We start from the raw sequence: 55,793 nt of genomic DNA on the forward strand, positions 1-55,793 counted from the left end.
GCCCCACCGGGAGCTACCCCGAGAGTCCGCGTAGCGGTCGTTGTGGATTCTGAGAGGGGTTTGTGCATGTGGTGGATGTGGACGAGCCGGGGCGGGAGGTGGCCGTTCGGGCGGACGAGCAGGTGGTGATCGCCTCCGTCTTCAAGATCCTGCTGGTGCTGGAGTTCGCCCGGCAGGTCGTCGCCGGGCAGCTCGACCCGACGGAGCGGGTGCTCGTGCGCGCCGCGGACCGGCTCGGAGGCTGGGGCGTCGCCGGCTGTGCCGACGACGTCGAGGTGTCCCTTCGCGACCTCGCCTACTTCGCCATGTCCGTCAGCGACAACACGGCCGCTGACCTGCTGCTGCGCCGGGTCGGGCCGGACGTGCTGCCGATGCTCGCCGCCGAGCTGGAGCTGCCGCGTACCCGGATCGTCGGCGGCCCCCGCCAACTGGTCGAGGTGATGCTCGCGGACGTCGGTGCCCGTAGCGAGGCCGACTTCGCCCGGATCCTCCCGACCCTGAGCGCCGAACAGATCCGGTCGATGCGGGTCTTCGACCCGCGACACACCACCTCGAGCACGGCCCGGGAGATCACCCGGCTGCTCGGCCTGATCTGGCGCGACGAGGCCGGGCCGCCGGCCGCCTGCGCGATGGTCCGCGAGCTGATGAGCCGGCAGCTGTTCTGGACCCGGGTCGCCTCCGGCTTCCCGCCCGGCGTCCGGGTCGCCGGGAAGACCGGCACCCTGCCCGGCCTGCACCTCGAGGCCGGCGTCGCCGAGTACCCCGACGGGCGCCGGTACGCCATCGCGGTCTTCGCCCGCACCGAGCGGCTGAGCACCCGGCGCATCGACGTGGACCTGGCGATGGGCGAGGCGGCCCGGACCGCCGTCGAGGCGCTGCGGGCAACCTGAATCCGGGCGCCCACCCGTCGGCGGCAGCGCCCGTGAGCTGGTCTGATATGCCGTCGCGTATCGACAGTGCGGCTGGTCGATCTTGGACAGGGCGGGCCGGCCGGTGATGGCATGGTCGTACGTTCACCCGACCCCACGGGGAGGAATCACCATGCTCGAACACCGCTCCTACGACCGCCGTCGCCTCCTGCGCGACGCCGCGCTGGGCGCCGCCGCCGTGTCGGCCGGCGGAATCGTCACCGCCACCGCGGCCCACGCCACCCCGGCCCACGCCACTCCGGCCCACGCCACCCCGGCCCACGCCACTCCGGCGGCCACCGCCGCCCGCGGCCGGCGCTCCGCCGCGGTCAGCTTCCGCTGGTGGGGTACGTCCGGCTGGCGCATCGACATCGGCGACCGGACCGTGCTGGTCGACCCGTACCTCAGCCGCTTCGACACCGGGCTGTTCAAGGGTTCCTTCCGGCCGGACACCCCGCTGGAGGTGCGCACCGACGTCATCGACCCGCTCGTCGACCGGGCCGAGAACATCCTGGTCACCCACACCCACTGGGACCACTACAACGACGTGCCGTACATCGCCGCCCGTACCGGCGCCCGCGTCTTCGGCACGCTGACCGCCTACCACCTCGGGCTGGCGTACGGGCTGCCGTCGGGGCGGCTCGCCCCGGTCAAGGGCGGCGAGGTGCTGGACTTCGGCACCTACACGGTCGAGGTGGTCGGCTCCCTGCACAGTCGCAACGCGTCGTGGTCGGTGGCCTTCCCCGGCGTACGGCTCAGCCCGCCGCCGAAGCCGGAGACCGTCGCCGACCTGCCCGAGGGGGACACCCTGGCGTACCAGATCCGGATCGCCGGTGGCCCGGCGGTGTTCTTCATGGGCGCCAGCGACCTCAACGAGCGCAACCTCGCCGGGCTGGCCCCGGACGTGGCGATGGTGGCCTCGGCCGCGACCACCGCGACCGCCGACTACGTGCCCCGGCTGATGGCGGCGCTGGACTACCCGGAGGTCGTGGTGCCGGTGCACTGGGACAACTTCGAGACCCGGCTGACCAATCCGCCGGTGGTCGAGAAGACTGACCGGGAACGCCTGGACGACCTGATCGCCGCCGTGCGCCGGGTGTCGCCGCGCAGCCGGGTGCTGGTGCCCGAGTACCACACCGCCTACCGGTTCTGACCCGGGACGCGGCGAACTGCCCACAGTCGGGGAGGTGGCCCGCGACCGGGTTCGGTCGCGGGCCACGATGACGGCCGCTGAATGTCGTCGTCGCGCAGCGCCCCGGCTGAACGGGCATCCACCGATCGTCGGGTACCCCGGCGGCCCTGGCGCTCCGGTATTTTGAGCCGGAGCGTCCTCCAACCGTCCTCATCGGACCTTTGGCGGTTCTCGATGGCGCGCTGCTCAACCCCTTCAGGAATGGCCCGTGGGCGACCACGAGGACCGGTCAGGGTCGAGGACCCTCGCACGGTCGTCGGGAGGAGGAGACGACTGACGTGCTGCGGCTGGACCAGAAAGCAGCCAGCTCGATCGAGAGTGACAGCGGACCAACCGCAGGGCCGGACACCGCGGCCACGGCGAACCCGACGCAGGCACCCCGTGCCGAGACGCCGGCCGAGTTGGTCAACGCGATGCGCGCGCTCAAGGAGTGGACGGGCCTGACCTACCGGCAGTTGCAGCGCCGGGCAGCCGCTACGGGCGGCGTACTGCCGCACAGCACCATCGCCGCCGTGCTGGCCCGCACCACGCTGCCCCGGGAGGACCTGCTCGCCACGTTCGTCCGGGCGTGCGGCGGCGATGACGGCGCCGTCGAGGCCTGGCTGAACGTGCGTCGCCACCTTGCCGTCGCAGCCACTCAACCCCGGCCGGCCGACACCGGGGCGCCACCCCGACCGGCAGTGCCTGAGCCGGCCCCGCCCGCGACGGCCGAGAGTGCGCAGCCGCCCGATCCGGTCTCGGAGTCGGCCGCCGGTCCGGTGCCTCCGCCGGCTGCCGATCCGGTGCCTCCGCCGGTTGCCGATCCGGACCGGGGGCTGGCTGCCGCTCGGGACCGGGGGTCGGCTGCCGATCCGGACCGAGGGCTGGCTGCCGATCCGGACCGGGGGCTGGCTGCCGATCCGGACCGGGGGCTGGCTGCCGCTCGGGACCGGGGGTCGGCTTCGGGCCCGGGCAATGTGCCGGCCGCCGTAGCCGAGCCTGACGCCGAGCCCAAGGCCGAGCCCAAGGCCGAGCGAGACGACGAGACCAAGGCCGAGCGTGACGACGAGCCCAAGGCCGAGCGTGACGACGAGACCAAGGCCGAGCGTGACGACGAGACCAAGGCCGAGCGAGACGACGAGACCAAGGCCGAGGCCGGCCTCGGGCCAGCCGCCGAGCCCGGCCTGCCCGCCGCCCGTCCCGGGCTGGATGCGGACACCCCGGGACCGGACACCGCGCGGGTCGAGGGGGCGGCCGCGGCGTGTGGCGAGGGGCCGGAAACGGTACGTGCTGAGGGAGCGGACGCGGCGCTTGTCGAGGATGTCCGGGGGCCCGCGCTACGGTCCGCCACCGGCCACGACGCGAGCGCGCTGGCCTCCGCGACCGCCGAGCAGCGGCAGTGGCGGTGGAAGGGGATCCACCGCCACGACCCGGCAGACGAGGTCCCCCGACCCGAGGGGCTGCGGTGGCTGGTACCTCCGATCATGTACCGCACCGGCTGGGCGGCACGTGTCCTGTCGGGCGTGCTGGTGCTACTGATCCTGCTGATCGGCCTGGCGTTCATCGCCCGACTGATCCGTGACCGGGACGAACCAGCCGCTCCCGCCCCCACCCCGACGGGCGCGGTGATCGAAACCGAGGACGCCGACCCGAAGCCGCGGCCGTCGCAGTCGCCGCCCCCCAGCCGGACCAGACCGGCCCCGAGCAAGACTCCGGCGAAGGAACAACCGGCGGCCACCACGGACGCGCCGGCGGCCACCACGGACCCGCCCAGCAGCACAACGCCCAGACGGAGTCGCCACCCTGAGGGGGGCGGGAGCACGACCTACGAATGCGACCCGAACGGCTGTAACCCTTTCACCTGGACACCACCACCGCGGGAACACTCAACGCCCGCACCGACCAACACGAGCAACTGCCAGTACCCGTGCGTGGTGATCACCACCTACGGTCCGTAGTCGAGGCGCCGCGCGGGACCTGACGGCAGGCCGGTCGACCCTCGTCGTCAGCCCGCCGTCAGGTCCCGCAGGGCGCACACCGACTTCCAGTTACGGGTGGTGGCCACCACGCCGAGCTTCTTCTCCAGGTACGCGTTGGTGAACCGCGACCGGCCGTACCCGTCGTCGGGGTAGTGCAGGAAGACCTCCCGACCGGCCACCGCGTACTCCACGTTCTCCCCGCCGGGCACGGTCAGGGCCGCCACCTTCGCCTTGGCCGGCGCGGTGCCCAGGAACGCCACCAGCAGCCGGGTCTGGTCGTCCTGCCGATCGGTGTACGGGTTGCCGTCGGCCACCGCCGCCAGTTCGGCGCTGCTGCGTACCAGCACCGGCACGGTCAGCCCCAGCTCGTGGGCGAGGGCGCGCTCGATGCCCTCGGCGAGCTTCGCGGTGTCGGTCGCCCTGCTGCCGAAGACCACGTTGCCGCTCTGCAGGTAGGTCCGGACCTCCTCGTGACCGAGGTCGGTGACCAGCCGGCGCAGGTCGGCCATCGCGATCCGGACAGCGCCGACGTTGACGCCGCGCAGCAGGGCGGCGTACCGGTGCTCGACCATCTCTCCTCCTCGCCTCGGCGTACCTCACGGCCAGCGTAGGCGGCTGGCCGCCCCAGGGCGTGGGTCGGGCCGCCCCCGGTCGGGTGTCGCGGGAGTCGGGTCGCGGCCGGCGCCGGCCGGCCGCCGGTTCACCGCCGGCGGATGGCGCTGGAGTTCAGGCGGAACCCGATGGTCCGGTCGACGATCCGGTCGATCAGGTCGACCTTCTTCAGACCCGTCACGCCGCGCAGCCCCAGCCGCGCCGCCAACGCCCGGAGATCCCTGACCGCCCACGGGGCCAGGTACGCCGCGCCGTCGTCTCGGCTGGTCATCGCGGTGAGCGCCGTGCTGGCCGCGTCGAGTTCGACGGCGGGCGCGGCCGGGCGCGGTGCGGGTCCGGCGGCCGGCGCCGGCTGGGCCGTGGGCGCCTGAGGGGAGGCCGCGCCGGCCGGGACGACCGCCAGCCGGGCCCGCCCTTCGGCGAGGTCGGCGACGTCGGTCTCGGGCAGCTGCTGGAGGAACTCGGCGACCCGGGCCAGAACGGCGCGGGAGAACTTCGCGTCCGTCACGCCGCCGACCCCTCCGGCTGCAGGTGTGCGAGGAACTCGGTGGTGATCTGCCGCAGCTCGTCGCGTACCGCCGGCGCGGTGACCCGGTCCCGCAGCACCACCGGCACCCCGCGCGGGGTGTTCGCGGCGAACAGGGTCACGTTCTCCCGCAGCGCGGTCGGGAACACCGGCACGCCCAGCGCGCGGACCTGGTCCATGTAACCCTGGTGCGCGGCGATCGGCCGCTGCGCCATCAGGTGGATCATCGTGAACACCACGCCCGCGATGCCCGGGGCCACCTTGTGGTGCCGGCGGATCCTGGCGAACCGGCGGGAGTCCGCGTTGTACCGGTCGACCAGCTCCCGCACGTTGCCGTGCAGGTAGTCGATGCCCAGGGTGGACAGGTAGTCGGCCTTGGCCGGGATGAGCAGGTGGTCGCTGGCGATGATCGCCGACTGGGTGACCACGTTGAAGTTCGGCGGGCAGTCGATGAGCACCAGGTCGTACGGGTCCAGCGCCGCGTCGTGCAGGCCCTCGGCGAGCGAGCCGCGGACCCGGAACAGCTCGGCGTCGTACTCGTCGCCGTCGGCCACCCCGCGCGCCAGGGCCAGGTCGATGTCGACGAGTTGCAGGTGGGAGGCGATCAGGTCGAGCCGCCCCGCGCCCTTCAGGTGGGCGTTCGCCGGGCCCGGGGTGACCACCAGTTCGCCGAGGGGCACCGCCGGGTCGTCCCCGCGCAGACCGTCGTACCAGCGCTTGACGGTGCGCTCGTCACGCAGCCGGTCCCGCCAGTCGTCCGGGTCGTAGAAGCTGAAGGTCAGGCTGGCCTGCGGATCGAGGTCGATCAGCAGCACCTTCATGCCCCGGTTGGCCAGCTCGGCCCCGACGTTGGCGGTCACCGTGGTCTTGCCGACCCCGCCCTTGTAGTTGATCACCGATACGACGTACACCGGCACCTCCCCGACCGGGAACGGTAGCGGTAGCCGGGCCCGGCGGGTGGGCCGGGACCGCCGGCCGGTCAGCCGGGCCGGGGTACGCCGCGTCGCGCGCACAACGCCTGCGCCCCCGTCGGCGACGCCGCGCTTGAGCAGGACGTTCGAGACATGGTTCTGTACGGTCTTGACGCTGATGCCGAGCCGGGCCGCACCGGAACCGCCCATTCGGCCGTTCGGCGCGCAGCGGCACCCAGAAGTGACGCGAATGGCTGCCCGGCGGCACCGAGGGTGATGTTGCCGGGGGACCCCCGACCGGTAACGTCTGCCCGGGGGACCGGCGACGGCCCCCCGGCGAGCTTCGTGCGCGGGGGAGGTGAGCGGTGGCGCGTGGTGGCGTCTTCTGCATCGAGGGGCAGTGGCACCGCGACCTCAACGAGCGGGGCTCCGTCCTACCCACCCTCGAGCTGCTCGAACGGCTGGGCCGGATCCGCTTCATCCACAAGGACGCCGCCACCCGCGACGAGCTCTACTACTTCCTCGACCGCTGGCTGCTCAAGCAGTACGCCGACTACCGGGTTGGCTTCTTCGCCATGCACGGCGAACCCAGCCGGCTCTGCCTCACCGACTGGGACTCGGTGGAGCTGGCAGACGTCGCCGAGCGGATGGCCGGCCGCTGCGAGGGGCGCCGCCTCTACTTCGGCAGCTGCTCGGTGCTGCGGGCCTCCGACGCCGCGTTGCGGGACTTCCTCGACGTGACCGGGGCGGCGCTGGTCTGCGGCTTCACCCGGGACGTCGACTGGGTCGAGTCGGCCGCGTTCGAGACCGTGCTGCTCGACGTGCTGGCCAACGGGCAGCGGCACAACGCCGCCGAGCTGCGGATGGGCTCCGCGCACTGGGCGCCGCTGGCCTCGTATCTCGGTTTCCGGGTGATCTACGCCAACGGCCGCGCGTGGCGGCCCACCGTGCGTCCCCGGGTGCCGGCCCAGGCGTCCCCGCGCCGGGCTGCCGCCCGCCCCCGCTGACGCCCGGCGTCCTCCGCGTGCCAGGTGCGGGACATGGGGCGGCCGGTAGCCCGGGCTGCTGCCTGGCGTCGAGTCGGGGCTGGTAGAACCGACGCATGGCACGCACGATCGCGACCAACACCCGGGCCGACCGGGATGCCCTGCTCGAGTTCCTCCGCCCCCGGCACAGGGTCGTGCTGATGACGACCCGCGCCGACGGCCGGCCGCAGTCCTCCCCGGTCACCGGCGGGGTCGACGCCGAGGGTCGGCTGGTGATCTCCACCTATCCCGAGCGGGCCAAGGTGGCCAACATCCGCCGCGACCCCCGGGTCTCCGCCTGCGTGCTCTCGGACGAGTGGAACGGGCCCTGGGTGCAGGTTGACGGCACCGCCGAGGTGCTCGACCTGCCCGAGGCCCTCGAACCCCTGGTCGAATACTTCCGCGGCATCTCCGGCGAGCACCCGGACTGGGACGAGTACCGCCAGGCCATGGTGAAGCAGGGCAAGTCGCTGATCCGGATCACCATCGACGCCTGGGGGCCGATCGCCACCGGTGGCTTCCCCGCCCGGCTGGCCGACTGACCGACCGGGCCGTGCGGGCCGCTCAGTACGCCGCGGTGAAGCGCGCGTTGGCGAAGCGGGGGTTCTCGATCTCGTCGACGATCGCCACCGCCAGGTCCTCGTAGGTGAGCACCGACCGGCCCTGGTCATCGGCCACCGGGTGGTCGGTGCCGGTGCGGTAGTGGCCGGTCCGCTCGCCCGGGTGGAACTCCAGCGGCGGCGGGGAGACGTACGTCCAGGTCACCCCGTCGGCCGAGGAGCGGTAGACGGCCAGCGCCTCGGCCTGGCCCAACGCCGCGTCCCGGTACTCCTCCGGAAAGTCCGGCTCGTCCAGGTACGGGGTGCCCTTCGGGGTGAGCAGCGTCGCCCCGCCCCCGACGTGGATCACCCGCGGCGGGTCGGGCAGCTCGCACAGCGTGTCCACCAGCGCCCGGGCGGCGTCGCGCCACAGCTCCCGCTCGCCACCGCCGATCGCCACCACGAACACGTCGGCCTCCTCGGCCAACTCGCGTACGCTGCGCGGCGAGGTGGCGTCACCGGTCACCGTACGCACGCCGGGCGCCAGGTAGCTGGTCGCCTCCGGGCGACGTACCGCCGCGGTGACCCGGTGACCCCGCTCGACCGCCTCGGCGGCGATCCGCGAGCCTGCCGTCCCACCCGCACCGAACACGACGATGTTGGCCATGCCCCCAGGCTAGAAAGCGCACCGCCCGGCCGGTGCCGTAAACGGCGATCCGGGCCGGCCGGCAGGGCCGTCGACCGGGCCTTCCACGCCACCGCCGTGGCCGGTCAGTCGATCAACGCGGAGTAGACGAGCTGGCGCAGCTGCGAGCGCAGCGGGTAGGTGCTGGAGGGCATGAGCTGGGTGAACAGCAGCGCGGTGACCTCCTCGACCGGGTCCACCCAGAACGCGGTGCTGGCCAGCCCGCCCCAGTAGTACTCGCCGACGCTGCTCGGCACCCGGGACGGCACCGGGTCCAGGACCACCGCGAAGCCGAGGCCGAAGCCGATGCCGTCGAGCACCGTCTCGGCGAAGCCCTCCGGCTCGAACGAGGCCAGGTCGCTCCCGCCGGGCAGGTGGTTGCGGGTCATGAAGCGCACCGTCCGGGGCCCCAGCAGGCGTACCCCGTCCAGCTCGCCGCCGCGCAGCAGGAACTGGGTGAAGCGGTGGTAGTCGGCGGCCGTCGAGATCAGGCCGCCGCCGCCGGACAGCCAGCTCGGCTCGGTCAGCGCGGCCCGGCCGATGGCGTCGGCGCGGATCGTCTGCCCGGTGGTCGGGTGCGGGGTGTAGAGCGCGGCCAGCCGCTTGGCGTCCGGCTCGTCGACCCACCAGCGGGTGTCGGTCATGCCCAGCGGTCGCAGGATCCGCTCGGTGAAGAACTCGTCCAGTCGCCGCCCGGAGACCACCTCGACCAGCCGGCCCAGCACGTCGGTGGAGACGCCGTAGTTCCAGCTCGTGCCCGGCTGGAAGAGCAGCGGCAGCCGGGCCAGGCCGGCCGAGGCCGCCGCCAGGTCCAGGCCGGGCGGCACGCTCAGGTCGAAGCCCGCCTTCCGGTACAGGCCGTCCACCACCGTGCTCTGCGCGAAGCCGTACGTCAGGCCGGCGGTGTGGGTGAGCAGGTGCCAGACCCGGATCGGCTCGACCGCCGGCACCGTGTACGGCTTGAGCACCGACCCCTTGTCGTAGACCCGCACCTCGGCGAACTCCGGCAGCCAGCGGCTGATCGGGTCGTTCAGCTCGAGCCGCCCCTCCTCCCAGAGCATCATCGCGGCGACCGAGGTGATCGGCTTGGTCATCGAGTAGATGCGCCAGAGGGTGTCCGCCTCGACCGGTGTGCCGGCCTCCCGGTCCCGCAGGCCGTAGGTCGAGGAGTGGGCGATCTCGCCCCGGCGGGTCACCACGATCTGCCAGCCGGCGAGCCGGCCGTCGTCGACGTACCTGCCGAAGTGCTCGTCGATCCGCGCCAGTCGGGCGGGATCGAAGCCGATGCGGACCGGGTCTGTGCTCACTGCGACGCTCACGCCGCCGAACCTACCGGCCGGTACGCCGACCGGAAAGTGTCGGCGGGCTCCACTAATCTGACCCGATGGCGGAGCACACTGAAGACGTCACCTACCGTGACGAGGACTGGTACGCCGAGGAGCTCGGCGACCGGCACTTCGTCCGGTGCTCCTTCTTCCACGTCGACCTCACCGAGGCGGTCAGCCAGGGGGCGGTCTTCACCGAGTGCGTCTTCGGCAACGTCGCCTTCAACGCGTCCCGGCACACCGACTCGGCCTTCACCCGGTGCACCTTCAAGCGGTGCAACTTCTTCGAGGCCGAGTTCACCGGCTGCAAGCTGGTCGGCAGCAGCTTCGAGCAGTGCGACCTGCGCCCGCTGCGGGTCGATGGCGGCGACTGGTCCTTCGTCGCGCTTCCCGGCGCCGACCTGCGCGGCGTGCGCCTCACCGACGTACGCCTGCGCGAGGTCGACCTGAGCGGTGCGGACCTGACCGGCGCCACGGTCACCGGCGTCGACCTCTCCGGTGCCCAGCTGCACGCCGCCAAGCTGATCCGGGCCGATCTGCGCGGCAGCGACCTGACCGCGCTCGACCCGACCGCCGTCGAGCGGGCCGGGGCGGTCGTCGACGCCGAACAGGCGATCGTGCTGGCCCAGGCGCTGGGCTTTGAGATCCGCTGACCCGTCCGGCAAAGGTGCCGCAGGATGTCAGGGTTTTCGGTCAAGCTGGCCCGCATGACATGGTGGTCCGATCTGGTGGCATCCGAGCCCGAGTTCGCGGCGCGGGTACGCGCCCGTTTCACCGTCCGCAAGCACGGCACGATGGCGACCCTGCGGCGGGACGGCTCGCCGCGGATCAGCGGCACCGAGTTCGACTTCTGCGACGACGGCCAGCTCCGGCTGGGCAGCATGCCCGACGCGCTCAAGGCGCTCGACCTGCGGCGCGATCCCCGAGTAGCGCTGCACTGCCCGACCGAGGACACCCCGGAGGGCGATCCGGCGTCGTGGGGCGGCGACGCGAAGATCGCCGGCCGGGCGCACGAGGAACCACCGGGCGAGGACGGCTCGCACCGGTTCCGGATCGAGCTGACCGAGGTGGTGCTCACCCGGGTCGGCGACCCGCCCGACCATCTGCTGATCGAAAGCTGGCACCCGGACCGCGGCCTGCGGCGGCGCGAGCGGCGCTGACCCCGCCCAGAGTGCGCTGCCCGGCGGAGAGCACGACCCGGCCCCGACGGGGGTGGTGGACCTGACCGTGCTCGGCGTCCGGGACGGGATCCACCGGGGCGGCGACGACACCGTCGCCGGCTGAGCCTGGTCCCCTGTACGAGGGAGCCGGTCCACTCCCGATCGGGAGGGACCGTGCACGCCGCGACGGCAGGGTGGACGCATGACGCTCACCGTGCCGCCGCCGACCACCGCCGCCACCCGGCACCGTTCCGCCTGGCTGGCGTACGCCGCCGTGGCCTGGGCGATCGGCTACGGCGCGCTGCGTGCGGCCTGGGCGGTGGTCGGGCCCCCGTCGTTGGGGCCGCTCGGGACCGATCTGGTGGTGGTCACCGGCTGGTGGTCCGTGGCGCTCCAGGCCGCCGCGGCGCTGGCCGGCGTCCGGCTGGCCCGGGCCCACGCCTGGCGGCCGGCGTTGGCCGCGGCGTCCTGGGCGGTCTGCGCCGCCATCCTGCTCTCCTGCGCATTGCTTCTGCTGGACCTGGTCGGTTTCCTCATCCTCGACCTCAGCCCGGCGTTCACCCTGGCCGGGTTCCTCAGCCGCGCCGGTGCGCTCACCGGCGCCCTGCTGCTGCACGCGGCGGCGCTCGCGCACCTGCGCCGATTCCGGGGGACTGCGGCTGGTGCGGCCGGGTCCGCGGGTCCGGTGGGTCCGCGCCGCGCTGGGCCCGGGTGGCGGCGTGGGCGGCGGTCGCCGGTTGCCTGGTGCGGCTCGCCGCCCAGGTGGCGGTGGGTTTCGGGGACCTGCCGCTGGCGCAGGGCGCCTCGGTGGTGGCGTTCGAGGTGGGGTTCCTGCTCGCCGGGGTGCTGCTGCCGCTGGCGCTGGTCTACCGGTGGGGGACGGTGTGGCCGCGGTGGGTGCCGCTGCTCGCCGGCCGTACGGTGCCCCGCCTGCTGCCGCTGGCGCCGGCGGTCGTCTTCGCGGTGGGGCTGGTCGGCTACTTCGGCGTCGGCCTCGCCCAGCTCGCTGTCGAGACCGCGACCGGCGCCGTCGACCTGGGCGACGGCCGCTACCCGCTGGCCTTCTTCTGGTTCGCCGAGTCCGGCTACTGGGTCTGGGGCTGGGGGCTGGCCGTCGCCGCGGTCGGTTACCACCTGCGGACCCGTCGGACGTGCCGGCGTTGCGGTCGGTGACCCCGGGACAGTTTGTCCGTCGGGGGCACTGGGGGCCGTCGTACCTTACCGCTGTCCGATCCGACCATCCTCTGTGGAGGCTTGTCCGATGTGCAGCAGTGCGTCCGTCGTCCGTCCCGTCGCCCCGTCCGGCGCGGGTGACCCGTCCGGCGAGGTGCTGCGGGAGATCCCGCTGCCGCCGGACGTGACCGGCGAGGACGCCCAGTTCGCGGTGCGGGCGGTGGTGGTGCACGCGCCTCGGCGCTGGTCGGGTGGGATGATCTGCCGCAACGACGCGAGCCCGCACCCGTGCCGGCTGCACCGGTGGGGGCGGCGGGTGCTCACGCTGCGCGGGCTGCCGCCCGCCGAGATCGACGCGCTGATCGAGCGCGGCGACCCCACCGCCGACCCGCGCCCGCACCGCCCGGGCGCCTGACGCCCGGACGGTCGCCCGGCCAGGGGTCTACCGGCGATCGGGCATCCGGTGGCCCCTGCCAGCTCCGGCGAGCAGGGGCCACCGGATCAGCACACGGCGGGCTTCACCCAGGAGCACTCCAGCCCTTCCGGCGCCCGCGGCGACTCCGGCGCCGTCGGCACCGCCACCCGCGCCGTGGTCGTCCCCTTCTCGGTGTACGACGCCAGGGCGATGGCGATCTGATCCTCCAGCCCCTTGACCGACGAGGTCAGATAGTTGTTCAGCACGATGGAGAAGGCCAGCAGGTGACCGTCGGCGTCGGTGACGTAGCCGGAGAGGCTGGACGCCCCGGTCAGGCTGCCGGTCTTGGCGTGCACGTTGTTCGCCGCGGGCGTGCCACGCATCCGGCTGCGCAGCGTGCCGCCGACGAAACGCTCGGCGTTGCCGGCCACCGGCAGCGCCGTGAACCAGGTGTCGAACCAGGGCTCTGCGCGGGCCGCCACGAGCAGCGACACGAACTGGGCCGGCGGGACCATGTTGCGCCGGGAGAGGCCGGATCCGTCGCGCTGGCGCAGCGTCCCGGTGTCCACCCCGGAGTCGCCGACGTAGTTGCTGATCGCCGCGAGCCCGGCCGACCAGGTGCCGGAGCCGGACAGGACCCGGCCCAGTTCCTTGGTCAGCACCTCCGCGTGGCCGTTGTTGGAGAGCTTGAGGAACGGCACCATCAACTCGGCCAGCGGCATCGAGTCGTGCCGGGCGACCACCTTCGCGTCGGCCGGGGTGGCCTGGCCGAGCACGGTCCGGCCGAGCACGCGTACGCCGTGCCGCCGCAGCGCCGCCCGGAAGATGTCGGCGGCGTACCCGGTCGGCTCCCAGACCGTCATCCATTCACTGGTCGCGTCCTCGCCGACGGCGATCTGCCCGGTCACCACGATCGTGTTGCTGCCGTGCTCGCGTTCGAAGGAGATCGTGGTCTCACCGCTGGCCACCGTCTCGGCCCGGTTGTCGATGTGCAGCCAGCCGTTGGGCGGGGTCATGGTCACCGCCGGTGCCGCACCCGCCGTGGCGGCCGGGGCGGCGTGCACGATCACCGTGCCGGCGTCGTAGTCGGTGTCCGGGGCGACGGTCAGCGCGGAGACCTGCGCCGCGTAGTAGTAGGACTCGTCGTCCCAGGTCCAGTCCGGTCCCAGCCGGGTCCGGTCGTAGCGCGTGTCGTCGGCGACCAGGTTGCCGGTCACCACCCGTACGCCCTCGGCGGCGACCTGCGCGGCCAGCCGGTCGTAGTCCTCGGCCAGCACCGTCGGGTCGCCACCGCCGCGCAGGTAGAGGTTGCCGGAGAGCAGCCCGCCCCGGCGTACACCGTCACCGGCGACGTCCGTGGTGAAGCGGTGGCCCGGTCCGAGCAGTTCCATCGCCGCGGTCGAGGTGAGCAGTTTGGTGTTGGAGGCGGGGATCAGCCGCCGGTCGCCGTTGCGGTCGTAGCGGGTCTCCCCGGTGGTGGTGTCCACCACGACCACGCCCGCCTGCGCGCCGGCCAGCCGGGAGTCGGCGAGGATCGCGTCAATGGTGGCGTTCAGCCGGATCTGTGCGGGGGTGGGCGACTCGGCGACGGCGGTGGGGGCACCGGCGGTGGCCGCGGCCGCGACCAGGGCCAACACGGCGAGCACCCGCGAAAAGTGACGACGATGCATTCGTCGATGCTCGCATGGCGATTTCTTCCGGTGAAGACTCTCAGGAGAAAGTTATTGCCAGCGCCGGCCGGAACCCGTCTCAATACCCGCGCGACGGTCCGGAAAACACCGCCCAGGCCTCCCCGTCATCCGTTCGTGGCCGGACCCGGCGCCCCCGGTGTCGACTCATCCAGCTCTATTTGACGGATGCCCGTGCAGGGGGCACCGTAGGTCATGAGGGGGCTCGACCTGCCCCGATTTGTGCGGCAAAGACCGATTCATCATCCAGGGTCCGGACCCGGCCGCACGGGCCGCGTCGACCCGTCCGCTATCGGTGAAGCAGCCACGAGGAGTTCCGCGATGCTGACCATGACCGACAACGCCGTCCTGGTGATCCGCGACCTGACCGAGCAGCAGGACGTCGGCGAGGCAGGCGGGCTGCGCATCGCCGCCGACACCTCGGCCGGTTCGCTCTCCATCGAGCTGGTGCCGCAGCCGGTGCAGGGCGACCAGGTGGTCGACAACCAGGGCGCCCGGATCTTCCTCGACGCCGACGCCGCCCAGCTGCTGAACGACACCTCCGTCGACGCGGTCGTCGACGAGGAGGGCATCGTGCAGTTCGGCTTCACCTCGAAGGAGTGACCGCCGGTCCTCAACCCGCCCGCCGGGTCTCCCCGCCGCGCGGCCGGCCGGAGCGGCCCCGCTCCGGCGCGTCCTGACCGGTCCGCCACGGCCCGTGCCCCGGCTCCTCCGCCTCGCTCCGGCGCAGCGCGGCCAGCACGTGCGCCAGGTGGTGCGAGGTGCTCCAGGCGAGCCAGTTGGCCGGCGAGCCGGCACCCGCACCCCGCCGGGCCCGCCGCAGGATCTCGTGGTCGCCCCAGGAGAAGTCGGCCCCGGCGGCCGGCCAGTGCGGGGCCGACACCACGGTGCGGCACAGGTCGGCGAAACGTTCGTCGCCCCGGCCGCCCCGGCGCGACCAGCGGTAGATCCACCACGCGTCGTCCGTGGTGTAGCGCAGGGTCGGCAGCCGTTCGGTCGGCCCGTCCGAGCCCGGCACCGCGCAGTCGACGCCGTAGTCGCCGTATCCGGCGCCGAGGTCGGCCAGCCGCTGCCAGAGCTGCCAGTCGAAGCGGTCGAGGCGTACCGGCTCGTCGCTGGGCAGCCGAGCCAGCGTCGGCGGCAGCCCGCCGGCGGCCACCGTGACCGAACGCCACGCGTGCCGCCGGGCCCAGCCCGCGAGCCGCCGGATCCGGGACTCGGCCAGCCGAACGTCGGCCGGGCAGCACACGTCCCCCGCGTCGATCAGCAGATCGCACTGCTCGGGCACCAGCCGGGCCAGCCGCCAGACGCGCTCCACCGCACTGGTCGTCGCGTCCGGGCCGGCCCGGTCCTGTCCGGTCCGCAGCCGCACCACCGCCCGCCGGGCGTACGCCCGCGCCGCGACGCCGTGCGCGACCAACCGCCGGTTGCTCTCCGCGAGCCCGATCACCGGCACCAGCGGTACGCCCCAACGGGCCAGCTCACCCTCCGAAGTGTCCGGCAGGGCCGAGACGTCGACGGCGGGTACCAGCCCGGCCGGCAGCCGGCGGAGCAGGTCCACGATGTACGGATCGAGCGTCGGGAGGTCGAGGACCGGTGCGAGCAGCGGCGCGGCGTCGTCCTCGAGGTGAGCCAGCGCCTCCAGCTCACCCCGGCGGCCGTTCAGTACAGGGCGGTAGACCGGTTCTGCCGCCCGACCCTCGTGGGCGGGCACCATACTTCAATCTATCGGCTCTTCGCCGCCTTTGGACCTGATGTCGCAAACGACTCGGTGCGGCCCTGGCCCGGAGCGGCCCCGGCCGAGCGGAGCCGCTCCGGGCCGGGCCGGGCGAACGGCGGCGACATCACCGGCGATTCAGCTCCAGAGGCGGCGTTCACCCATCTCGGTGCCAGCGGCATTCGCGCCACCGGCCCCGGTCCTCGGTCGAGAGCTGTCCGGATCGTTCAACCGTCCTACCGGTCATCGCTGCGATGGCGGTCGCCGCCGCGGTCGTCGGCCCGCTCCCGCTCGGTCTCCACCACCGTGCCGTCGCCCCGGTCGACCTTTACCTCGTACCGGGTGGCTCCCTTCACCACCTTGACACTCCACACCGGATGACCGTGCTCCATCTCGGCCTCGATCTCCACGATCCGCCCGCCGCCGGTACCGGCGAGCGCGATCTCGCCGGCCCGCTTCCGGCTCACCGCGCCGTCGGTGGCCCCGGAGGTGGCCCCGGAGGCGGTGCCGCCGGGTGCGGTGCTGGACGCGGTCGCGCTGGATGCGGTCGCGTTGGACGTCGCGTCGTCGTCCGGCTTGGGATTGTCGTCGGTCGTCGGGCCGGTCGTCACGGCGGTGAGCGCGGTGCCGGCGGTCGAGTGGCCGGCCGAGGTGACGCCGAGCGCCACACCGGCCACCGCCAGCACCGCGGCCCCGCCGGCCGCCGCCAGGACCAGGGAAGTCCGTCGCATCATGTCCACCTTTCCTCGGTTGTACGGTCGAGGATCGGTCCGGCGGGGATAGCGCCGCGCTGCCCGGCGGCTAAGCCCGGGTTAAGGCCGCGGCGGCCCGAGCCGGAGCAGGACGACCGCTCCGCCGGCGGGTCCACCGTGCGATTCCAGCCGTCCGCCACTGGCCCGGGCGGCCCGGTCGGCGATGTCCAGGCCAAGGCCGGTCGATCCGGCCCGGCTGGCGCCCCGTTCGACCGCCCCGGCGGGCATACCCGGGCCCGAGTCGGCGACGGTCAGCACCACCTCGCCGGCGTCGGGGGCCAGCCGTACGGTGAACGGCGTCCCGTCGGGGGTGTGCGCGAAGACGTTGCCCAGCAGCGCGTCCACCGCCGCCGCCAGCTCGTCGTCGGTCAGCCCGACGGGCAGCGGGCCGGCCGCCAGGTCGACGGTGACCGTACGGCCGGTGTCCTCGGCGAGCACCGACCAGAACGCCACCCGCTCGGCGACCACCGTTGCCGCGTCGCAGCGGGCCCGGCCGTCCGGTGCCGAGCTGCGCCAGCGGGCCCGTTGGATGACGCCGGTGACCGCCCGTTCCAGGCCGTCCACCGCCGCGGTCAGCCGGCTCGCGTCGTCCGGGTCGCGCAGCGACTCGGCCTCCAACCGCAGCACGGTCAGTGGCGTACGCAGCCGGTGTGACAGGTCGGCCACCTGCTCCCGTTCCTCGCGGAGCAGCACCTGGATCCGCCCGGCCAGATGGTTCAGCGCGCCGGCGACCTCCCGCAGCTCGGGCGGCCCGGCCGGGGTGACCCGGGCGTCGAGCTGGGCGTTGGCGAGCCGGTGGGACACCGCGGAGAGGTCGGTGATCGGCCGGACCAGGGTGCGGGCCAGGCGGTCGGCGACGACCAACCCGACCAGCACCAGCAGCACCCCGAGCAGGGCCAGCACCAGCCAGGCCCGGGTCACCCCGGCGGTCAGCTGCGACCCGGGGACCAGCGTGCGGATCACCGCCGTCCCGTCCGGGCGGCCCTGGACCGCGATGACCACCTCGCGGCCCTCGTCCGACTCGGCGGTCAGGCTCTGCCCCCGCGCGGCGAGCGCCACCGCGGGCGTACGCGGCACCGGCGCGCCGAGCACCGTGCCGTCGGGCAGGAACACACTGACCGGGCGACCTGACTGGGTGGCGAGCTCCTCGACGTTCAGCCGGATGGCGTCCCGGTCGGCCGTGCCGACCACCGGCACCAGGCGCTGAGCGTCGGCGGTGGCCCGCACGGTCGCCCGGTCCGCGGCGACGGTGCGCAGCAGCAGCGCCAGCGGCACCAGGAAGGCGGTCAGGACGAGCACGCTGACGGCGGCGGCGAGCAGCGCCAGCCGGCCCCTCACCGGTCGGCTCCCGGCGCCTCCAGCCGTACCCCGACACCACGGACGGTGTGCAGGTAGCGCGGTTCCTGGGCGCTCTCGCCCAGCTTGCGCCGCAGCCAGGACAGGTGCACGTCGACGGTCTTGTCCGCGCCGCCGTACGGGATCCGCCACACCTCGGTGAGCAGCTCGCGCTTGGTGACCACCTGCCCGGGCCGGCCGGCGAGGTGGTGCAGCAGGTCGAACTCGCGCGGGGTCAGCTCGACTGGCACCCCGTCCAGGCTCACCTGCCGGGACCGCGGGTCGATCCGCAGACCGCCGACCACGAGCGTCGGATCCCCGGCGGTGGCGTCGGCGGCCGACCGGCGCAGCACGGCCCGGACCCGGGCGTCGAGCTGGGCCGCGGTGAACGGCTTGACCAGGTAGTCGTCGGCCCCGGCGTCGAGCATCCGCACGATCTCGGCCTCGTCGTCCCGTGCGGTGGCCACGATGACCGGCACGGAGCTGACCGCGCGCAGCATCCGCAACAGCTCCCGGCCGTCCACGTCGGGCAGACCCAGGTCGAGCACGACGAGGTCAGGCCGGTCGTCGAGCGCATCGCGCAGCCCGGTCATCGCGGTCGAGGCCGCGGCGACCGCGTGGCCGCGCTCCCGCAGGGCCCGGATCAGCGGGGTACGGATCGTCAGGTCGTCCTCGATGAGCAGCAGCCGCGCCACAGGTGGCACGTTAGCCGCCCTGGCCGTCCGGGTCAGTCCTCGTCCGCGGGCCGTGGCGGTCGGGTCTGCGGCGTCCGGGTCCGATCGAGCCCGCGCACATCACGGTTGGGTCAATGGTGCAGTTCGAGCTGGTCGGATCGAGAGCATGGCCGGGGCGGGCAGCCGGGCCGGGATGATCGTGTGGTTCGGCCGGACCAACGTCCCCCCGGCCGGCATCGATCTTGACAGCTGGTGAGAGGGGGATCACACTTCCGCCCAGCTGTGGCTGCCGAGGTCGTGCCGGGACCCCCACCGGGTCGGCCCTCGGGACCTCCCTGCCAGGAAGGACTCTCATGAGGAGTACAGGAAGATCAGGTACGCGTCGCTGGTTGGCGCTGCTCGCGCTGCCGCTGGCGCTCGCCGTCAGTGCACCCGGCTTCGCGAGTTCGATGTCGGACGGCGGGGTGGCCCCCGACAGGTCGTCGAGTGGCGAGCAGAACGGCGTCGGGCTGATGCGCATCGTGGTCGCCGACAAGTCGGGCATCGACCGGCTCAACGAGCTGGGTGTCGACCTCGCCGAGTACGTCAAGCCGGTCGACAACGGCATCGAGGTGCACGCGATCCTCAGCCCGGAGGAGAGCCAGGCGCTGCGGGACATGGGCTTCGACGTGCAGGACGCCATCTCCGACCAGAGCGACTACGCGGAGAACCGGGCTGAGCGGGCCGCCGCGATCCGCGCCGTGCAGTCCCTGGCCGCCAGCACCGACACCCTGAACGTGCTGCGGGCCGAATGGTTCACCAGCCTCGACAACCAGCTCTTCCTCAACATCGAGGTGAAGTCCAGCACCGGCGCCGACGCGACGACGGTGCTGACGGCGAGCTGGGACAGCGGAGCGGGCACCGAGATCGGCTCCGGCGGCACCGCCACCATGTCCCGGTTCACCGACGCCGGCCAGTACATGTACCACCGGTTCAGCAACCCGGTGGCCATCGGAGCCGCCCCGGCCAAGGCCACCATCACCAGCAACAAGGGTGGCTCGGTCACGGTCGACGTGAGCAAGTGGCTGGGCAGCCCGCGCAAGGCCACCGGTGACCACCCGTACGTGTCGGACTTCGTCGACCACTACATGGACCCGACCGAGGTCACCGCGCGGTTCACCTCGCTGGCGGCGGAGTTCCCGAAGCTCACCCAGCTGATCGACCTGCCGTACAAGACGAACGGCTACCGGCGCCAGGCGCAGGCGCAGTTCGGCACCGGCTCGGCGAGCATCGTCTACGTCACCTCGAAGGCGTACGGCTCCGAGGGCGGCAACGACATCACGATGTCGCTGGTCAACCCCGGCTCGGCGAACGCCCCGCTGACGGTCGGCGTGTCCGGCAAGGCGGTCACCGTGAGCCTGGCCACCAACGGCTCCGGCGCGATCACCAGCACCGCGGCGCAGGTCGTCGCCGCGGTCAACGGCAACGCCGACGCCGCCAAGCTGCTCACGGCCAGCACCTACCGGGGCAACGCCGGCTCGGGCGTGGTGGCCGCCGCCGTCACGAAGCTGACCGACAACCTGAAGGCCCCGGCGAGCGTGTCCCGCGACCCGTTCCAGATGAAGGTGCTGCGGATCGGCAAGCACCGGGACGGCTCGAAGGTCGGCGTGTTCCTCTACTGCCAGGAGCACGCCCGGGAGTGGGTGACCCCGCTGGTCTGCGTGGAGTCGGCCGAGCGGCTGCTGCGCAACTACGCGCAGGACCCGAACACCCGCAAGATCGTCGATGACCTGGACATCTTCATCCTGCCGGTGGTCAACCCCGACGGCGCGCACTACAGCATGTACGACTACAACATGCAGCGCCGGAACATGACCAACTACTGCCCGGCGGCGTCGGCGGACCCGGCCAACCGCAACAGCTGGGGTGTGGACATCAACCGCAACTTCTCGGTCGGGTCCGTCTTCGACGGCTACACCGGTGCGTCGGCGACCAGCTGCACCAGCGACACCTTCGCCGGCCCGAGCGAGCTGTCCGAGCCGGAGGCGCGCAACGAGGTCTGGCTGGTCGACAACTTCCCGAACATCAAGCTCTCGATGAACACCCACTCCTACGGCGGCTACTTCATGTGGCCTCCGGGGGCGTACAAGAGCGCCGGGCGTGAGGTGCTCCCGCGCGTGGACCAGGGCACCGAGGCCTACTTCTGGACCGCCTCGGACTACATCCTCTCCCGGGTGCAGGAATACCGGGGCACCGCGATCTGGCCGGGCCGCACCGGACCGGTGACCGACGTGCTGTACTCGGCGGCCGGCAACAGCGCCGACGAGCACTGGTACAACCGGGGCATCATCGGCTGGGACTTCGAGGTCGGCGCGGACGTCTACAACCCGGCGACCAAGCGGTTCACCGCGGTCGGTTTCCAGCCGCCGTTCGCCGAGGGGCACGAGGAGGCGATGGAGTTCGCCAACGGCAACATCGGCATCCTCGAGGTCGCCCGGGCGTACGCGACGGACAAGCTCCAGCCGAAGAGCACGGTGCAGATCGTCAAGCAGGAAGCGGGCTCGACGACCTTCACCTTCAGCACCAGCGAACCGGCGAACGTCTACTACACGCTCGACGGCAGCCGGCCGACGTTCAACTCGCCCAAGCTGGCCCTCGCCGGCATGCGGGAGGGCGTGCAGAACCTCACGGTGAACCGCGGCACCACCGTCAACTGGTTCTCGGTCGACATCGCCGGCAACGTGGAGAGCAACTACAAGCCGGACGGCAACGGCAAGAACTACAACAAGCAGACCGTATCCGTCCAGTAACCGGTCTCGATCGAACAGCGGTGGCCGTCGACCCCGGGTCGGCGGCCACCGGCGTAATCCCAGCGGCTTCGCCTTCTCGCCTGGAGCAACCGATGCACACCCACACCCGGCCCGCACCCACGCTGCCGGTCGACCCGTCACGGGACGCCGCACGCCGGCGCCGGACCCTGCTGCTCCTGACCCTGATCCTGGCGCCGATGGCCGCGGCGACCCTGCTCGGGATGGCGCTGCTCTGGCCGGACGGAGGACCAGCGAACGGCAGCGCCAGCACGAGCGCGCGTAGCCTCAGCCATCCCGAGGCGACGGTGTTGAGCATCTCGACGTACGACTGCCCCGCCGCCAACCAGCGGCCCGGCCCCAACGGCCAGCAGCAGATGGTGACCTGCGCCTCCGTGCAGGCCCGGTTGGAGACCGGGCCGGAGAGCGGCGCCAGCGTAGTCGCCGACGTGCCGGCGGAGGCCTACCGCGCCGGCCTCGAACCCGGTGACCGGATCAAGCTGGTACGCGTCTTCAACCACCAGAGCGGCCCGGCCGTGTACGCCTTCTACGACTACTCCCGGACCCTGCCCATCACGCTGCTCGCGGCGGCCTTCGCCGTGGCCGTCATCGCGGTGGCCCGGATGCGCGGGCTGAAAGCCCTGATCGGGCTCGGCTTCGCCTATCTGGTCCTCGTCAGGTTCATGCTGCCCGCGTTGCTGGCCGGTGAATCCGGCCTACTGGTCGGCGTGGTCGGCTCGGCGGCGATCATGTTCGTCGTCCTCTACCTGGCCCACGGCTTCTCGGCCCGCACCACCACCGCGCTGATCGGTACGCTGTTCGGTCTGCTGGCCACGGCCGGTATCGGTTCCTGGGCCACCACCGCCGCCCACCTGACGGGCCTCGGTGACAACGACAGCAAGGCGCTCGCCCTCTTCGACACCCGGATCAGCCTGCCGGAGATCGTGCTCTGCGGCGTCATCGTGGCCGGACTCGGCGTGCTCAACGACGTCACCATCACCCAGTCCTCGGCCGTGTGGGAGCTGCACGAACTGGGCTCGGACAGCTCCGCCCGCGCACTGTTCGCCAGCGCCATGCGGATCGGCCGCGACCACATCGCCTCGACCGTCTACACCATGGCCTTCGCCTACGCCGGGGCTGCCCTGCCCATCATGTTGTTGATCAACGCCTACGACCGCCCGCTGCTCAACGTGCTCACCACGGCCCAGATCGCCGAGGAGATCGTCCGGACGCTGGTCGCCTCCATCGGTTTGGTACTCGCGATCCCGCTGACCACGGCGGTGGCCGTCGCGGTCGTCAAGGCCGTCGGCGCCGCCGCCCCGTCCAGCCCCGGCCCGATCCCCGGCGAGGCGCCGACCCCCACCGGCGTCGCCGGATGACCCACCCCTGCCGAACGCCCACGCCGTCGTCGAATCCTCGCCGGCTCCTTTAACGTTCCCCGGTGCCGGCCTTAACCCTCCTTCGGGGAGACTCGCTGCATGGGCCGTCGTCCAGTTCTCGCCGCCGTCGGCTGGTTGGCCACCACCGTCGCCGCCACGCTCGTCGGGCTGGGCGCGATCCGGCTGGTCGGGGAGGGCATCACCGGCACCCCGGGGGGCGTACGCGACCAGCGGGACGTCGCCCGCGCGCTCGCCTCACCCGAGCCGACACCCCTCACCTCGACCCCCGGACCGGCCGGAAGCCCGACCCCGCCGGCCACCCCGGCGAACCGCACGCCGAGCGGCAGCCCGGCCGACGCCGCGACCCGGCGAACCTTCGCCACCCCCGGCGGTACCGCCCTGGCGGAATGCGGGCCGGCCGGGGTCCGCCTGGTCCTCTGGACACCGGCCCAGGGCTACCGGATCAAGGACGCCGACCGGGGGCCGGACGACCACGTCGAGGTCCGGTTCGTCGGCCCGAGGGGCGAGTACGAGTTGAAGCTGCGGTGTGCCGGTGGGCGACCGGTGGCGCAGCGCCACGACTGAGTCCACCCGCGACCGGGCCGGTCGGTGGGCCGCACGAGGGGCGGTATGGCCGAATCGGTCGATCCGTGGCAGCATCGCGCGGTGCGCCTCCACCGCCTGTTCGCCGTGGTCACGGCCGGCCTCGCCCTCGCCCATCTGGTCGGGCGGTGGTACACCTCGCCGATTCTGCCGGCCGCGCACGCCCTCGCCTGGTTCGCCGCCGCCGCCCTCGCGCTGGCCCTGCCCGACCTGGCCCCACGCACCCGGTACGGGCTGGCGCTCGCCGGGGTGGCCCTCGGCGCGTTGGTGCTGCCGTCGGCCGGGACCGGGCCGGGCATCCAGTTCCTGTCGCCGGCACCGCCCGATCCCGGGCTCACCGGCGAGCCGCTCCGGCGGTGGCCCCTGCTGGTCGTGGCCGGGGTCGGGCTCGCCCTCGCGGTGTCCGCCCTGCCTCGACGGGCGGCCGACCGGCGGCGCACGGCCGTGGCCGTCGCGCTGGCCCTGGTGGCGGGCGGGCTCGCCCTGGCGTCCGGCCGGGCCGACGTGCTGCCCGCGTACGCGGTGCTGGTCGGCCTGGCCGTGCTGGCCCTGGCCCGGTCCGGCGCGGTGGCGGTGGCTCTCGGCCTGGGCCTGGCGGCGGTGATCCTGCTCGACGGTCCCTGGCCGGGGTGGGTCCACGTGGCGCGCCCACCGTCCGATCAGCCCGGTCTGGAATTCCTGAGCCCGGCGGAGTTCCGGCGGCGGTTCGCGGGGGCGCCGTGGCCGGCCAGTGTGCTGATCGACGCGTTGCGGTTCGTGGCCGGGGCGTTGGTGCTGGCCGGATGCCGGTGGGCGGGGCGGGCGCGGGAACGAGCGCACGGCGCCGTCCGACCGGGGTCGTAACGCCGCCGCGCTCTGGCCGTCTCCCACCACCGCAGCCGTACGGCGGTACGTCAGCGGGGACTTGGCTCGACCGGCCCAGCGTGCACCGGTCCTGGGGCATCTGATCCCCGTCCCGGCGGGATCCAAACCACCGGCAGGTGGCAAATTCCACCATCTGCTCGGTCCGGCGTGACCGGCGCAGCGACCGGGTATGTGCACGCCATGGAGCATTTCACGATCGCGACCGTCGCCGAGAAGAGCCCGGACTTCCGCCGCGTGCTGTGGACCGGTGGGCACACCCAGTTGGTGATCATGACGATCCCGCCGGGCGGGGAGATCGGCGAGGAGGTCCACGAAGGCATCGACCAGATTCTCACCTTCGTCAGCGGCACCGGCGAGGCCCGGGTGGCCGGTGCGAAGAAGGAGGTCGTCGCCGGTGACCTGGTGGTCGTGCCGGCCGGCACGAAGCACAACTTCGTCAACACCGGCCCCAACCCGCTGGTCCTCTACACGGTCTACGGTCCGCCCGACCACGCCGACGGTGCGGTGCACCGGACCAAGGAGGAGGCGGAGGCGGCCGAGGCGGCCGGCCAGGACGAGCCGCCCACCGGCTGACCCCGCACGGCTGAACCGGGCGGTTCCGGGTACCCGGAGCGAATGCACCAGCCGGGAATCTCCGACTACGGATTTCTCTCCGACTGCCGCTCCGGTGCCCTGATCGGCCGGGACGGGTCGATCGACTGGTGGTGCCCGCACCGGTTCGACGCCCCGTCGGTCTTCGGCCGGCTGCTCGACCCGGCCGGTGGGCACTGGCGCATCGCCCCGCTGGCCGCCAGCCGGGTGGAGCGGGCGTACCGACCGGACACCCTGGTGCTGCGGACCGTGCACCACACGCCGGAGGGAAGCGTCGCGGTCACCGACGCGCTGGCCGCCGAGGTCGGCGCCCGGGCGCACGAGCTGGGCATGAACTCACCCGCGGTGCTCCTCCGGGTGGTCGAAGGGCTGTCCGGGCGGGTACGGATGCACCTCGACTTCGCCCCGCGACCCGAGTACGGGCTGCTCACCCCGTACCTGCACGAGCAGCCGGACGGCGCGGTGCTGGCCACCGCCGGCCCGGTCACGCTCGTCCTGCGCGGCACCGGCCAGACGCTCCGACCCGACCGCGACCGGGTCGCGCACACCTTCGAGGTCTCCGCCGGCCAGCAGGTCGGCTTCGACCTCGCGTACGCCCCGGTCTACGGGCACCCGCCGGCCCGGCTCGACCCGGTCAGCACCGTCGAGGAGACAGCGCGGGCGTGGGAGGCGTACCGGGAGACCCACCGCTACCCCGGCCACTATCCCGACCAGGTCCGCACCAGCGCGACCGTGCTCACCGGCCTGACGTACGCCCGCAGCGGCGCGGTGGCCGCCGCGCTGACCACCTCGCTGCCCGAGCGGATCGGCGACGACCGCAACTACGACTACCGCTACTCCTGGCTGCGCGACTTCTCCATGACCATGCGCGCCCTCTGGGTGGCGGCCTGCCCGCACGAGGCGTCCCGGCTGTTCGCCTGGGCGGCCCGATCCATCGGACGGATCGGCGACCAGCCGGTGCCGGTGCCGGTGCTGTTCGGGCTGGAGGGGGAGCGCGACCTCTCCGAGCACGACTGCGCGCACCTGCGCGGGTACGCCGACAGCCGGCCGGTACGCGTGGGCAACGAAGCCTGGCGGCAACGGCAGCTCGACGTGCCCGGCGAGGTGATCGCGGCGGTCTGGCAGCTGCACGACTACCTCGGCGAGACCCTCGACGAGGAGCTGCGGGAGATGGTGGTCGGGCTGGCCGAGCAGGTGGCCGCGACCTGGCGGCAGCCCGACCGGGGAATGTGGGAGACCCGGGACGTCGAGCGGCACTACCTGTCGTCCAAGGTGCTCTGCTGGACGGCCCTGCAGCGGGCGGTGCAGCTCGCGCCGCAGCTCGGGGGCCAGGCCGATCCGCGGCGCTGGGCGGGCATCCGGGACGAGATCCGCGAGACCGTGCTGCGCGAGGGCTGGCACGACCCGATCGGGGCGTACACCGGAGCGTTCGGCTCGCCCGAACTGGACGCCTCGGTGCTCGTCCTGCCGATGCTCGGCTTCCTGCCCGCCACCGACCCCCGGATGCGCTCCACCATCGAGGTGATCGAGCGTGAGCTGGGCACCGACGACGGTCTCGTGCGGCGCTGGAACACCGACCCGGCGGGCTTCGTGCTCTGCTCGTTCTGGCTGGTGGAGTGCCTGACCATGGCGGGGGAGTGGGAACGGGCCCGGGTGCTGTTCGAGAAGGTCCTCGGGCACGCCAACGACCTGGGCCTCTTCGCCGAGCAGATCGACCTGGACACCGGCGCGCAGCTCGGCAACACGCCGCAGGCGCTGTCGCACATCGGTCTGATCAACGCGGCCTGGCGGCTGACCGACCCGACCAGCGAGTGAGCTGTTACACCAAGGGCACGGCGGCGACGTCCACCGTCTCCGGGTACTTCAGCCCGGCGCCGGTGTTGAGCACCACCACCCGCTCGTCGGAGCGGATCCAGCCGCCGGCGCGCAGCTGCCGGGCGGCGGTCAGGCAGGCAGCCCCCTCCGGGCAGAGCAGCAGCCCCTCCCGGGCGGCGAAGTCGCGCAGGTCGGCGAGGATCTCGGCGTCGTCGACGGCGATCGCGGTGCCGCCGGTGTCCCGCAGCGCGGTGAGGATCAGCTCGTCGCCGAGGGGGGACGGCACGGTGATGCCGAACGCCAGCGTCCGGGCGTCCGCCCACGGGGTGGCGCGGGACTCGCCGGCCGCGAACGCCCGGACGATCGGCGCGCAGCCGGTGGACTGGACCGCGACGAGGCGGGGCAGCCGATCCTCCACCCAGCCCAGTTCGCGCAGCTCGTGCAGGGCCTTGTGGATGCCGATCAGCCCGACCCCCCCACCGGTCGGGTAGATGATCACGTCCGGCACCTGCCAGCCGAGCTGCTCGACGATCTCGTACCCCATGGTCTTCTTGCCTTCCAGGCGGTACGGCTCGCGCAGCGTGCCCGCGTCGAAGACCCGCCCGCCGGACTCGGCGACCAGCCGCGCCACCCACCGGCCGGCGTCGCTGATCAGGCCGTCCACCAGGCGCAGGTCGGCACCGGCCGCGACGCACTCCCGGCGGCAGATGGCCGGGGCGTCGAGCGGCATGGCGATGGTGGCGCCCATCCCGGCCCGGGCCGCGTACGTCGCCCAGGCCGCACCGGCGTTGCCGTTGGTCGGCATGGCGATCCGCTCGACGCCCAGCTCCCGGGCCCGGCTCACCCCCACCGCCGCGCCCCGGGCCTTGAACGACCCGGTCGGGGTCAGCCCCTCGTCCTTGACGATCAGTTCCGGGATCCCGATCTCGGCGCCGTACGCGGGGGCGCGCAGCAGCGGCGTCCAGCCCTCGCCCAGCGTGGTGACGAAGCGGGGGTCCGCCACCGGCAGCAGCTCCCGGTAGCGCCACAGGTCGGCCGGCCGGAGGCCGAACTGCTCGGGGGTCACCGACGCGGCCACCGCGGCCAGGTCGTAGCGGGCCAGCAGCGGGGAACCGCAGTCGCACAGGTTCTGCAACTTCCCCGCGGGATGCTCCCGGCCGCAGCGCGGGCACTCCAGGTGCGTCAGGTGCACGGACGGTCCTCAGCTCGTGTCGATGCTCAGCCAGTGTCGGCTGCGCCGGCCCGGCTCGTACGGGGAGTCGAGGCGCTTGGCCACCACCCCCGGGAGCCCCTGTTCGCGGGCGGTCCGCAGGGCGTCCGCGCCGCCACCCGGGAACCAAGGCGGAGTCTGCCAGTGCTGCCCGGCGAGCGCCAGACCGTCGAGCAGGTCGCGGCGTTGCGCGTACGGCACGTCGAGGCTGGCCACGCCCTCGAGCCAGAGCAGGTCGACGGCGAGGAACTGGCCGTCCCGCTTGGTGGGCGGCTTCACCCGCCCGCCCGGGTCGATCCGGACCAGCACGCCGTCCAGCACCGCCTCGTTCGGGGCCAGCTCCTCGGCCATCGCGCGCAGCCACGGGTACGCCCCGGTGATCTCCTCGTCGGTCCCGTCCAGCAGCCGCAGCCGGCCGCCCGAGACGTACGCCATCGCCCGCACGCCGTCCCAGCGCAGCTCGTAGCCCCAGGCGGCCTCGTCCTTCGGCAGCCGCCTGCCCGGGGTGGCGTGCATCGGGCGGACCAGCTCGGGCATCGGCGTCCAGCCCGCCGGCGCGGGGTCGGTGCGCCGGACCATCCAGTCCCGGCCCCGGCCGCCGGTGGCGAAGAGCGCGTACCGGCCCTTCGTCCGCTTCCCGTCGAGCACCACGATCACCTCGTCGTCGCGCCACTTCTCGGCGCGGTACGTCCCGGTGTCGTGGATGGTCATCTTCCCGCCGCCGTACTCGCCGGCCGGGATCTCCCCGTGGAAGGTGAGGTACTCCATCGGGTGGTCCTCGGTGTGCACGGCGAGGTGGTTGCGGCCGGGGTCGCGGGGCAGGCCGCGCGGGACCGCCCAGGAGGCGAGCACGCCGTCGTGCTCCAGGCGCAGGTCCCAGTGCAGGCTCCGGGCGTGGTGCTGCTGGATGACGAAGCGGAGCTCGCGCCGGCCGGTTCGCTTCGGCCGCGGGGCCCGCTCCGGCACCGGTTCGGGGGTACGCGCCGCGTCCCGTTTCCGCCGGTACTCCTCCAGCCGGTCAGCCACCATCGCATTCTCCGGTACGTGCCGCCCGGCCGCCCGCTACCTGCCACTTCTGTCCGTTTCGTCGGGCTCGGCCCCGGTCGGGCGGCATGGCCCGGGCGATCATGGGTAGAACAGCCCCCATGACCAGCCCTGAACAGCCCACCGCCCTGCTCCCCGGCGAGGTCCGGATGCCGCTGCTCGGTTTCGGGACCTGGCAGGCCACCGGCGAGACCGGGTACGAGGCGGTGCTCGCCGCCCTCGACGCCGGCTACCGGCACATCGACACCGCCACCATGTACGGCAACGAGCGGGAGGTCGGCCGGGCGGTCAAGGAGAGCGGGCTGCGCCGGGAGGACATCTTCATCACCACCAAGCTGCCGCCGGAGCGGGTGGGCCGGGAGCGGGAGACCATCGAGGCGAGCCTGACCGCCCTGGACACCGACTACGTCGACCTGTGGCTGATCCACTGGCCGCCGAACGGACCCGGCGAGGGCATACCGGTCTGGCGGGAGATGCTCGCCGCCCGCGACGAGAACCTGGCCCGGGCCGTCGGGGTCAGCAACCACAGCATCAGCCAGATCGACGAGCTGATCCAGGCCACCGAGGAGAATCCGGCGGTCAACCAGATCCGGTGGAGCCCGGCGCTGTACGACCGGCAGCTGTACGCCGCCCACCGGGACCGGGGCGTGGTGCTGGAGGGCTACAGCCCGCTCCGGGCCACCGACCTGGCCGATCCGGTGCTGGTCCGGATCGCCGCGGCGCACGACGTCTCCCCGGCGCAGGTGGTGCTCCGCTGGCACATCGACCACGAGATCGTGGTGATCCCGAAGTCGGTCACCCCGGAGCGGATCCGGACCAACGCCGACGTGTTCGGCTTCTCGCTGACCGCCGAGGAGATGCGCGACATCGACGCGCTCGGCAGCTGACCGCCGCGGAAAGGGGCAGCGGAGGGCCGGGTCCTTCTTCTACAGTGGCCGCTCGGTTCTCTTGACCAAGGAGCAGCGTGTCCCGCTTTCGCACCGCCCTGATCGTCGCCGCCGCCGCGCTCGGCGCGTCGGCCGTCCTCCCCGTCACCCCGGCTTCGGCCGACACCGTGGACAAGTTCGCCCACGCCATGTTCAACAGCAACGACGACGACACCGTGAGCATGACCATCGACGTGGCCAAGGTCGACGGGGTGACCACCATCGACGTGGACTGGCAGCAGTCGCGGTGCGCGCTGACCGAGACCGCGTACGTCTGCGACTCGGTCTACCGGATGGCGTACGACGCTCCGGTGCGGAACTTCTCGTTCTCCCTGACCGGTGAGACCCGGGTCCGGGCCGACGTGACCTACCGGGAGCTCCGGCGGCACTGCACCTACGTCGACGAGCAGGAGGACTGCACCGAGCAGGAGGCTGCTGGCAGCACGACGGTCGAGGTGACCTGGACCCCGACCAGCGAGCCCACCCGTGAGGTGTGGACCGATGAGCAGGGCGTGCGGCACGTCTCGAAGCGGATCGACGCGTCGGCGACCGGCAGCGGCTTCGGCCTCACGTACGGCCCGGCCGGCAGCTACGGCGTGGTGAGCCGGTCCCGGACGATCGACCCGGCCTGAGCCGGCGGCTGGATGCGGGGGCGCGGTCGGACGACCCTGCCCCCGCACCGTTCCGACCCCGGTCAGGACCGGGCGCAGGTGACGCCGTTGAGGGTGAAGCTGGTCGGGGAGGAGTACGTCCCGCTCAGCGTGCCCTGGTAGCCGAAGCTGGTGGAGCCGCCCGGCGTCAGCGTGCCGTTGTAGCTCAGGTTTCGCGCGGTCACCGCGGACCCGCTCTGCGTCACCGTGGCGTTCCACGCGCTGGTGATCTGCTGGCCGCTGGGCAGGTTGTAGTTGAGCGTCCAGCCGTTGATCGTGCCGGACCCGGTGTTGGTGATCTGCACATCGGCGGTGAAGCCGTTGTTCCAGGCGTTCGGGGTGTACTTCACCGAGCAGGCGCTGCCCGACGGCGGGGGCGTGGTCGGGGGCGGGGTGGTCGGCGGGGTGGTGCTGCCGCCGGTGTTGACGCTCTGCGAGAAGGAGTTCACGGCCAGGCCGACCCCGCCCTGCCAGGGCTCGAAGCCGGCCTGGATGCTGGTCAGATACCAGTCGCTGGTGATCGCCCCGCGGTTTCGGGTGTCGTTGATGAACGCCATGACGTCGAAGCTCAGGCTGGTGATCGGCGACGACGACAGGTACGAGATGACGTTGTTCGACCCGTTGCTGCCTCGCCAGACCTCCCAGCTCCGCCCGGCCACGTTGGCGGTGCCCACCGGCGAGCCGATCGGCTGGATCGGGCCCTGCCGGTTGAACCAGATCATGATCTCCATCTGGTTCACCCCGTCCCGCTTCGGCGTGGGGTCGAGCCAGATGTCGTACGCCGCGTCGTAGATGGCGCCGCTGACGTAGTTGTAGCCGATGCTGCCCGGGGCGCTGCTGATGTTCTTCACCTGGACCGGCAGGTTGGTGCCGGGCGAACAGTTCGTGTAGTGACAGCCCACGAAGATCGACGGGTACGACACCGGCGCGCCGCTGGTGTTCCCCACGCCGTCCTGCCGGGTGATCGAGAAACCGGTGGACGTCACGTTGATGCACTGCTGGGCGCTGGTGCCCCAGCGGTTGTTCTGCACGACGTACTTGCCGCCGATGGTGGTGGACCCGTACTGGTCGCAGATCTGGGTGTCGGCGGAGGCGTTACCCCCGCCGAGGATGATGGCGACGAGCGAACCGGCGGCCAGCAGGCCGGCCGCCGCGATCGCTCTCAGCGGACGCTTCATGATGCTCCTTGGCTTCGCAGCGGGGCACCGGGCTCGTGTCGGGAGACACGTCCGGGAGCGCTCCCAGACTCACCAACACATTGACATCTCTGAAACCTTTGCGCAACCGCGCCGTCCGTCCGGCGGTCGGCGCCGCCCGGCCCGGGCACCTGAGCCGCCGGCCGGCGTGGAAATCCCGTCGCGGGGATCGTCACGGCACGCCGAGGGGTGGGATGCCAGGACCGATGGGGCCTACCATGCATCGATCGCGGCGAGTAGTCTCTTGCCTCCAACGCGTTCCGAACCCCCTCCGGAGGCGTGACTGGTGGTTACTTTGCTTTCTAGAGCTGGCGGCAGTCGACTGCTGTGGATGGCGCGCACCGACCTCACAAACCGGTCACCGCTGCGGCGCCTTTGGGAGCCGCAGCGGTGACCGGTTTCACTGCACCTCGTGCGGGGTGGTGTGGCAGGCCGACGGGAACGCCGCGATCAACATCCTGCACCGAGCCGGCGACCCCGACATCGCCCTGCACACCCCACACCACCTGAGGAAGCAGGTCCTGCAGGACCGGACCGATAGCCACCGGACCAGACCGCCGGTCCAGGACTCCAGCCCGGTAGCCGAGCGGAGAGCGAATCATCCGAACCGCTCAGTAATGAGCAACTAGTAGGAAGCAGGCGCACAAAACGATGGGTGCTTCCTCCCTGCGCATCCTCGTCGTCGGCGCGGGCGTCGCCGGCCTCGCCGTGGCCAGGGCGCTGCGCATGACGGGGTTCCGGCCCGACGTCACCGAGAAGCTGCCCCCCACCGAGCGGGCCGACATCGGCCTCTACCTGCCGGGCAACGCGGCGCGGGCGCTGCGCCGGCTCGATCTGGACGGTCCGGTGCGCCCGCTCGGCCAGGTCATCCACCGCCAGCGCTTCCTCGACGCCGCCGGCGCGCCGCTCTGCGAGGTCGACCTCGACGCCCTCTGGGCAGGCGTGGGGGAGTGCCGGGCGCTGCCCCGCGCCGAGCTGCACCGGGTGCTGCTCACCGGGGCCGGCGGCGCCGTCCGGCACGGTGCCGAGATCAGCACCGTCCAGCCGCTGCCCGGCGGTGTCGCGGTCGGCTTCGCCGACGGCACCTCCGGGGAGTACGACCTGGTCATCGGCGCCGACGGGCCGCGCTCGACGGTGCGTACCCTGGCCGCGCTCGGTGGCCCGCCCCGCCCCGTGGGCCAGGTGGTCTACCGGGCGGTGGTCCGGGGCGGCCCTCAGGTCGCGGACTGGACGGCGCTGCTCGGCGACCGTGCCGGCATCCTGGTGGTGCCGATCGGCGCCGGACGGCTGCACTGCTACGCCGACGAGGCCGGGATGACCCTGCCGGCCGACCCGCTGGCCCGGCTGCACGAGCTGTTCGGCGCCTACGGCGGCCCGGTCCCCGAGGTGCTCGACGCGCTGGAGTCGGTGCACGCCGAGCTCACCGAGGAGGTCGAGCTGGGGCGCTGGTTCCACGGCCGGGTGCTGCTCATCGGCGACGCCGCGCACGCCACCGCGCCGACTCTCTCCCAGGGTGCCGCCATGGCACTCGAGGACGCCGTGGTGCTCGCCGAGGCGCTGCGGGCCGCCGACAGCGTGGACGCCGCGCTCATTGCGTACGAGAGCCGGCGCCGGCCGCGTACCCGGTGGGTGCGGGACCGGACCCGGGACCGCAACCGGACCCGCGACGTGCCGCCGGCGCTGCGCGACCCGTTGCTGCGCGGGCGCGGCGGGCGCATCTTCCAGGAGCACTACCGGCTGTTGGTGGGCCCGCTCTGAAATAGCTCCGCCGGGCGGGGGTGATCGTAGCCGCCGACCCCCGGCGGCGGTGCCACCTGCCGGGGACTATCCTCCTTGCGGATGACGGCTGCGCAGATGACCAGCGCTTGCCGAGCGGGACAACCCAGAACCGGAGGCCACTCGTGACCACCGTCGCACCCAAGCCGGTCGTGACCCGGCCCTGGCCGGTCCGCGAGCCGGTCAAGGGGTCGACCATCGCGCGGCTCCTGCGCACCACGGATGCGAAGCAGATCGGGATCATGTACCTGGTCACCGCGTTCGCGTTCTTCATGGTCGGCGGCCTCATGGCCCTGATCATGCGCGCCGAGCTGGCGCAGCCGGGGATGCAGTTCCTGTCGCCCGAGCAGTACAACCAGCTCTTCACCATGCACGGCACGATCATGCTGCTGTTCTTCGCGACGCCGATCGTGTTCGCCTTCGCGAACTACGTGGTGCCGCTGCAGATCGGCGCGCCCGACGTGTCGTTCCCCCGGCTGAACGCGTTCGCCTACTGGCTGTACCTGTTCGGCGGCACCATGGCCACCGCCGGCTTCATCGCTCCGGGTGGCGCGGCCGACTTCGGCTGGACGGCGTACACGCCGCTGAGCACCGCGGAGCACTCGCCGGGCGTCGGCGGGAACCTGTGGGTGATCGGCCTGGTCGTCTCGGGTCTGGGCAGCATCCTCGGCGCGGTCAACCTGATCACCACGATCCTGACCCTGCGCGCCCCCGGCATGACCATGTTCCGGATGCCGATCTTCACCTGGAACATGCTGGTCACCAGCCTGCTGGTGATCCTGGTCTTCCCGCTGCTGGCCGCCGCGCTGCTGGCGGTCGCTTCGGACCGCCTGATCGGCAGCCACGTGTACGACCCGGCCACCGGTGGCCCGATGCTGTACCAGCACCTGTTCTGGTTCTTCGGGCACCCCGAGGTCTACATCATCGCGCTGCCGTTCTTCGGCATCATCTCCGAGATCATCCCGGTCTTCTCCCGGAAGCCGATCTTCGGTTACAAGGGCCTGGTCGCCGCGACCATCGCCATCGCCGCCCTGTCGATGAGCGTCTGGGCGCACCACATGTTCGCCACCGGCCAGGTGCTGCTGCCGTTCTTCAGCTTCCTCAGCTACCTGATCGCCGTGCCGACCGGGATGAAGTTCTTCAACTGGATCGGCACCATGTGGCGGGGCCAGATCACCTTCGAGTCGCCGATGCTCTTCTCGGTCGGCTTCCTGGTGACGTTCCTCTTCGGTGGTCTGACCGGTGTGCTGCTCGCCAGCCCGCCGCTCGACTTCCACCTGCACGACTCGTACTTCGTGGTGGCGCACTTCCACTACGTGCTCTTCGGCACGATCGTGTTCGCCGTGTTCGCCGGCATCTACTTCTGGTTCCCGAAGATGTTCGGCCGGATGCTCGACGAGCGACTCGGCAAGATCCACTTCTGGCTCACCATGATCGGTTTCCACACCACCTTCCTGGTGCAGCACTGGCTGGGCAACGAGGGCATGCCGCGGCGGTACGTCGACTACCTGCCGGGCGACGGCTTCACCACGCTGAACATGATCTCCACCATCGGCGCGTTCATCACCGGTATCTCGACCCTGCCGTTCATCTACAACTGCTGGAAGTCGTACAAGGCCGGTCCGGTGGTCGAGGTCGACGACCCGTGGGGCTACGGCAACTCCCTGGAGTGGGCCACCACCTCCCCGCCGCCGCTGCGGAACTTCGACCGGATGCCGCGGATCCGCTCCGAGCGGCCGGCGTTCGACCTCAAGTTCCCCGAGCTGGCCGCCGGGGTGCAGAGCCTGGCCGGCCCGCCGGAGGGCGGCGCCAAGCCGCTGACCAGCGAGGCCAACGGTGGTGCCAGCTACGTGGAGGACACCGCCGGCAACCGCGACCAGCGCTGACCGCTCAGCGGAAGGGCCCTCTCTCCAGCCGGAGAGGGGGCCCTTCCGCGTGCTGGCCCGCCAGCTCAGGCCGGCGGGGCGTAGGTGTCGAGGAACCTCGTCACCCGGTCGCGGATCTCGACGGCGCCGGTCTCCGGGTCGAGCAGGCTCACCCCGTGGGCGCTGGTCGGCGCCAGCACCAACTGCCGCTGGGTGGTCTGCGGGGTGGTGGCGTAGAGCTGCCGGGCCGTCTCCGCGAAGCTCGCCTCCAGCTCACCCGCGCCGTAGAAGACCGGGGCGGTGATCTGGGGGGCTGCCGCGGCGGCGTCCGCGTCGCCGTAGCCGACCGGCGACGAGAGGGCGACGACCGCCACCGGCGGTGGGTTGAGGGCCGGCGTGGCGGCGAGCACCGCGGCACCGCCCATCGATCCGCCGGCCAGCACGATCCGGCTGGCACCGTCGGCCCGTAACGCGCCGGCCGCGGCCTCGACCTGCCGGCTCAGCGGCACCCCGTGACCGCGCGAAACCCCGGACCCGGCGAAGTCGAAGGCGAGCACCCGGTAGCCCCGGTCGGTCAGCTTCTGCCCGAAGGACGCCCACTGGCAGACGTCGCCGCCGGCCATGTGCGCCAGCACCACCCCGGTGCTGCCGGAGCCGAGGACGATCCCGCCCAGCTCGGCTTCGATCTCCGCGCCGAACTCGATCTGCCGGCCGCTGCCGGCCCACCCGGGGCAGGCCGCGCCCGCGTTGAGCCCGGTCGGCTCCGGCGCCGGCGGGTCGGCGCTGCAGGCGGCCATCCCGATCGACAGGGCGACGGCAACCAGGCGTAGGGCGGCGAGCTTCACGGGGACTCCTCGGGGGACGCGATGGAAGCGCTCCCATTGTGGCTGGCCGCGTCCTCCCCACGCGATCCCGCTCGCGACTACCGTGGCGAAGCTGTTACCGCCGGCCCGGCCGCCGCGTCGGTCGGCACCGGCGAGCCCGCCCAACCGTCGGCCGCCGTTCGCCGCTGGCGCAGCTCGATCGGGAGCACGACCAGGGCCACCAGCGCGCCGATCGCGCCGGTGACCGCGAAGCCCCACAGCGGTGCCGAGGCGTCGATCACCGCGCCGGCGAGCGGCGCCCCGAGCGCGATGCCGACCGTGACGGCCGAGCCGTGCAGGCCCATCGCCTCACCGCGTACGCCGGCCGGGGCGAGCCGGCTCACCGCGTCGGCGGTCGAGGCGATGGTCGGCGCGCAGAGCGCCCCGGCCGGGATCAGCGCCAGGCAGAGCAGCCACCAGTGCGCCCCGCCCAGCCCGACCGGGATCGTGGTGAGGCTGAGCGCCGCCATCAGGGCCAGCGGGGAGAAGGAGCGGGTGACCGCCCCGTACGCGAAGCCGCCCACCAGCGACGCCACCGCCCACACGGCCAGCACCGCGCCGGTCCACCCCACCTCGCCGCCGGCCCGCAGCACCGCGACCACCGCCACGTCGGTGCCGCCGAGCACCAGGGTGGCGGCCAGGCTCACGGCCAGCACGGCGAACAGCCGGGGAGTCAGCCACTCGCGGCGGGGCACCTTCCGGTACGCGCCAACCGGCTCGCCGGCGCTCCGGGTGGGCGGGTTGAGCAGCCAGAAGCAGATTCCGGAGGCGACGATCCCGGCGCCGACCGCCCACATGGTGAGGCGCGGGGAGACGGTGGTCGCCAGCGCCACGGCCAGCGCCGGGCCGACCATGAACGACAGCTCCACCGACATCGAGTCCAGCGCGTACGCCGGGCGGCGCCGTTCGGCCGGCACCAGCGCGGCGACCGACTGCCGGACCACCGAGAAGACCGGCAGGGCGAGCAGCCCGGCCAGGAACGCGGCCGGCAGCAGCACCGGGTACGACAGCTCCGGCGCGGCGGCCCAGAAGACCCCCTCGGCGATCGTGGTCAGCAGGAGCACCGGGCGCAGCCCGCGCCGGTCGACCAGCCGCCCGAGCAGTGGGGAGCCGAGCGCGGCGCCGATGGTCGACGCGGCGCCGACCAGCCCGGCCGCGCCGTACCCCCGGCCGAGGTCGAGGACGACGTGGAAGGTGAGCGTCACCCCGGTCGCGGTGAGTGGGATGCGGGCCAGCACCGACACCAGCAGCAGCGACCGGAGACCGGGCAGGGCGAGCGCCTGCCGGTAAGGCTTCAAGTTCACGACGGTCCGTACCTCCGGCGGCAATACTCAGGCCGGGGTACGACAGTCGCAAGCGATTACCCGATCAAGCGGCCCTGATCACAGGCTTGCCGACCAGGGCGACTCCGGCGCCGTCCATCGCCCGCAGCGCCACGTCCAGCGTCTGCGGCGCGACCGCGGCGGTGAGGTCCAGCAGCACGGTCGTCCGGAAGCCCTCCCGGGCGGAGTCCAGGGCGGTCGCCCGCACGCAGTGGTCGGTCGCGATCCCGACCACGTCCACCCGGTCGACGTCGTGCCGGCGCAGCCAGTCGGCCAGGCACTCGCCGTCCTGCGCGTGCCCCTCGAACCCCGAGTACGCGGCCGCGTGCTCGCCCTTGTGGAAGATCGCCTCGATCCGGTCCGTCGCCAGGTCGGGGTGGAACTCGGACCCCGGGGTGCCGACCACGCAGTGCCGTGGCCAGGAGTCGACGAAGTCCGGCGGATCGCCGAAGTGGGCACCCGGGTCGACGTGGTAGTCCTTCGTCGCCACCACCCGGTCCCACCGGCCCGGCTCGGCGGCGAGCAGCCGGGAGATGCCGGCCGCCACGCCCGCGCCGCCGGCCACCGCGAGGGAGCCGCCCTCGCAGAAGTCGTTCTGCACGTCCACGATGATCAACGCGTTTGTCACGTCGGTGGTCCTCCTCAGTTCGCGGGTTCGACGGTCACCGGAACGGCCGGGTCGCCGCCGGAGAGCTTCAGGCCCTCCCACGGGATGGAGATCAGGCACTGCCGCAGGTGCTCCCGCGACTCGTCGAGGGTGGGCCGCGCGACCGGCTCGCCGTCGACGATGAAGGAGCGCTGGAGCAGCCGGTCGTTCGGCTGCCGGTCGGGCACCCCCTGCGGCACGACGACCTCCTCGGTGGCGGTGCCGCTCGGCTTGTGCCGGCGCACGGCGACCTTCCGGCCGCCGATGGTGGCCTTCTGCTCCGAGCGCTTGACCACCGCCCGCCCGTCGACCTCGACCAGCTTGTAGACCAGGCCGGCGGTCGGCGCGCCGGAGCCGGTCACCACGGCGGTGCCGGCGCCGTACATGTCGACCGGCTCGGCGGCGAGCGCCGCGATCGCGTACTCGTCGAGGTCGCCCGAGACAATGATCTTGGTCTCGGTGGCGCCGAGCGAGTCGAGCAGCTCCCGGCACTGCTGGGCGATCACCGCCAGGTCACCCGAGTCGATCCGGACCGCCCGCAGCTCCGGCCCGGCCACCGCGATCGCGTTGCGGATGCCCTCGGTGATGTCGTACGTGTCGACCAGCAGCGTGGTGTCCTTGCCCAGCGTGGCGACCTGCGACGCGAACGCCGCCTGCTCGTCGTCGTGCAGCAGGGTGAAGGCGTGCGCGGCGGTGCCGGCGGTCGGGATGCCGTACCGCTGGCCGGCGGCCAGATTGGAGGTGAACCGGAAGCCGGCCAGGTACGCCGCCCGGGCCGCGGCCACCGCCGCCTCCTCGTGCGCCCGCCGGGAGCCCATCTCGATCAGCGTCCGGCCCCGGGCGGCGGTGACCATCCGGGCGGCCGCCGCGGCGACCGCGCAGTCGTGGTTGAGCACCGACAGCACCAGCGTCTCCAGCACCACGCACTCGGCGAAGCCGCCGGAGACGGTGAGGATCGGGGAGTTGGGGAAGAAGAGCTCGCCCTCGGCGTACCCGTCGACGTCGCCGGTGAACCGGTAGTTGGCCAGCCACTCGGCGGCCCGGTCGTCCACCACCCCGGTGCGGCGCAGGAAGTCGACCTCCTCGGCGTCGAACCGGAAGTCGCGGATCAGCTCGATCAGCCGGCCGGTCCCCGCCACCACGCCGTACCGCCGGCCCGCCGGCAGCCGCCGGGTGAACACCTCGAAGACGCAGCGGCGGTCGGCGGTGCCGTCCCGCAGGGCGGCGCTGACCATGGTCAGCTCGTAGTGGTCGGTCAGCAGCGCGGGGCGAAGGGCGATCACGGCTCCAGCCTAGAGTTCAGGCCGGATCCGTGCCCTCCTGGCCCGGCAGCGACCACAGCGCCGCCCGCAGCTCGGTCCGGCCGGTCACCCCGAGCTTGCTGTAGACCCGCTGGAGGTGGTTCTCCACGGTGCGCGTGGACAGGTAGAGCCGCTCGGCGATGGCCCGGCTGGTCTCCCCGTCGGCGGCGAGCCGGGCGATCTCCCACTCGCGTTCGCTCAGCGTCGGCCGGAGCAGCCGCAGCGCCGGCGTGTCCACCTGCCCGCAGCCGCGGAGCAGGGCGGCCAGTCGTTCCCGCGCCGGGCCGGTCGCGGCGGCCCGGCCGCCCCGCATCCCGTGCAGGGCCATCGCGGTCGCCTCGGCGGCGTACACCGTCAGCTCCCGGGCGGCGAATCCGTCGGCGACGGCGAGCAGTTCGGTGGGGGAGCCCTCGACCGCGGCGCGAGCGTACCGGGCGACCAGCGGCGGCAGCATCCCGTCGACCCGCTCGGAGAGCTCGGCGAGCCGCTGCGCCACCGTGCGCCGCCCGCCGTCCGTGCAGGTCGGCCCGACCGGGGCGGTGGCCCGGCCCAGCCGGACCAGGTCGAGCAGGACCAGCAGCTCGTGGCCGGCGAGGCCGTCCTCGCGCAGCCGGTCGGCCAGCGCGCAGAGCTGCTTGGCGGCCGTCGGCACGTCACCGGCGGCGGCGTGCGCGGCGCCCCGGGCCTGCTCCAGCCACGGGTACAGCACGGCCATGCCCGGCGCGTGCGTGCGGTCCGCCTCGGCCATCGCCTCCGCGGCGTGTGCCGCGTCGCCGCGCAGGGCCGCCGCCTGGGCCCGCTCGGCGTGCGCCAGCCCGGCGTAGACCCGGCTGGTGGCGAGCACCGCGCAGGCGTCGAGGCTGATCTTGAGCGCCTCGTCGCCGCGCCCGCGCAGCCGCGCCGCGTACGCCTGCAGGATGGCCAGGTAGCCGGTGCCGAGCCGGAAGTCCCCCGCGCCGGCCAGGTCGGCGAACTCGTCGGCCACGATCGCGTCGATGCCGGCCAGATCGCCGGAGAGCGTCAGCCGGGTACCCCGGGCCAGCTCCATCGCGAGCTGGAGGTACGGCATGTCGTCCCGCCAACGCGCCGCCTCGGCCTGCACCCGGGCGATCGCGGTGGCGCTGCGCCGGTAGTGCCCCTGCGCGGCCTGCAGGTGGGCGATCGTGCACCGGGCCAGCTCCCGCGCGGCCGTCGGCGAGGCCGGCCGGTCCAGCACCGCCTGGGCGAGCCGCAGCGCGCTGCCGGTCTCCAACCGGTGCAGCCGCATGATCGCCTCGAAGGCGCGGACGCGGGCCTGGTCGGCCGAGTCGGTCAGCTCGTCGCCGCGCTCGGCGATCTCCTCGACCGTGGACTCCCGGCTGAGCCCCCAGTAGCTGACCATGCCGCGGACCGTCAGCCAGCGGCTGCGCCGCCGGGAGTCGTGGACCGCCTCGGCGACCGAGTCGAGCACCTGGATCGCCTCTTCCGGCCGGTCGGCGAACATCAGGATGGTGGCGAGCAGCTCCGCCGCGTCGGAACCGCCGTCGGCGTCCAGCGCCGCCCGGGCCAGCCGGGTCGCCAGCGGCACGTCGTACCGGCCGAAGGCCTGGGCGGCGGCGCCGAGCAGCAGGGCCGCATCCTGTGCCGTGCCCGAGTCGAGCCGCCACACCGCGACCCGTAGCAGGTCGTCCCGGCGGCGCGTGCCGACCTGCTCCAGCAGCCCCGCCAGGGTGGCCTGCAGCCGCCGGGTGCGGCTGACCGGGCAGTGCCGGCGGATCACCTCGCCGTAGAGCGGGTGGGCCAGCCGGACGTTCAGCCGCCGGTCGTCGTGGACCAGGGTGATCAGGCCGCGCTCCTCGGCGAGTTCCACGTCGCCCGGGTCGACCGCCTTCTCCAGCAGTTGCAGGCCGAGCGGCTCGCCGAAGGCGACCAGCTCGACCACCGACCGCACGCCCGGGGTGAGCTGGCCGATCCGGGTGTCGATCAAATCGGTGAGACTGGGTGCCAGCTCCAGCCGGCCGGTCCACTTCCAGATCCCGTACGTGCGGCTCAGCTCGCCGCCGCCGGAGGCGGCCAGCACCAACTCGCGCAGCAGCAGCGGGTTGCCCGCGGAGAGCCGGAACAGCCGCTGCGACGACTTCGCGTCGACCGGTCCGCCCAGGATCGCGGCGAGCAGCCCGGTGGTCTCGGTCGGGCCGAGCGGGCCGAGCTCGACCAGGTCGACCAGGTCGTCGGTCCACAGGGCGCGGATCGGCAGGGGAATCTGCTCCCCGTCGCGCAGCGTCCCGATCACGGTCGCGTTCTCGGCGCGGGCGATCAGGTGGACCAGCGCCGCCGAGGGCGGGTCGAGCAGGTGCACGTCGTCGATCGCGAGCACGATCGCCCGGCCGGCGGCCTGTTCCTGGAGCACGTCCACGGCCCAGCGGAGGATCCCGGCGGGGGAGAGCCCCTGCGGCTGCTCGGCGGGAAGCACCTGGACCAGCCCGCCGAAGGGCAGCGCCGCCGTGGTGGCGCTGGCGGCGACGGACCAGATCGCGTACCGGTCGGTGGGGAGGCGCGCCAGCCCCTCGCGCAGCAGGCGGCTCTTGCCGACCCCGGCACTGCCGCTGAAGAGCAGCCCGCGGCACTCGGGGCCGCCGACCGCCGACAACAGACGGTTGAGTTCATCCGCCCGGCCGACGAAGTCCCACCGACTCATCGGTGCAGCATATCGACGGTAATCCGTCCGCGTGCGGACCGTCACGCAGCGAAATTGAGTAATCTGTTCATCACCCGTGAGTAGCCGGAGTGTTCGGTGTCGGGTGTCCGACACTCGTACCCTTCCGACATCCGGTCGCCCCGGCCGGATGTCTTCCATGCGGCCGGCCCGCAATCCGGTCGCCCAACGGGAGGTCTCCTGATGAAGCCGGGTCCTCTCCACTCGGTCGGCGGGCCCGGTCCGAGTGGGCCGGCCGCGTCACGCTGCGCGCCGTTGCCCGCCCGGCTCGGGGCTGCCGATCCCGGCCCCGACGACCCGCTGGCCGTCGTCGTCGCGGGCCCGGCCGGGGCCGGCCGCCGCGAGCTGCTCGCCGGCCTGCTCGGGGTGGAGGCCGGGATGCTGGCCGTGCCCGCCGGCAGCTACCTGCTCGTCAACCACGCCAAGGCGCCGACCCGCGCCGCGTACGTGCCGGGCTACCGCCAGCCGCACTCGTACGGCGCGGATCCGCTCGCCGCCGGCCCGGCGCTCGCCCGCCCGCCCCGTCGGGTGGAGCTGAGCCTGCCGGACCCGCTGCTGCGGCACTTCGCGCTGCTCGACGCGCCGGACACCGGCTCGCTCGGCGTCGCCGCCGCCCGGGTGCTGCTCGACGCGGTGGGCCGGGCCGGCGCCCTGCTCTTCGTGATCTCCGCCGACCAGGCGTTCACCGCCGCCGAGCTGCACCTGCTGGCTGAGGTGGCCCGCGCCCGGGTCGAGGTGGTCTTCGCGGTCACCCCGGGGGTCGCCGGCTGGGCGACGACGACGGACGGCACGGGGGCGTCCGTCCCGTCGGCCGGTCCGCCGGCAGCGCGCGCCGCGGCCCGGCCGGTCGACCCGGTGCAGGTCTCCGTCGCGGCGCACCGCGCCACCCTGCTGTCCGCGGTGCCCGACCTCGCCGCGGCCCGCTGGTACCCGGTGCGGCAGGCCGACCAGGCGGCCCTGCGCCGCGCCCTGGTCGGCTGGGCGGCGGACGAGGGGCTGCGACGGGCCAGCGCCCATCCGCCGGAGCCGCCCGGCGCGCACGCCCGGGTGGGCGTCGTGCCGGGGCTCGACCCCGGTGACCTCGCCGAGCGGCTGGACCGCCAGGCCCGCACCTGCGCCCAGCGGATCCGCCAGCACATCGCGCTCGAGCTGGCCAACGTCCACCTCCGGGTGGTGCAGGAGGTCGTCTTCGGGGTCGGCTGCGTCGGCCTGCCGCAGCTGCTGGACCAGGAGATGGAGGCGCTGTCGCTGCTCGCCACCGCGCAGTGCGACGAGGCGATCCGGGGCATCGTCGACGACGCGACCGCGCGGATCTTCGGGGCGCCGCTGGCGGAGGGGGTCCGTCGCCGGGTCGTCCACGCCGTGCGCTGGGGCCTCGCCGACCAGCCGGCCGGCCGGGAGCTGGACAAGGTGCTCCTGGTCACCAGCACGGCCGGGGTCGCCGGGCTGGCCGGCAGCGGAGCTCTCGACGCGCTGGCGGCCTTCCCCGGCGCGCCGCGCGACGAGACGCTGCCCCCGATCGGGGTGGCCCTGTCCGGCGGCTGCTGGCAGCAGTGGCGCGCCCCCGGCAACGACGACCCGAACGGCGCGCGTTCCTGGGCGCAGCGGGCGCTGCGCGAGGTCGAGCTGGAGTTGACCCGCGAGGTGTCCCGGCGCTTCGAGGCGGTGCGGCTCTCGCTGGACGCGGTGCTCACCGATGCTCTCGACCACGGCATCCTGCTCGCCTGAGGCCGGCATCGCCGGCCGGTCGCCCGGGTCGCCGTACGCGGCGCGGGCGGGTGAACCGGGCCAGCCGGGCGTTCCGATTCATCGGTCGCCCGGATCTGGTGGCACGATGGGGGGCATGGCGGCTCCGCAGGTTGCGCCGGTCGAGACGCCGGACACCGATGAGGTGCCGGTCTCCGACCGGCCGTGGGTGACGATCGTCTGGGACGATCCGGTGAACCTCATGACGTACGTGACCTGGGTGTTCCAGAAGCTCTTCGGATACAGCCGGGAGAAGGCCGAGCAGCTCATGCTGGACGTGCACCACAAGGGCAAGGCCGTGGTCTCCAGCGGCGCCCGCGAGCGGATGGAGCACGACGCGTCGCAGTTGCACGCGTACGGGCTCTGGGCGACGGTGGACAAGTCGTGAGTATGTTTCGTCGCTACGGCGACCGCTACGTGGCCACCTTCGCCGTGGACGAGGTGCGGGTGCTGCGCAAGGTGGCCTCCGAGGTGGTCGGCCTGCTCACCGACGGCTTCGACCACGGCGATCCGGTGGTCGGCCGGCTCTTCCCCGAGGTCTACCCGGGGGATACGGCCGGCACCGCCGAGTTCCGCCGCTACACGGAGGGGGACCTCAAGACCGCCAAGATCGACCAGGCCGGGGCGATCCTCGCCGCGCTGCCCGACGGCGACGTCGGCGGCGAGGTGCGCCTCGACGCCGAGGCGGCCGAGGCGTGGCTGCGCGCGCTCAACGACGCCCGACTGGCGATGGGGGTCCGGCTGGAGATCAAGGACGGCACCGACGTGGGGGAGGAGATCGACGAGGCGGTCGCCGTGGACCCCACCTCGTCGCGGGTGTTCCAACTGTCGGTATACGCCTACCTGGGTTACCTCCAGGAATCCCTGCTCAACGCCCTGATCGACTGAGTGGTGACGGCTGCCACCTCGCCGCCCGCAACCGGCAGGCGCTAGGCTGGTCGGCGTGCTGAGCATCGACCGGTCGATCATCGACGCGATCGTGGCCCATGCTCGTCGGGATCACCCGGACGAGGCGTGCGGCGTGGTCGCCGGTCCCGTCGGCAGCGACACCCCGACCCGGCACATCCCGATGGACAACGCCGCCCGCTCGATGACGTTCTACGAGTTCGACTCGATGGAGCAGCTGCGGGTGTGGCGGGAGATGGACGACCGCGACGAGGAGCCGATCGTCATCTACCATTCGCACACCGCGACCGAGGCCCATCCGTCCCGGACGGACGTCGCCTTCGCCGGTGAGCCGGGAGCGCACTACCTGCTCGTCTCGACCCGCGAGCCCGACACGGAGGAGATCCGCTCCTTCCGCATCGTCGACGGCGTGGTCACCGAGGAGCCGGTCCGGATCGTGGCTGCCGCCGTGGACCCGCACGCCGTCCAGTCCTACATGTTCGGGCAGAGCCCGGCGACGGTCGACTACGAGTGTTCCGGCCGCTGATCTTTCCAGCGCCGGCACACCATCCCGCTACCCGTCACCTGGCACGACCCGAACAAGGAGCACAGACATGGCCATCGAGGTTCGCATTCCCACCATCCTGCGTAGCTACACCGGCGGCGCCAAGGTCGTCGAGGGCTCCGGCGACACGCTGGCCGACCTGCTCGCCGACCTGGACTCGCGGCACGCCGGCCTGAAGGCCCGGCTGGTCACCGACGCCGGCGCGCTGCACCGGTTCGTCAACGTCTACGTCAACGACGAGGACGTCCGCTTCCTCGGCGCACTCGACGCCAAGCTCAACGACGGCGACAGCGTCACCATCCTGCCCGCCGTGGCCGGCGGCGCGTTCGGCTTCGCCGCGGCAGCCGCGATCGCGCAGCACAGCGCCGCCGCCGCGGCGACCGCGCGGCACAGCGCCGTCGCGGGTGCCGCGACCGTCCGCTGAGGACGCTCGTCATGGCACGCTACGACAGCCTGCTCGACGCGTGTGGGGGCACGCCCCTGGTCGGGCTGCCCCGGCTCTCGCCGACGGTGCCCGACGGGGCGCCGCCGGTGCGACTCTGGGCCAAGCTGGAGGATCGGAATCCGACCGGCAGCATCAAGGACCGGGCGGCCCTCCACATGGTCCGGGCGGCCGAGGCGGCCGGCCGGCTCCGGCAGGGTGACACGATCCTGGAGCCGACCAGCGGCAACACCGGCATCTCCCTGGCCATGGTGGCCAAGCTGCGCGGCTACCGGCTGGTCTGCGTGATGCCGGAGAACGTCTCCACGGAGCGGGTCCAGCTGCTGCGGATGTACGGCGCCGAGATCATCTTTTCGCCGGCCGCCGGCGGCTCGAACCAGGCCGTGGCGACCGCGAAGCAGATCGCGGCCGAGCACCCCGACTGGGTGATGCTCTACCAGTACGGCAACGAGGCGAACGCCCGGGCGCACTACGAGACGACCGGGCCGGAGCTGCTGCAGGACCTGCCCACGATCACCCACTTCGTGGCGGGCCTCGGCACCACCGGCACCCTCATGGGCACCGGGCGCTACCTGCGGGAGAAGGTCGAGGGCATCCAGATCGTCGCCGCCGAGCCCCGCTACGGCGAGCTGGTCTACGGCCTGCGCAACATCGACGAGGGCTACGTTCCCGAGCTCTACGACGCCGGGGTCCTCTCCCGGCGCTTCTCGGTGGGCACCCGCGACGCGGTGCTGCGTACCCGGCAGCTCGTCGAGGTGGAGGGGATCTTCGCCGGCTTCTCCACCGGGGCGATCCTGCACGCCGCCCTGGCGGTGGCGCACGAGGCGGTCCGCGACGGCCGCGGGGCCGACGTCGCCTTCGTGGTCGCCGACGGTGGCTGGAAGTACCTCTCGACCGGGGCGTACGGCGGCACCCTCGCCGACGCCGAGGGGGCCCTGGAGGGGCAGCTCTGGGCCTGACGGCCCGCGAATCGGGTCGGCCGGCGGCACCCGTCGGCCGGCCCCTTCCTGCCCCGGAACGGGACGCGTACGGGTGTCACGTTGATGACAACTTCCGCCAGATGATTCTTGCCGACCGGGCCGGCGCGTAGGCTGCGCAGCGTGGCGTACGCGTCGATAGAGATCATCGGCGGGGCGACTGCCGGCGCGTCGGCTACCAACCGTGACATCGAGGCGACCGGATGCGACTGACCGTCCTCGGCTGCGCCGGCAGCTTCCCCGGCCCCGAGTCTCCCTGCTCCGCATACCTGATGGAGGCGGAGGGCTTCCGGCTCCTGATCGACTTCGGCTCGGGAGCGCTCTCCACGCTCCAGCGCTACGCCGGGCTGCACGCCCCCGACGCCATCCTCCTCACCCACCTGCACTGCGACCACATGCTCGACGCGGTGTCGTACGTGGTGGTGCGCCGGTACGCCCCGGACGGCCCGTACCCGCCGTTGCCGATGTACGCGCCGTCCGGCGCGCCGGACCGGCTGGCCACCGCCTACGGGCAGGACGACGGCACGGTCGAGGACGTCTACCAGTTCTACGGCCTGCAGCCGGGCACGTTCCCGATCGGCCCGTTCACCGTCACCGTCGACCGGATGAACCACCCGGTCGAGACGTACGGGGTGCGGCTGGAGCACGACGGCCGGGTCTTCTGCTACTCGTCGGACACCGCGCCGTGCGAGGCGCTGCTGCGCCTGGCCCAGTCGGCCGACCTGTTCCTCTGCGAGGCCAGCTACCTCGACGGTGTGGAGAACCCGCCGGACCTGCACCTGACCGGCCGGGAGGCCGGCGAGGCGGCGACCAAGGCGGGGGTGGCCAAGCTGCTGCTCACCCACCTGGTCGCGGCATGGGGCAGCGAGGCGCACACCGTCGAGGCGGCGTCCGGGGCGTACAGCGGGCCGGTGGAAGTGGTCCGCGCCGGCGCCTGCTACGACGTCTGACCGGGCGACGGCGGAGCACTCGCTCCCGACATCGGTGGGGTCAGCGCGCCGGTACGGGCCACCCGGCAACGGTTCGATCACCGCACCGCATAGGGTGCAGTCATGGCGCGACCTGACGGGCGGCAGCCCGACCAACTCCGACCGGTGACCCTGACCCGGGGCTGGAGCACGCACCCGGAGGGCTCGGTCCTCGTCGAGTTCGGGGCGACCCGGGTGCTGTGCACGGCGAGCGTGACCGAGGGGGTGCCCCGCTGGCGCAAGGGCTCCGGGCTCGGCTGGGTCACCGCCGAGTACGCGATGCTGCCCCGGGCCACGAACACCCGCTCGGACCGGGAGAGCGTGAAGGGCAGGGTCGGCGGGCGGACCCACGAGATCTCCCGGCTGATCGGCCGCAGCCTGCGCGCCTGTGTCGACCTGAAGGCCCTCGGCGAGAACTCCATCGTGCTCGACTGTGACGTGCTCCAGGCCGACGGCGGCACCCGGACCGCGGCGATCACCGGCGCGTACGTGGCGCTGCACGACGCGGTGACCTGGCTGGCCGAGCGCAAGGCCCTCGTCGGCAAGGTCGAGAAGGTGATGCACCGCTCGGTGGCCGCGGTCAGCGTCGGCATCGTCGAGGGCGAGCCGCGGCTGGACCTCTGCTACGCCGAGGACGTGGCCGCCGAGGTCGACATGAACGTGGTCTGCACCGGCACCGGCGACTTCGTCGAGGTGCAGGGGACGGGTGAGGCCGGGGTCTTCGCCCGCGAGCAGCTCGACGCCCTGCTGGACCTGGGCGTGATGGGCTGCCTGGAACTGGCCGACGCGCAGCGGAAGGCGCTTTCATGAACAAGGTGCTCCTGGCCACCCGTAACCGCAAGAAGCTCGTCGAGCTGCAGCGGATCCTCGACGGCGCGCTCGGCGCCCACCGGATCGCCCTGCTCGGCCTCGACGACGTCGAGGCGTACCCGGAGCTGCCGGAGACCGGCCTGACCTTCGGCGAGAACGCGCTGATCAAGGCCCGGGAGGGCTGCCGGCGCACCGGCCTGCCGACCATCGCCGACGACTCCGGCCTGGCCGTGGACGCGCTCAACGGCATGCCGGGGGTGTTCAGCGCCCGCTGGTCCGGCCGGCACGGCGACGACCAGGCCAACCTGCAGCTCGTGCTGGACCAGATCGCCGACCTGCCCGACGAGCACCGGGCCGCCTCCTTCGTCTGCACCGTGGCGCTGGTGCTGCCCGGCGGCAAGGAGCACCTGGTCGACGGCCGCCAGGCCGGCCGGCTGCTGCGCGCGCCGCGCGGCGACGGCGGCTTCGGGTACGACCCGATCTTCCTCGGGGACGGCCAGGAGCGCACCAACGCGGAGCTGACCCCGGAGGAGAAGGACGCGGTCAGCCATCGCGGCAAGGCGCTGCGCGAGCTGGCGAAGCTGGCCGCCAAGGTGCTCCCGCCGGCCGTCTGACCACCCCGCGGCTCCCGGCGCGATCGCCCTGATCACCGCCGTCGGTCAGCGGTGGCGCAGCGTGGTGAGGTCGCCCAGTTCCCGCACGGCCACCCGGTCCTCGACGGCCAGCACGGTGAGCATCCGCTCCACCTCGGTGAGGGTGGCGTACCGGCCCACCGAGACGGCGGCCTCGGTGTCCAGCTCCTCCACCCACAGGCCGCCGGGCTGCCAGGTGGTCTGCACACAGCCACCGGAACGACCGAAACAGGTCAGGTAGTCGTAGCTCAGCGGCCGCATGGCCCGCACCAGCACCAGCGCCTCGGCCAGATCCATCGGCACGCTCCGGTCGGCACCGAGCGGGTGGTCGGCGGTGACCTCCAGGAAGCCGACCGGGGCAGGCGCGGGCACCCCGGTCGGCGGCAGGCCGCGCAGCCGACGGACCAGTTCCAGCCCGTCGTGCCGGCCCACGGTCAGCTCCGGCCCGCCCGGCTCGGCGTACACCCCCACCAGCGCGTCGCCCTCCCGGCGCACCTCCATCGAGCGGCCCGCACAGGTCAGGCGGATCCGGACGGCGGCCGGCAGCCAGGGCAGGTGCAGGGTGGTGAGCCGGCCCGCGGGGGTCGGCCCCGCCGCCGGGGCGTGCACCCCGGTCCAGTCCCCGAGCAGCTCCACGTCGACCTCGGCGTCATCGTCCACGGTCGCCGGTACGGCGGCGAGCCGGCCGGCCCGGCGGCGGCGCCAGGTCATCGGCACCCTGATCCGGGTGCCGGCGTCGCCGTCCCAGTCCACGGTCAGCCCCTCGGCCCGCAGCGCCGCCGCCACCTCCGCGCCGATCTCTGCGGTCGGCGGCTGCTCGAACAGCCCGTACGCGATGTCCACTCCGGCCCCTTCGACGCCGCGCTCGGCGTCCTGCCGGTGGTAGAACGCGTAGCCGCGCGGCTCCACCCCGCGCGGCGCCTCCGCCCCGATCTCGCCCAGACCGCAGTTCTGGCAGCAGGTGAAGTTCTCCCGGGCGATCACACCGGCCGCGTTGAGCGCGCGGAAGGCGGCGGTGAGTCGGTTGCTGTCGGTCACCTCCGGCCAGCTCTCCTGCTCGGCCAGGTGCGCGCTCAACTCCTCGGCCACCACCGGCCAGGCCAGCTCGGCGAGCCGGCCCGGCTCGGCCCGGCCGTGCAGGTACTCCACCGCCTCGGCGACAATGGCCGCGGCCGGCAGCTCGGCCAGCGCCACCTGCCGACGTACGAAGGCCCGCAGCTCGGTGTGGGTGCGGCGCTCGTCCGGGGCGTCGGCGTCGGCGGGGACCGGGGTGGTCACGGCGGGGTCGTCGGTCACGGCGTCGAACGCTAACAGTCGGGACCGACATCGCCGCCGGTCAGCCGAGTGGGCCGACCTCCCGTTCGATCGCCGCCCGCAGCTCGGGCCCGCGCAGCACCTCCCGGGCGGCCTCCATCAGCGGGGCGAGGAACACGTCCGGCCCCGGCTCGCCCATCGTGTCGGCGAGGGCGGCGAGGGCGGCCCGCCCGGCCGGCGACGGGGCCAGCGGGGCCCGCAGCTGGAGCCCGCGTACGGCGGCCAGCAGCTCCACCGCGAGGATGCTGTTCAGGTTGTCCAGCACCGTCCGGAGCTTCTTGGTCGCCGCCCAGCCCATCGAGACGTGGTCCTCCTGCATCCCGCTGGTGGGCAGCGAGTCCACCGAGGCGGGCGCGGCCAGCCGCCGGTTCTCCGCGACGATTCCGGCCGCCGTGTACTGGGCGATCATCAGCCCGGAGTTGACCCCGGCGTCGGGGGACAGGAACGCGGGCAGGTCCCGGGAGCGGGTGACGTCGAGCAGCCGGTCCACCCGGCGTTCCGCGATGGCGCCCACCTCGGCGGCGGCGATGGCCAGGTAGTCGGCGGCGAAGCCGAGCGGCGCACCGTGGAAGTTGCCGGTCGACTCGACCCGACCGTCCGGCAGCACCACCGGGTTGTCCACCACGGACCGCAGCTCCCGCCCGGCCACCGTCTCGACGAAGTCGAGGGTGTCCCGGGCCGCGCCGGCCACCTGGGGCGCGCAGCGCATCGAGTACGCGTCCTGCACCGCGTGCGCCAGGTCGTGGCGGTGTGAGTCCATCACCGCCGAGTCCTGCAGCAGCTTGTGGATGTTCGCCGCCGAGGCCGTCTGGCCGGGGTGTGGCCGGATCGCGTGCAGTTCGGGCAGGAACGGCCGTTCCGAGCCGAGCATCGCCTCGATCGCCAGGGCGGCGGTCACGTCGGCCATGGCGAACAGGTGCCGGGCGTCGTGGATGGCCAGCAGCAGCATGCCGAGCATGCCGTCGGTGCCGTTGATCAGCGCCAGCCCCTCCTTGGCGGCCAGCTCGATCGGCGCCAGCCCGACCCGGCGCAGCGCCTCGCCGCCGGGGATCCGCTCACCGGCCGGGCCGAGCACCCAGCCCTCCCCGAGCAGCACCAGCGCGCAGTGCGCCAGCGGCGCCAGGTCGCCGGAGGCGCCGAGCGAGCCGTGCTCCGGCACCCACGGGGTGACCTCGTGGTTGAGCAGGTCGATCAGGGCCTCGGCGACCAGCGGCCGGACCCCGGAACGACCGAGGGCGAGCGAGCGTACCCGCAGCAGCATCATCGCCCGGACCACCTCGCGGGGCATCGGGGCGCCCACCCCGGCGGCGTGCGAGCGGATCAGCGCGTGCTGCAGCTCGGCCCGCCGCTCGGGCGCGACGAAGGTGTTCGCCAGGGCCCCGAAGCCGGTGGAGACGCCGTAGACGGGCCGGCCGGCGGCCTCGATGCCGTCCACGATGGACCGGCTGGCGGTCATCGCCTCCACTGCGGCCGGATCGAGCACGATCTTGGCGGTGCCGCGCGCGACCGCGAGCACGTCGGCGGGCGAGATTCCGGTGGGCTGAATGGTCACGGTCATTGGGGCACTCCGTTGTGCAGAACCTGGCGGATCAAGGGCACACCGGGCCGGTAGGCCAGGTGCAGGTGGGAAGGGGCGTCGAGGATCATGAGGTCGGCCCGGGTGCCGGGCGCCAGTCGTCCGACGTCGGTGCGGCGCAGCGCCGCCGCCCCGCCGGCGGTCGCCGCCCACACCGCCTCCGCCGGGGTCATCCGCATCTCGCGTACGGCGAGGGCGATGCAGAACGGCATCGACGAGGTGTACGACGACCCGGGGTTGCAGTCGGTGGCGAGGGCCACGGTGACTCCCGCGTCGAGCAGCCGGCGGGCGTCCGGGTACGGCGACCGGGTGGAGAACTCCGCGCCGGGCAGCAGGGCCGCGACGGTCTCCGCGGCGGCGAGCGCGTCGATGTCGGCGTCGGACAGGTGGGTGCAGTGGTCGACGCTGGCCGCGCCCAGCTCCACCCCGAGCTGCACGCCCGGCCCGGGGCCGAGCTGGTTGGCGTGCACCCGCACGCCCAGCCCGACCGCCTGCCCGCAGGCGAGGATCGCCCGGGCGTGGTCCACGTCGAAGGCGCCCCGCTCGCAGAACACGTCGATCCAGCGGGCGTACGGGGCGGCGGCGGCCAGCATCGGGCCGCAGACCATGCCGACGTAGTCGTCGGGGCGGTCGGCGTACTCGGCGGGCACGACGTGCGCGCCGAGGAACGTGGTGTCCTCGGTGAACTCGGCGGCGATCCGCAGCGAGCGAGCCTCGTCGGCGACCGTCAGCCCGTACCCGCTCTTGATCTCGATGGTGGTGGTGCCCTGCCGCATCGCCTCGGCGCGCAGCCGGCGGACGGTGGCCCGCAGCTGCTCGTCGCTGGCGGCGCGGGTGGCGCCCACGGTGGTCCGGATGCCACCCCCGGTGTACGGCTCGCCGGCCATCCGGGCGGCGAACTCGGCGGCCCGGTCCCCGGCGAAGACCAGGTGGGCGTGGCTGTCCACGAAGCCGGGCAGCACGGCCGCCCCCGCGGCGTCGATCCGCCGGTCGGCGGCCGGGGCGTCCCGGGCCGGGCCGACCCAGGCCACCACGCCGTCCTCGACCAGCAGCGCCGCGTCGCGCCGGATGCCCAGCGGGCCGCCCTCGCCCGACCCGTAGGAGTTGGTGACCAGCTCCCCGATGTTGTCCACCAGCAGGCTGCTCATGCGGTGCCGCCTTCCGCTCGCGACTGCGGGGCTCGCAAACCCGGCTCACTCCTCGCGCTCACGATCGGGTCACCTCCTTGATGGCGGCGCGCAGCTCGGTGGGCACGTCGACGGTCAGGTGCCGGCCGTCGGCGACCACGGTCCGCCCGTCGACCACCACGTGCGTGACGTCGGCGGCGGTGGCCGCGAAGAACGCGCCGACCGGCGGCACCCCGGCCGTCCGGGCGCTGTCCAGCCGTACCGTGACCAGGTCGGCCCGGTCGCCGACCGACAGCCGGCCGGCGTCCCCCCAGCCGAGGGCGGCGTGCCCGGCGGCGGTGGCGGCGGTGACCAGCTCGGCGGTGGTGAAATGCCCCCGCCGGCGGGTGCGCAGCCGTTCGTCCAGCTCCACCGCGCGCGCCTCCTCGAACAGGTCCACCACGGCGTGGCTGTCGCTGCCCAGGCTGAGCGGGCTGCCCGCCTCGGCCATCCGGCGGGCCGGCCCGATCCCGTCGGCCAGGTCCCGCTCGGTGGTGGGGCAGAGGCAGATCCCGGTCCGGCTGTCCCCGAGCAGGGTGAGGTCGGCGCTGGTCGGGTGGGTGGCGTGCACGGCCGTGGTGTGCCGGCCGAGCACCCCGTGGTCGGCCAGCAGCCGGGTCGGGGTGCAGCCGTGCACGGCCCGGCAGGCGTCGTTCTCGGCCGGCTGCTCGGAGAGGTGCACGTGCAGCGGCCGGCCCTGGCGGTCCGCCCAGCCGGCCACCGTGGCGAGCTGCTCCGCCGGCACCGCCCGCACCGAGTGGATCGCCGCGCCCACCCGGGCGTGGTCGTCGCCCGGGGTGAACGCGCTGACCCGCTCCGCCCAGCGCAGCGCGTCCCCGTCGCCGAACCGCCGCTGCGGCCCGGCCAGCGGCGCGCCGTCCACCCCGGCGGTCAGGTACGCGGTGTCCAGCAGCGTGATCCGGATGCCGGCGTGCGCGGCGGCCTCCACCAGCGCCGCCGACATCGCGTTCGGGTCGGCGTACGGGGTGCCGTCCGGGCCGTGGTGCAGGTAGTGGAACTCGCCGACGCAGGTGATCCCGGCGAGCGCCATCTCCGCGTACGCGGCCCGGGCCAGGGCCAGGTACGAGTCCGGGTCGAGCCGGGCGGCGACCGTGTACATGACGTCCCGCCAGCTCCAGAAGTCGCCCCGCCCGCCGTGGGTACGCCCGCGCAGCGCCCGGTGGAAGGCGTGCGAGTGGGCGTTGGCCAGGCCGGGCAGGGTGAGGCCGGGCAGTCGTACCGCGTCGCGCAGCACCTCGACCCCGGCGGCCGGCGTATCCGTGCCGACCAGCGGGGTGACCGCGGTGATCCGGCCGTCCTCGGCCTCGATCAGCACGTCGGGCGTGGGCTCGGCATGGTCCGGCAGCCAGGCGTACTCGGCCAGCCAGCGGGTGGCAGTCATCCTTCTCGCCCCCTTTGGAGCTGAGTCGTTGGTGATGTCACCGGACGCCGGCACCGGGCCGGTCGGCATCCCAGGCGAGCCCGACCTGGCCGGTTCACGCGCGCCGCCACACCGCGCCGAGTCGTCTGCGACATCAGCTCGAAAGGCGCCCAGAAGTTTCCTGCCGTCGCCCCGCGACCCGCCGGGGCCGACTGCCGGACGGTCACGCGGGCCGGCATGCCAGCTCCTCCAGCACCCGCGCCAGGGCGGTCACCCCGGCTGCGCAGTCGGCGTCGGTGGCGGACTCGGCGGGGGAGTGCGACACCCCGGTCGGGTTGCGCACGAACAGCATCGCGGTGGGCACGTGCGCGGCCAGCACCCCCGCGTCGTGCCCCGCCCCGGTGGGCAGCACCGGCGCGTCGAGCAGCCGGGCCAGCCGGTCGGCCAGCCCACCGTCGAACGCCACCAGCGGAGTGGCCGACTCCTCGGTGCAGGTCAGCTCGGTGCCGTCCCGCCGCGCCCGCTCGGCGGCCTTGTCCCGGACCGCGTCGACCAGGCCGTGCAGCGTCTCCGGCTCGGCCGCCCGGGCGTCCAGCCAGCCGGTCACCCGGGACGGGATCGCGTTGGTGGCGTTCGGCTCCACCGACACCCGGCCCACGGTGGCGTGCGCGTCGCGCAGCCGGGCCTCCTTGTTCGCCGCGAGCACGGTGAACGCGTAGGTGAGCATCGGGTCGCGGCGGTCGGCCATCCGGGTCGTACCCGCGTGGTTGCCCTCGCCGTGGAAGTCGAACCGCCAGCGGCCGTGCGGCCAGATCGCGCTGGCCACCGCGACCGGCGCGCCCTGGTCGACCAGCGCGCGGCCCTGCTCCACGTGCAGCTCCACGAAGGCCGCGAAGCGGCCGAGCAGGCCCGGGTCGGCGCCCGCCGGCCGGTCGCCCAGCGCCTCGGCGAAGCTCACCCCGGCCGCGTCGCGCAGCCCGGCCGCGCGCTCCACCGCGATCTCCCCGGTGAGCAGCCGCGACCCCAGGCAGGGTACGCCGAAGCGGCCCCCCTCCTCCTCCACGAACGCGGCCACCGCCACCGGCCGGACCGGGGCGACGCCGGCCGCCCGCAGCTCGTCCACGGCGAGGAACCCGCTGACGATGCCGAGCGGCCCGTCGTACGCCCCGCCGTGCGGCACCGAGTCGAAGTGGCTGCCGGTCAG

Annotated in this window: 54 protein-coding genes (1 of these 54 running past the window's edge); 30 read left to right on the top strand and 24 right to left on the bottom strand. The window is 73.4% G+C overall.

The features are described from left to right. Window positions 1–62: 62 nt before the first annotated feature. The 3 genes from ABZ570_RS06670 to ABZ570_RS06680 all read left to right on the top strand — a co-directional run bounded on the left by ABZ570_RS06670 (window position 63) and on the right by ABZ570_RS06680 (window position 4,037). Window positions 63–890 carry a serine hydrolase gene (locus tag ABZ570_RS06670; protein ID WP_358057860.1) on the top strand — a complete coding sequence of 276 codons (828 nt, stop codon included), beginning with the start codon at window positions 63–65 and terminating at the stop codon, window positions 888–890. Window positions 891–1,041: 151 nt separating this feature from the next. Continuing rightward, entirely contained in the window at window positions 1,042–2,061 is a 1,020-nt protein-coding gene (locus ABZ570_RS06675; RefSeq protein WP_358057863.1) for an MBL fold metallo-hydrolase, read from the top strand. Between the two features lie 317 nt (window positions 2,062–2,378). After that, window positions 2,379–4,037, top strand: coding sequence for a hypothetical protein (locus ABZ570_RS06680; protein ID WP_358057866.1), 1,659 nt, complete (start codon window positions 2,379–2,381; stop codon window positions 4,035–4,037). Window positions 4,038–4,084: 47 nt separating this feature from the next. Here the strand turns inward: ABZ570_RS06680 and ABZ570_RS06685 are convergent, their stop codons facing one another. The 3 genes from ABZ570_RS06685 to ABZ570_RS06695 all read right to left on the bottom strand — a co-directional run bounded on the left by ABZ570_RS06685 (window position 4,085) and on the right by ABZ570_RS06695 (window position 6,317). Continuing rightward, the gene (locus ABZ570_RS06685) at window positions 4,085–4,630 is read right to left on the bottom strand and encodes a DUF1697 domain-containing protein (protein WP_358057869.1); all 546 of its coding nucleotides are present in this window, start codon (window positions 4,628–4,630) and stop codon (window positions 4,085–4,087) included. Window positions 4,631–4,758: 128 nt separating this feature from the next. Continuing rightward, entirely contained in the window at window positions 4,759–5,178 is a 420-nt protein-coding gene (locus ABZ570_RS06690; RefSeq protein ID WP_358057872.1) for a hypothetical protein, read from the bottom strand. After that, the gene (locus ABZ570_RS06695) at window positions 5,175–6,317 is read right to left on the bottom strand and encodes an AAA family ATPase (RefSeq protein WP_358057875.1); all 1,143 of its coding nucleotides are present in this window, start codon (window positions 6,315–6,317) and stop codon (window positions 5,175–5,177) included. Before ABZ570_RS06695 ends, ABZ570_RS06690 begins: the two co-directional genes overlap by 4 nt. 155 nt (window positions 6,318–6,472) lie before the next feature. On the opposite strand from ABZ570_RS06695, the gene ABZ570_RS06700 reads away from it, so the two are divergent. Together ABZ570_RS06700 and ABZ570_RS06705 are read left to right on the top strand one after the other, a co-directional pair. Beyond that, window positions 6,473–7,114, top strand: coding sequence for a hypothetical protein (locus tag ABZ570_RS06700; protein WP_358057878.1), 642 nt, complete (start codon window positions 6,473–6,475; stop codon window positions 7,112–7,114). 95 nt (window positions 7,115–7,209) lie between these two features. After that, window positions 7,210–7,674, top strand: coding sequence for a PPOX class F420-dependent oxidoreductase (locus ABZ570_RS06705; RefSeq protein WP_358057881.1), 465 nt, complete (start codon window positions 7,210–7,212; stop codon window positions 7,672–7,674). 22 nt (window positions 7,675–7,696) lie between these two features. Here ABZ570_RS06705 and ABZ570_RS06710 read toward each other — a convergent pair whose 3' ends face one another. Both ABZ570_RS06710 and ABZ570_RS06715 read right to left on the bottom strand, forming a co-directional pair. After that, on the bottom strand, window positions 7,697–8,338 hold the full coding sequence (locus ABZ570_RS06710; protein ID WP_358057884.1) for an NAD(P)H-binding protein: 642 nt from the start codon (window positions 8,336–8,338) through the stop codon (window positions 7,697–7,699). Between the two features lie 104 nt (window positions 8,339–8,442). Further along, complete coding sequence (locus ABZ570_RS06715; protein ID WP_358057887.1) at window positions 8,443–9,675, bottom strand: serine hydrolase domain-containing protein; 1,233 nt, start codon at window positions 9,673–9,675, stop codon at window positions 8,443–8,445. Between the two features lie 65 nt (window positions 9,676–9,740). Between ABZ570_RS06715 and ABZ570_RS06720 the strand changes: the two genes are divergently transcribed. Next, entirely contained in the window at window positions 9,741–10,334 is a 594-nt protein-coding gene (locus tag ABZ570_RS06720) for a pentapeptide repeat-containing protein (protein ID WP_358057890.1), read from the top strand. Window positions 10,335–10,358: 24 nt separating this feature from the next. Continuing rightward, a complete protein-coding gene (locus tag ABZ570_RS06725) occupies window positions 10,359–10,841 on the top strand; it encodes a pyridoxamine 5'-phosphate oxidase family protein (RefSeq protein WP_358057893.1) in 483 nt (160 codons plus the stop codon). Between the two features lie 291 nt (window positions 10,842–11,132). Here the strand turns inward: ABZ570_RS06725 and ABZ570_RS06730 are convergent, their stop codons facing one another. Next, a complete protein-coding gene (locus ABZ570_RS06730) occupies window positions 11,133–11,330 on the bottom strand; it encodes a hypothetical protein (protein WP_358057896.1) in 198 nt (65 codons plus the stop codon). 222 nt (window positions 11,331–11,552) lie between these two features. On the opposite strand from ABZ570_RS06730, the gene ABZ570_RS06735 reads away from it, so the two are divergent. Both ABZ570_RS06735 and ABZ570_RS06740 read left to right on the top strand, forming a co-directional pair. After that, window positions 11,553–12,014: a hypothetical protein gene (locus ABZ570_RS06735; protein ID WP_358057899.1), complete on the top strand. Its 462-nt coding sequence runs from the start codon at window positions 11,553–11,555 to the stop codon at window positions 12,012–12,014. An 88-nt stretch (window positions 12,015–12,102) separates the two neighbouring features. Next, on the top strand, window positions 12,103–12,429 hold the full coding sequence (locus ABZ570_RS06740; protein ID WP_358057902.1) for a hypothetical protein: 327 nt from the start codon (window positions 12,103–12,105) through the stop codon (window positions 12,427–12,429). Between the two features lie 86 nt (window positions 12,430–12,515). On the opposite strand, the gene dacB is transcribed toward ABZ570_RS06740, so the two are convergent. Then, window positions 12,516–14,075, bottom strand: coding sequence for a D-alanyl-D-alanine carboxypeptidase/D-alanyl-D-alanine-endopeptidase (gene dacB, locus ABZ570_RS06745; RefSeq protein WP_358057905.1), 1,560 nt, complete (start codon window positions 14,073–14,075; stop codon window positions 12,516–12,518). Between the two features lie 363 nt (window positions 14,076–14,438). Between dacB and ABZ570_RS06750 the strand changes: the two genes are divergently transcribed. After that, window positions 14,439–14,720, top strand: coding sequence for an iron-sulfur cluster biosynthesis family protein (locus ABZ570_RS06750; RefSeq protein ID WP_358057908.1), 282 nt, complete (start codon window positions 14,439–14,441; stop codon window positions 14,718–14,720). A 10-nt stretch (window positions 14,721–14,730) separates the two neighbouring features. On the opposite strand, the gene ABZ570_RS06755 is transcribed toward ABZ570_RS06750, so the two are convergent. The 4 genes from ABZ570_RS06755 to ABZ570_RS06770 form a co-directional block, all read right to left on the bottom strand. Continuing rightward, window positions 14,731–15,834, bottom strand: a complete 1,104-nt coding sequence (locus ABZ570_RS06755; RefSeq protein ID WP_358057911.1) for a beta family protein — start codon at window positions 15,832–15,834, stop codon at window positions 14,731–14,733. A gap of 236 nt (window positions 15,835–16,070) precedes the next feature. Continuing rightward, complete coding sequence (locus tag ABZ570_RS06760; RefSeq protein ID WP_358057914.1) at window positions 16,071–16,565, bottom strand: PepSY domain-containing protein; 495 nt, start codon at window positions 16,563–16,565, stop codon at window positions 16,071–16,073. Window positions 16,566–16,646: 81 nt separating this feature from the next. Continuing rightward, window positions 16,647–17,924: a HAMP domain-containing sensor histidine kinase gene (locus tag ABZ570_RS06765; protein WP_358057917.1), complete on the bottom strand. Its 1,278-nt coding sequence runs from the start codon at window positions 17,922–17,924 to the stop codon at window positions 16,647–16,649. Then, window positions 17,921–18,616 carry a response regulator transcription factor gene (locus ABZ570_RS06770; RefSeq protein ID WP_358057920.1) on the bottom strand — a complete coding sequence of 232 codons (696 nt, stop codon included), beginning with the start codon at window positions 18,614–18,616 and terminating at the stop codon, window positions 17,921–17,923. The genes ABZ570_RS06765 and ABZ570_RS06770 overlap by 4 nt, the downstream gene beginning before the upstream one ends. Before the next feature lie 332 nt (window positions 18,617–18,948). On the opposite strand from ABZ570_RS06770, the gene ABZ570_RS06775 reads away from it, so the two are divergent. From ABZ570_RS06775 to ABZ570_RS06800, 6 genes are all read left to right on the top strand, one after another. After that, window positions 18,949–21,384, top strand: coding sequence for a M14 family zinc carboxypeptidase (locus ABZ570_RS06775; RefSeq protein ID WP_358057923.1), 2,436 nt, complete (start codon window positions 18,949–18,951; stop codon window positions 21,382–21,384). 92 nt (window positions 21,385–21,476) lie between these two features. After that, window positions 21,477–22,760 (top strand): YibE/F family protein, encoded by a 1,284-nt coding sequence (locus ABZ570_RS06780; protein ID WP_358057926.1) that lies wholly within the window; start codon window positions 21,477–21,479, stop codon window positions 22,758–22,760. Window positions 22,761–22,859: 99 nt separating this feature from the next. Then, a complete protein-coding gene (locus tag ABZ570_RS06785) occupies window positions 22,860–23,345 on the top strand; it encodes a septum formation initiator (RefSeq protein WP_358057929.1) in 486 nt (161 codons plus the stop codon). Window positions 23,346–23,426: 81 nt separating this feature from the next. Then, a complete protein-coding gene (locus ABZ570_RS06790) occupies window positions 23,427–24,206 on the top strand; it encodes a hypothetical protein (protein ID WP_358057932.1) in 780 nt (259 codons plus the stop codon). A gap of 201 nt (window positions 24,207–24,407) precedes the next feature. Further along, window positions 24,408–24,800 carry a cupin domain-containing protein gene (locus tag ABZ570_RS06795; protein ID WP_358057935.1) on the top strand — a complete coding sequence of 131 codons (393 nt, stop codon included), beginning with the start codon at window positions 24,408–24,410 and terminating at the stop codon, window positions 24,798–24,800. 42 nt (window positions 24,801–24,842) lie between these two features. Then, window positions 24,843–26,633 carry a glycoside hydrolase family 15 protein gene (locus ABZ570_RS06800; RefSeq protein WP_358057938.1) on the top strand — a complete coding sequence of 597 codons (1,791 nt, stop codon included), beginning with the start codon at window positions 24,843–24,845 and terminating at the stop codon, window positions 26,631–26,633. A gap of 4 nt (window positions 26,634–26,637) precedes the next feature. On the opposite strand, the gene ABZ570_RS06805 is transcribed toward ABZ570_RS06800, so the two are convergent. Next, window positions 26,638–27,825, bottom strand: a complete 1,188-nt coding sequence (locus ABZ570_RS06805; RefSeq protein WP_358057941.1) for a threonine synthase — start codon at window positions 27,823–27,825, stop codon at window positions 26,638–26,640. A gap of 9 nt (window positions 27,826–27,834) precedes the next feature. Continuing rightward, window positions 27,835–28,869, bottom strand: a complete 1,035-nt coding sequence (locus tag ABZ570_RS06810; RefSeq protein ID WP_358058108.1) for a DNA polymerase ligase N-terminal domain-containing protein — start codon at window positions 28,867–28,869, stop codon at window positions 27,835–27,837. 119 nt (window positions 28,870–28,988) lie between these two features. On the opposite strand from ABZ570_RS06810, the gene ABZ570_RS06815 reads away from it, so the two are divergent. Then, window positions 28,989–29,774, top strand: a complete 786-nt coding sequence (locus tag ABZ570_RS06815; RefSeq protein WP_358057944.1) for an aldo/keto reductase — start codon at window positions 28,989–28,991, stop codon at window positions 29,772–29,774. Between the two features lie 77 nt (window positions 29,775–29,851). After that, window positions 29,852–30,445: a hypothetical protein gene (locus ABZ570_RS06820; RefSeq protein WP_358057947.1), complete on the top strand. Its 594-nt coding sequence runs from the start codon at window positions 29,852–29,854 to the stop codon at window positions 30,443–30,445. A gap of 62 nt (window positions 30,446–30,507) precedes the next feature. Here ABZ570_RS06820 and ABZ570_RS06825 read toward each other — a convergent pair whose 3' ends face one another. Continuing rightward, entirely contained in the window at window positions 30,508–31,641 is a 1,134-nt protein-coding gene (locus tag ABZ570_RS06825) for a cellulose binding domain-containing protein (protein WP_358057950.1), read from the bottom strand. A gap of 236 nt (window positions 31,642–31,877) precedes the next feature. On the opposite strand from ABZ570_RS06825, the gene ABZ570_RS06830 reads away from it, so the two are divergent. The 3 genes from ABZ570_RS06830 (at window position 31,878) to ctaD (ending at window position 35,321) form a co-directional block, all read left to right on the top strand. Continuing rightward, entirely contained in the window at window positions 31,878–32,288 is a 411-nt protein-coding gene (locus tag ABZ570_RS06830) for a zinc ribbon domain-containing protein (protein WP_358057953.1), read from the top strand. Between the two features lie 22 nt (window positions 32,289–32,310). Beyond that, window positions 32,311–33,417, top strand: coding sequence for an FAD-dependent monooxygenase (locus ABZ570_RS06835; RefSeq protein ID WP_358057956.1), 1,107 nt, complete (start codon window positions 32,311–32,313; stop codon window positions 33,415–33,417). Window positions 33,418–33,560: 143 nt separating this feature from the next. Beyond that, window positions 33,561–35,321, top strand: a complete 1,761-nt coding sequence (gene ctaD / locus ABZ570_RS06840; RefSeq protein WP_358057959.1) for a cytochrome c oxidase subunit I — start codon at window positions 33,561–33,563, stop codon at window positions 35,319–35,321. 65 nt (window positions 35,322–35,386) lie between these two features. On the opposite strand, the gene ABZ570_RS06845 is transcribed toward ctaD, so the two are convergent. The 5 genes from ABZ570_RS06845 to ABZ570_RS06865 all read right to left on the bottom strand — a co-directional run bounded on the left by ABZ570_RS06845 (window position 35,387) and on the right by ABZ570_RS06865 (window position 42,109). Beyond that, window positions 35,387–36,145: an alpha/beta hydrolase gene (locus ABZ570_RS06845; protein WP_358057962.1), complete on the bottom strand. Its 759-nt coding sequence runs from the start codon at window positions 36,143–36,145 to the stop codon at window positions 35,387–35,389. A gap of 77 nt (window positions 36,146–36,222) precedes the next feature. After that, window positions 36,223–37,491 carry an MFS transporter gene (locus ABZ570_RS06850; protein WP_358057965.1) on the bottom strand — a complete coding sequence of 423 codons (1,269 nt, stop codon included), beginning with the start codon at window positions 37,489–37,491 and terminating at the stop codon, window positions 36,223–36,225. Between the two features lie 40 nt (window positions 37,492–37,531). Next, window positions 37,532–38,113 (bottom strand): isochorismatase family protein, encoded by a 582-nt coding sequence (locus tag ABZ570_RS06855; RefSeq protein ID WP_358057968.1) that lies wholly within the window; start codon window positions 38,111–38,113, stop codon window positions 37,532–37,534. A gap of 14 nt (window positions 38,114–38,127) precedes the next feature. Continuing rightward, on the bottom strand, window positions 38,128–39,414 hold the full coding sequence (locus ABZ570_RS06860; RefSeq protein ID WP_358057971.1) for a nicotinate phosphoribosyltransferase: 1,287 nt from the start codon (window positions 39,412–39,414) through the stop codon (window positions 38,128–38,130). A 16-nt stretch (window positions 39,415–39,430) separates the two neighbouring features. Beyond that, window positions 39,431–42,109, bottom strand: coding sequence for a LuxR C-terminal-related transcriptional regulator (locus ABZ570_RS06865; RefSeq protein WP_358057974.1), 2,679 nt, complete (start codon window positions 42,107–42,109; stop codon window positions 39,431–39,433). Window positions 42,110–42,382: 273 nt separating this feature from the next. On the opposite strand from ABZ570_RS06865, the gene ABZ570_RS06870 reads away from it, so the two are divergent. From ABZ570_RS06870 to rdgB, 9 genes are all read left to right on the top strand, one after another. Further along, window positions 42,383–43,855, top strand: a complete 1,473-nt coding sequence (locus ABZ570_RS06870; RefSeq protein WP_358057977.1) for a hypothetical protein — start codon at window positions 42,383–42,385, stop codon at window positions 43,853–43,855. Between the two features lie 115 nt (window positions 43,856–43,970). Then, on the top strand, window positions 43,971–44,261 hold the full coding sequence (gene clpS / locus ABZ570_RS06875; protein WP_358057980.1) for an ATP-dependent Clp protease adapter ClpS: 291 nt from the start codon (window positions 43,971–43,973) through the stop codon (window positions 44,259–44,261). A 2-nt stretch (window positions 44,262–44,263) separates the two neighbouring features. Continuing rightward, on the top strand, window positions 44,264–44,761 hold the full coding sequence (locus ABZ570_RS06880) for a DUF2017 domain-containing protein (protein ID WP_358058111.1): 498 nt from the start codon (window positions 44,264–44,266) through the stop codon (window positions 44,759–44,761). 55 nt (window positions 44,762–44,816) lie between these two features. Then, the gene (locus ABZ570_RS06885; protein ID WP_358057983.1) at window positions 44,817–45,305 is read left to right on the top strand and encodes a M67 family metallopeptidase; all 489 of its coding nucleotides are present in this window, start codon (window positions 44,817–44,819) and stop codon (window positions 45,303–45,305) included. Between the two features lie 67 nt (window positions 45,306–45,372). Next, a complete protein-coding gene (locus ABZ570_RS06890; RefSeq protein ID WP_358057986.1) occupies window positions 45,373–45,747 on the top strand; it encodes a MoaD/ThiS family protein in 375 nt (124 codons plus the stop codon). A gap of 11 nt (window positions 45,748–45,758) precedes the next feature. Next, window positions 45,759–46,724, top strand: coding sequence for a cysteine synthase (locus ABZ570_RS06895; protein WP_358057989.1), 966 nt, complete (start codon window positions 45,759–45,761; stop codon window positions 46,722–46,724). Window positions 46,725–46,945: 221 nt separating this feature from the next. Further along, window positions 46,946–47,692, top strand: coding sequence for an MBL fold metallo-hydrolase (locus tag ABZ570_RS06900; RefSeq protein ID WP_358057992.1), 747 nt, complete (start codon window positions 46,946–46,948; stop codon window positions 47,690–47,692). 102 nt (window positions 47,693–47,794) lie between these two features. Next, window positions 47,795–48,520 (top strand): ribonuclease PH, encoded by a 726-nt coding sequence (rph, locus tag ABZ570_RS06905; protein ID WP_358057995.1) that lies wholly within the window; start codon window positions 47,795–47,797, stop codon window positions 48,518–48,520. Beyond that, the gene (gene rdgB, locus ABZ570_RS06910) at window positions 48,517–49,134 is read left to right on the top strand and encodes an RdgB/HAM1 family non-canonical purine NTP pyrophosphatase (protein ID WP_358057998.1); all 618 of its coding nucleotides are present in this window, start codon (window positions 48,517–48,519) and stop codon (window positions 49,132–49,134) included. Before rph ends, rdgB begins: the two co-directional genes overlap by 4 nt. Before the next feature lie 45 nt (window positions 49,135–49,179). Here rdgB and ABZ570_RS06915 read toward each other — a convergent pair whose 3' ends face one another. The 5 genes from ABZ570_RS06915 to ABZ570_RS06935 all read right to left on the bottom strand — a co-directional run. Continuing rightward, window positions 49,180–50,448, bottom strand: a complete 1,269-nt coding sequence (locus ABZ570_RS06915) for a hypothetical protein (protein ID WP_358058001.1) — start codon at window positions 50,446–50,448, stop codon at window positions 49,180–49,182. Between the two features lie 40 nt (window positions 50,449–50,488). Continuing rightward, window positions 50,489–52,024, bottom strand: coding sequence for a histidine ammonia-lyase (hutH, locus tag ABZ570_RS06920; protein ID WP_358058004.1), 1,536 nt, complete (start codon window positions 52,022–52,024; stop codon window positions 50,489–50,491). Continuing rightward, complete coding sequence (hutI, locus tag ABZ570_RS06925) at window positions 52,021–53,190, bottom strand: imidazolonepropionase (protein ID WP_358058007.1); 1,170 nt, start codon at window positions 53,188–53,190, stop codon at window positions 52,021–52,023. Before hutI ends, hutH begins: the two co-directional genes overlap by 4 nt. A gap of 58 nt (window positions 53,191–53,248) precedes the next feature. Beyond that, window positions 53,249–54,610, bottom strand: coding sequence for a formimidoylglutamate deiminase (locus ABZ570_RS06930; RefSeq protein WP_358058010.1), 1,362 nt, complete (start codon window positions 54,608–54,610; stop codon window positions 53,249–53,251). A gap of 202 nt (window positions 54,611–54,812) precedes the next feature. Next, window positions 54,813–55,793, bottom strand: partial view of an allantoate amidohydrolase gene (locus tag ABZ570_RS06935; RefSeq protein WP_358058013.1) — the 3' portion only. Its footprint extends 225 nt past the window's final position; the window shows 981 of its 1,206 coding nt (coding positions 226–1,206); the start codon falls outside the window, past its right edge; the stop codon is at window positions 54,813–54,815.

Source organism: Micromonospora sp. NPDC007271 (assembly GCF_040634005.1).
Classification (GTDB): domain Bacteria; phylum Actinomycetota; class Actinomycetes; order Mycobacteriales; family Micromonosporaceae; genus Micromonospora.

Excerpts from the sequence above, each read along its gene's own strand:
- hutI (WP_358058007.1), bottom strand. The coding sequence starts at position 53,190 with ATGAGCAGCCTGCTGGTGGACAACATCGGGGAGCTGGTCACCAACTCC.
- ABZ570_RS06755 (WP_358057911.1), bottom strand. The coding sequence starts at position 15,834 with ATGGTGCCCGCCCACGAGGGTCGGGCGGCAGAACCGGTCTACCGCCCT.
- ABZ570_RS06785 (WP_358057929.1), top strand. The coding sequence starts at position 22,860 with ATGGGCCGTCGTCCAGTTCTCGCCGCCGTCGGCTGGTTGGCCACCACC.
- rph (WP_358057995.1), top strand. The coding sequence starts at position 47,795 with ATGGCGCGACCTGACGGGCGGCAGCCCGACCAACTCCGACCGGTGACC.
- ABZ570_RS06705 (WP_358057881.1), top strand. The coding sequence starts at position 7,210 with ATGGCACGCACGATCGCGACCAACACCCGGGCCGACCGGGATGCCCTG.
- ABZ570_RS06795 (WP_358057935.1), top strand. The coding sequence starts at position 24,408 with ATGGAGCATTTCACGATCGCGACCGTCGCCGAGAAGAGCCCGGACTTC.
- ABZ570_RS06900 (WP_358057992.1), top strand. The coding sequence starts at position 46,946 with ATGCGACTGACCGTCCTCGGCTGCGCCGGCAGCTTCCCCGGCCCCGAG.
- ABZ570_RS06930 (WP_358058010.1), bottom strand. The coding sequence starts at position 54,610 with ATGACTGCCACCCGCTGGCTGGCCGAGTACGCCTGGCTGCCGGACCAT.
- ABZ570_RS06695 (WP_358057875.1), bottom strand. The coding sequence starts at position 6,317 with ATGGGCGGTTCCGGTGCGGCCCGGCTCGGCATCAGCGTCAAGACCGTA.
- ABZ570_RS06880 (WP_358058111.1), top strand. The coding sequence starts at position 44,264 with ATGTTTCGTCGCTACGGCGACCGCTACGTGGCCACCTTCGCCGTGGAC.
- ABZ570_RS06895 (WP_358057989.1), top strand. The coding sequence starts at position 45,759 with ATGGCACGCTACGACAGCCTGCTCGACGCGTGTGGGGGCACGCCCCTG.
- clpS (WP_358057980.1), top strand. The coding sequence starts at position 43,971 with ATGGCGGCTCCGCAGGTTGCGCCGGTCGAGACGCCGGACACCGATGAG.
- ABZ570_RS06815 (WP_358057944.1), top strand. The coding sequence starts at position 28,989 with ATGACCAGCCCTGAACAGCCCACCGCCCTGCTCCCCGGCGAGGTCCGG.
- ABZ570_RS06740 (WP_358057902.1), top strand. The coding sequence starts at position 12,103 with ATGTGCAGCAGTGCGTCCGTCGTCCGTCCCGTCGCCCCGTCCGGCGCG.
- ABZ570_RS06685 (WP_358057869.1), bottom strand. The coding sequence starts at position 4,630 with ATGGTCGAGCACCGGTACGCCGCCCTGCTGCGCGGCGTCAACGTCGGC.
- ABZ570_RS06725 (WP_358057893.1), top strand. The coding sequence starts at position 10,359 with ATGTCAGGGTTTTCGGTCAAGCTGGCCCGCATGACATGGTGGTCCGAT.
- hutH (WP_358058004.1), bottom strand. The coding sequence starts at position 52,024 with ATGACCGTGACCATTCAGCCCACCGGAATCTCGCCCGCCGACGTGCTC.
- rdgB (WP_358057998.1), top strand. The coding sequence starts at position 48,517 with ATGAACAAGGTGCTCCTGGCCACCCGTAACCGCAAGAAGCTCGTCGAG.
- ABZ570_RS06865 (WP_358057974.1), bottom strand. The coding sequence starts at position 42,109 with ATGAGTCGGTGGGACTTCGTCGGCCGGGCGGATGAACTCAACCGTCTG.
- ABZ570_RS06890 (WP_358057986.1), top strand. The coding sequence starts at position 45,373 with ATGGCCATCGAGGTTCGCATTCCCACCATCCTGCGTAGCTACACCGGC.
- ABZ570_RS06730 (WP_358057896.1), bottom strand. The coding sequence starts at position 11,330 with ATGGCGGCGCAGACCGCCCAGGACGCCGCGGCCAACGCCGGCCGCCAG.
- ABZ570_RS06750 (WP_358057908.1), top strand. The coding sequence starts at position 14,439 with ATGCTGACCATGACCGACAACGCCGTCCTGGTGATCCGCGACCTGACC.
- ABZ570_RS06780 (WP_358057926.1), top strand. The coding sequence starts at position 21,477 with ATGCACACCCACACCCGGCCCGCACCCACGCTGCCGGTCGACCCGTCA.
- ABZ570_RS06800 (WP_358057938.1), top strand. The coding sequence starts at position 24,843 with ATGCACCAGCCGGGAATCTCCGACTACGGATTTCTCTCCGACTGCCGC.
- ABZ570_RS06835 (WP_358057956.1), top strand. The coding sequence starts at position 32,311 with ATGGGTGCTTCCTCCCTGCGCATCCTCGTCGTCGGCGCGGGCGTCGCC.
- ABZ570_RS06760 (WP_358057914.1), bottom strand. The coding sequence starts at position 16,565 with ATGCGACGGACTTCCCTGGTCCTGGCGGCGGCCGGCGGGGCCGCGGTG.
- ABZ570_RS06675 (WP_358057863.1), top strand. The coding sequence starts at position 1,042 with ATGCTCGAACACCGCTCCTACGACCGCCGTCGCCTCCTGCGCGACGCC.
- ABZ570_RS06720 (WP_358057890.1), top strand. The coding sequence starts at position 9,741 with ATGGCGGAGCACACTGAAGACGTCACCTACCGTGACGAGGACTGGTAC.
- ABZ570_RS06710 (WP_358057884.1), bottom strand. The coding sequence starts at position 8,338 with ATGGCCAACATCGTCGTGTTCGGTGCGGGTGGGACGGCAGGCTCGCGG.
- ABZ570_RS06830 (WP_358057953.1), top strand. The coding sequence starts at position 31,878 with ATGCATCGATCGCGGCGAGTAGTCTCTTGCCTCCAACGCGTTCCGAAC.
- ABZ570_RS06825 (WP_358057950.1), bottom strand. The coding sequence starts at position 31,641 with ATGAAGCGTCCGCTGAGAGCGATCGCGGCGGCCGGCCTGCTGGCCGCC.
- ABZ570_RS06775 (WP_358057923.1), top strand. The coding sequence starts at position 18,949 with ATGAGGAGTACAGGAAGATCAGGTACGCGTCGCTGGTTGGCGCTGCTC.